This window comes from uncultured Aquimonas sp. (assembly GCF_937888285.1).
Lineage (GTDB): Bacteria > Pseudomonadota > Gammaproteobacteria > Xanthomonadales > Xanthomonadaceae > Aquimonas.
The window spans coordinates 114,924-163,498 of record NZ_CALART010000008.1 but is presented as its reverse complement, the minus strand read 5'-3'; the positions used below and the strand labels follow the sequence as shown (position 1 = coordinate 163,498).

Below are 48,575 nucleotides of genomic sequence, written 5' to 3'. Positions count from 1 at the left end.
CTAGCACCAGTTCTACGCGCTTCTCCGCAGGCAGTTCGCTCTTCCGTCCCATGTCTTGCTCCTCGATGGCTGTCTAACATTCCATCGGGTCCAAGGACCTGGGGGCAAGACACTTCGAGCCATGCAGTTACCACAGGGGGTACGCATGACGCTGGCCTTGCGCATAAGGAAGGCACGCCGCCATGCAGGAGCATCGCAGCAGGCATTGGCGGATCGGATAGGCGTTACCCGTGGAGCGGTGGCCAACTGGGAATGCGCGAACGCCGTACCTGCGACAAGCCGCATGGGAAAGATCGCGCGCGTTACCGGCGTGTCGTACGAATGGCTCGCAGCCGGGCGAGGCACGATGCTGCCCGACTCCCCGCCCGAAGAACCGCCTACGCCTGCCGTCGATGCGGATTTCGTGGAGGATCCGGTCGAACGCCAACTCCTTGAAGCCTTTCGCCTGGCGTCCATGCGTGTCCGCAAGCAGGCAATGAAAACGCTGAAAATCTCGGCAAGACGATATGTGGAATAACGACCGACCGGGAGGGTAAGCGCCTTCGCGGATTCAACCGTCCATCCGCCATTCCATGCAAGCGAGGCTGTACAAATTGCTCAATATCGCTTGCAATTCCCGCCCATCCGCAACCCGTGTCACGTACTTGCAGGCACTCCGTCACAGGTCTAGTCTGGAACGCCTGCACGGAATTGGCAGGGGGGATCATGGAACTTTCAATGCGGATCCGCATTGCGCGACAACGCGCATGCATGTCGCAGGAAATGCTGGCCGGCCGCCTCGGCGTGACCCGCGGCGCGGTGGCGAACTGGGAATGTTCGGTCGGCGCACAGCCGGCGACGTCGCGGCTGGAACGCCTGGCGCATTTCACCCGCGTGCGTTTCGAGTGGCTGGCCACCGGCCGTGGCCCGCTGGCCTGGGAGGCGGATCCGGACGACATTCCGGCACTCGACGCCGAACTGGTCCACGACCCGCTCGAGCGACGCCTGCTGCAGGCGTTCCGCTGCGGCGGCCGCGAAACGCGGCGCCTGCTGCTGGGACTGGCCGACGCGCAGCTGGCCTCGATCCAGCCGCGCCGCGCCTGAGCATCGTGCCGGGCGGCGCCGTCACGCCGCGCACGTGCGCTCAGAACGACCCGAACATCGTCCCCAGCACGATCACCACCACCAGCGCCACGATCGAGCCGAGCACCGCGGTCACCGCGATGTCGCCGTAGCTGTCGCGGTGGGTGCAGCCGCACACCGCCAGCAGAGTCACCACCGCGCCGTTGTGCGGCAGGCTGTCCAGGGTGCCGGCGCCGATCACCGCCACCCGATGCATCAGCTCCGGCGACAGTCCGGTCTCGTAGGCGATGGCCATGAAAGTCGGACCCAGCGCATCCAGGGCGATGGTCAGGCCGCCGGACGCCGAGCCGGTGAGGCCGGCGAGGATGTTGGTCGCCACCGCCAGCGACACCAGCGGACCGCCGCCGATGCCCAGTACCCAGTCGCGCACGATCTCGAAGGCCGGCATCGCCGCGACCACCGCGCCGAAACCGACCAGGCTGCCCACCGCCAGGATCGGCAGCACCGAGGCGTTGGCGCCGGAGTCCATGCTCGAACGCAGCGAGGGGAAGCGGCGCAGGTTCAGCGCGATGGTGGTGGCGATCGCCGCGGCCAGCGCCACCGACACCGACCACACGCCCGCCACCTCGGACAGCGAGGTTTCGCCGAAGCGCGCGTACTGCAGGTAGGACACGTCCATCCGCGGCAGGATCAGCAGCGACATCAGCAGGTTCACCCCGATCACCACCGCCAGCGGCGCGAACGCAACCAGCGCCGACGGCAGGCCGCTGCCCTGGACGCCATGCGCCGCCTCGGCCGGATCGAAGGGCTGCGCCACCGCCGCGCGTTCGCGCACGATCTCGTCCTCGGCCACCATGCCGGCGTCGGGCGTGGCCAACTCGCCGAAGCCTTCGCCCGCCAGCCGCGCGCGACGTTCGGCGCGGGCCAGCCACCACAGGCCGAACGCCAGCATGATCGCCGAGGCGATCAGGCCCAGCCCGGGCGCGGCGAACGGCGTGGTGCCGAAGAACGGCATCGGGATCGCGTTCTGGATCGAGGGCGTGCCGGGCATGGCCGACATGGTGAAGGTCATCGTGCCCAGCGCCAGCGCCGGCGGCATCAGCCGACGCGGGATGCCGGCGCCGCGGAACAGCACCGCGGCCATCGGCACCAGCACGAAGATCGCCACGAACAGGCTCACCCCGCCGTAGGTCACCAGCGCGCCGGACAGCACCACCGCCAGCATCGCCCGCCGGGTGCCGAGCTTGGCGGTCATGAACGCGGCGATGGCCTCGACCGAGCCGCTGTCCTCCATCAGCTTTCCGAACAGCGCGCCGAGCAGGAACAGCGGGAAGAACTGGGAGATGAATCCGGCGGCGGCCGACATGAAGGTCAAGGTCCAGTGCGCCAGCAGCGGCTCGCCGGAGAACGCCGCCACCACCAACGCCGCGGCCGGCGCCAGCAGCAGCACGCTCCAGCCCCGGTAGGACAGGTACATCAACAGGCCGAGGCCGACCAGCATGCCCAGCAGTCCCATGCTCACACTCCTTCCAGCAGCACGTTCAGGTCGATCGATGAGCGCTTGCCCAGGTTGGCGCCGTCCTGCGCCAGGAAGGACTCGGCCACGCGCCGCCCCTCCTTGTGCAACATCTCCAGGAACGCCCACTCGGCGCTCATCTTCGACGAGGAATCCAGCACGGTGGCCAGGTCGTTGCGCACCAGGTGGATGCGCTTGCTCGCCCAGCGCGCGCCCTCGCAGTTGCCCACGTCGGCCACCTGGCGCAGCAGCGCGATCATGCGCAGTTCCTTGAGCAGGCCGGCGTTGAAGGAAATCTCGTTGATCCGGTTGAGGATCTCGCGCGCGCCGGTCGGCCGGTCGGGACGCTCGACCGGGTTGACCGCGACCAGGATCACGTCGTCCGAATTGCAGTCGCGCACCAGCGGGGTCATGGTCGGGTTGCCGGAGTAGCCGCCGTCCCAGTAGTACTCGCCGTCCACCTCCACCGCCTGGAACATGTTCGGCAGGCAGGCCGAGGCCAGCAGCACGTCCGGGCTCAGTTCGGCGTTGCGGAACACCTTGCCGCGGCCGGTACGCACGTTGGTGGCGGTGATGAACAGCTTGATGTCCGACTTCGACAGCGCGTCGAAATCGAGTGAGCGCTCCAGGATGTCGCGCAGCGGATTGACGCCGAACGGATTGAGGTCGTAGGGCGACCACAGCCGCGACACCAGGTCCATGGCCAGGAACGCCGGCGAGCCCTCCAGGCTCCAGCGTCCCATCAGCACGTCCAGCGGCCCGCGCTGCAGCGGACTGAAGCGCGCTGCGTCGGACACCGCGCGCCAGAACCGGGCCAGCGCCTCGCGCGCGCCCTGGCGACTGCCACGTTCGAAGCCATCGACCAGCACGGCCGCGTTCATCGCGCCTGCGGAAGTACCGGACACGCCATCGATCCGCAGCCACTCCTCTTCCAGCAAGCGGTCGAGCACGCCCCAGGTGAAGGCGCCGTGCGAGCCGCCGCCCTGCAAGGCCAGGTCGATGGACAGGAGTTCGGGCGGCGGCGCCGCACGGCTCTTGCGGCGCGGCGCCGGCTTGGACGCAGCGGTCTTCCTGGCCGGGGTGGCCTTGCGGGTGCGGGCCGGAGTGCTCATGGGTGGATCCGTAGGGACGGGGGAAAACTACAGGGACACACGCAGCGCGTAAAGGAAAACGCCGTTCAATCGGGACCGGTACCGTCGGCACGTCGCACTTCCGCCACGAAGCGGCGCATCTTCTCGCCGTCCTTGACTCCCGGCGCGACTTCGATCCCGCTGGCCACGTCCACCGCCCACGGCGAGGTGGCGCGGATCGCGTCGTGCACGTTGTCCGGCGTGATCCCGCCGGCCAGCACGAACGGCCGGTGCAGTCCGCCGGGGATCGCGCTCCAGTCGAACGTGTGGCCGGTACCGCCGGCTGCGCCCTTGCCGTGGCTGTCGAACAGGAAACCGTCGGCGTTCGGCCAGCGCTCTTGCAGCGCGGCCATCCACTTCCACATGCTGTGGCTCGACGGCGTGTACGACGCGAACGTCGAGCCGCCGCAGCGCAAGCCGCGCCTGCGCCGCGCCCGTGCCCCCACCTCTGCGCAACTGACGCAGCTCGCCAACACCATCGCGCATCGCGTGTGCCGGCACCTGTCGCGCCGCGGCTGGCTCGAAGGCGAAGACGAATCCGTGTTCCTGTCCGACAGCGCGGGTAGCGACGACGGCATGGATGGGCTGCGGATGAGTTCGATGACCTACCGCATCGCCACCGGTCGCGACGCTGGCCGCAAGGTCGTCACGCTGCAAACATTGCCCGGTGACGCAGGCTCGCTGGAGGGCGATGCCGGCAAGGTCGGCGGCTTCTCGCTGCATGCCGGCGTGGCCGCGGAAGCACACGAAAGCCACAAGCTCGAAAAGCTGTGCCGCTACATCACGCGCCCGGCCATCAGCGAGCAGCGGCTGTCGATCTCACCGCAGGGAAGGGTGCGGTATCAGCTCAAGACGCCATGGCGCAATGGCACCACCCATGTCGAATGGGATGCGGTCGACTTCATCGCGAAACTGGCCGCACTGGTCCCGCCACCTCGCGCGCATCTCACCCGCTTCCACGGCGTATTCGCCCCGAATGCAAACCTGCGTGCGCAGCTGACGCCCTCGGGGCGCGGCAAGCGGCCTGCGGGCGATGCGGCGCCGGTTGACGCAAGCGCCCACGACGAGCCGCGCAGCCCCGAGCAGAAGCGCCGTGCGATGAGCTGGGCGCAACGGCTCAAGCGGGTCTTTTCCATCGACATCACCACCTGCGCCCACTGCGGCGGCGCGGTACGGATCGTCGCCAGCATCGAGGAACCCACCGCCATCCGCGCCATCCTCGCCCACTTCGAGAAGCACGGCGCGCTGGAGCAAGCGCACTACCGGCCCGCAGCGCGCGCGCCGCCGCCGGCCGCGTGACGAGGTGCCGGCCACACAGCCGGCAGCCAAGCCAGAGTCCGATCCGATGCGGCCACGACCCCGCAGGGCTGCGCTCGGCCCTGTGCCGGGATTCGGTGAGAAATGGCTACGCACTGAGCCGCTGCGTGGCCCCGCGATGTCGAAAACCCACGCATGAACCCCCTATCTGTGCCCGATCTGTGCCCAAAGCGGCGCTTGCGGTGCATGTCAAGCTAGTTGCCGCCTAGTTCATGCCGCTTTTCGCTTACTTTCCGCCTCTGGTTGAGCCTTGCCCGCGAGGCAGTCGCGCTCGGGGTTGAGGGTGACCGGGCCGATCGGTTTCCAGTTGCGGGTGTTGCGACGCCAGCGCTGTGGGTTGCGTTGACGAGCGGTCTGATAGAGGGCGTGGCGCTGCGCCAGGATGTGCGGGTCTTGGCCCGCATGGCGCTCCGCTGGCGTGACGTAGCGCAAGCCGCTGTGGCGATGTTCTTCGTTGTACCAAGCGACGAACTGCGCGGCCCAGCGGCGTGCGGCGTCGAGGTCGGCAAAGCCCTCGACGGGGAACCCCGGTCGATACTTGGCGGTGCGAAACAGCGATTCCACAAAGGCGTTGTCGTCGCTGACCCGCGGCCGTGAGTACGAGGGGGCGATGCCCAGCCAGTGCAGCATGGCCAGCACCGTGGTCGATTTCAGGGCAGCCCCATTGTCGCCGTGCAGGACAGGCTTATGCAGGGCCGCGTGTACACCTTCGGCCAGCGCGGCGCGCTTGAGCAGCGCGGTCGCATGCTCGCCGCTTTCCACTTCGTGCACCTCGTGAGCCACGATCTTGCGGCTGTAGAGGTCGAGGATCAGGTACAGGTAACACCAGCGCCCGGTGACCTGGCTGGGCAGCCAGGTCACGTCCCAACACCAGACCTCGCCGGGTTTCGAGGCGGTGTGCGTGGTCGGCGTGCGACGGGCCTCAGGACGCTTGGCGCGGCCGCGACGCTGCGATTGGCCGTGGGCTTTCAACACGCGATGAAAGCTGGATTCACTGGCCACGTAGCGGCCCTGATCGGCCAGCCGGGGCACGATCTGCGCAGGCGGCAGGGCGGCGAAGTCAGGCGCGTTCGCGATCTGCAGAATCGTGGCCTGTTCCTCTGCACTCAAGGCATGCGCAGGCGTCGGCCGCACCGCCTGCGGACGGCGGTCACCGGCGTCCAGGCCCCCGCGCGACTGCCAGCGCTGCAGGGTCCGCGGATCGAGGCCCAGCAGCGCACACACCGGCGCCAGCCGGGCGCCGGCGGCTTGGGCTTCGGCAATCCATGCGGCCATCTGTCGGCGATCTTCCAGAGCGATCATGCGTCCGCGTCCGTGTGGAAGATCGCCTCGAGCTTTTTTGACAGCACCAGCAGCGCGGCGGTCTCGGCCAGTGCCTTCTCCTTGCGGCGCAGCTCGCGCTCCAGCTCGCGAACGCGTCGCTGATCCGCCTGCGCTGCGCTCTTTGCGGGCGAGGCGCCTGTCCGCTCCAGTGCGTGCGTCGCTGCCTGCTTCCACTCCAGCAGCTCACTCGGGTACAGGCCCTTGGCTCGACACCAGGCAGCGCGCTGCTCCTCGCTCATCGCGGCGGTGGCCAGCACCGCCTCCAGCCGCGCCGCCGCAGTCCAACCGCCTTCGGACTTGCCGGCGGCCAACGCGTCCGCACGCCAACGCTCCAGCGTCGACACCGAAACACCGATCTCACGCGAGACCACATCGATGCTCGCGCTCTCCGGCGGCAACAACCGCGAGACCGCCTTGTCTTTGAAAACCTGTCCGTAACGTGCCACGTCCTCGACTCCTAACGCCCCACCTGGATGATCCTATCCGGGCGGCAACTAGCTTGACGTGGGGGGCTTGCGCGGCCGCTTCCTACCCGCCAGACTCGCAAAAAAGGGCGGTTGAACTTCCTATACCCCCGACGCGCCTCGGCTTCACGATCTGCGAACACCTCCGTGGGCGCCGGGACAATCGTCTTGGCAGTTGGCCATTGGACAGTTACTTTTTAGCGTCGAGTCGCTATGGTTTTTAACCAGTTGTGCTTGACTGAAAAACTCTATCTAGTTAGCCCTGAACTAGTTAGCCCTGAATGATCATGTCCATCGCACGGCGCGACTGGGCCACCGGGGTGTCGATGTGTGAAGATTGGACTTGGATCATGCAAGTGCGTTCGACAGTTGCGCGCCTCGTCACCTTCGCCACGTTCTGGCTGGCGCTGACGGGCGGCGCGATAGATGCGTTGTCCCACGGGGCGCCGGCGGTTCTGCTGGCAACATGGATAAGCCTCGGGCTGTACCCGGCGACGCGACCGGAAATCCGGCTTGGGTGGACAGTCCTGTACGTGCCCTACCTCCTGCTCCGCGGCTTTTGGGGTGGTCTGGATGTTGCGCGTAGAGTTTTCGACCCACGTCTGCCGGTCCGGCCCGGCTGGTTCCGGGTTCCGCTCTCGTCGACGATCCCCGAGGTGAACGCCGTGCTCGGCGGGGTCGTGAGCGTCCTGCCCGGCTCGCTGACCGCAGGGGTCATCGGGGGCGCGCTGGAGGTTCACGCGCTCGACATCGACGCTTTCGACACGCGCAGCCTGGAGACAGAGGAGCGCCGCGTGCTGCGCCTCTTCGGTGTCCCGGTCGTCGCGCAGAACCACGCAGGAGAGAACCATGGATACAGTTGACCATTTCATGATCGCTGCCATCGCCCTGCTGCTCACGCTGGCGCTGGCGCTCTTCCGCGCCTGGCACGGACCACGCGCGATCGACCATGTCATGGCTGCGCAACTCATCGCGACCAGCGGGGTCGGCGTGGCTCTGACGCTGGGCGCGGCCAGGGACGACGCCTCGATGCTGGACGCAGCGTTGGTGGCCACGGTGCTGGCGTCGGTCGCAATTCTCGCCTTCGTGCGGGAGGGCGGGAGCAAGGGGCGCAAGCCGGGAGACACACGGCCATGATCCTCATGGACTACCTCGTGCCCGCGCTTCTTTATGTGGGCGTGTTCTTCTATGCGGCTGGATCTTTGGGGCTGCTCCGGTTCCAGGATGCCGAATCGAGGCTACACGCGCTCACCAAAGCCGACAACGTCGGGCTGGGATTCGTGGCGCTCGCCGCCGCGTTGCACTGGGGCTCAGTGGCCGCCGCGCTCCAGATCGTCGCCGTCTGGCTATTCGCGCTCATGGCCGCCGGAGCAACCGCGCAGCTGATGGCGCGCCGCGCGAAGTCCTCGGCCGAGCGGGGCTCGGACGAATGACGCTGGCCTTCGACCTGATCCTTTGTCTGATGATCATCGGCACTGCCGCCGCGGCGCTGCTGTTGCAGAACGCGCTGGCGGCGGTCGTCTTCTTCATCGTGCTCGGGAACCTGCTCGGTCTGGCATGGCTGGCGATGGACGCTGTCAATGTCGCGATGGCGGAAATCGCCATCGGAGCGGGCGTCACCGGAGTTCTGCTGATCCTGACGCGGCAACGGCTGAACGCGCTTGGTGACGATCTTGTCAGCGCCGAGTTGCCCGGCTGGCTCCGAGCCGGTGCGCTCTTGGCCTGCGCTGGCTTTACGGCGATGGTCGGTTCCGCAGTTATGAGTGTCCCGCCCGCCGACGATCTGGGTGGGTCGATCGCCGCACTGATGCCCGGGCTTGGTATCGAAAACCCGGTGACTGGCGTGCTTCTGGCCTTTCGCGCCTACGATACGTTACTGGAGGCCTTTGTCCTGCTGGGCGCCCTCATCGCGGTCTGGTCGCTCGCGCCGCGCGTCGCGTGGCCGCACGCCCCCGCGGCGCTGGCACTCGCGGAGTACGAAGGACACGACGTGGCGGCAGCCTTCGGTCGGCTGCTCCTGCCCCTGGCGCTGATCCTGGCGGTCTACCTTGTCTGGGCGGGGTCAGACCTGCCAGGCGGGGCGTTCCAGGCCGGAACCGTGCTGGCGGGCGGTCTGATCATCGCCGCGATCGGCGGCGTGATCTCATGGCCGCGGGCGGACGACTTCTACCTCCGCGTGGCTCTCGTGCTTGGACCGGCGGTCTTTCTCATCATTGGCGCCGCGGGCATCGCCCTCGGCCGGTTCTTGTTCTACCCGCCAGGCTTCGAGAAGGCCTTCATCGTCGCCATCGAATACGGCCTTGCGCTGTCGATCGGCGCCACCCTCGCGCTGCAGCTGGCCGGACCGCCGGTGGCGCCCGGTCGCAAAGGTTGACCGCTGCATGACAATGCTCCTGCATATTTACCCCTTGACTGGCGTGGCTCTGGTGGGGCTCGGGCTCTATGGCTTCCTGATCCTGCGCCATCCGCTGCGTCAGATCCTGGCCGTCAACGTGGTCGGCGCAGGGATCTTCCTGATCCTGGGAGGCCTTGGGCGCGGGGCTGCCTCGACCGATCCTTTCCCGCAGGCGCTGGTGATCACCGGGATAGTCGTCGCCGTGGCGCTCACAGCCTTCGGCGCGGCGCTGATTCTGCGCGTGGTCGAGGATGAGCGCGCGCCGAACGACGCAGCGGCGGTCAAGACAACCGAAGACCTCACATGAGCCCGCTCGACCTGCTTGTTGCGGCGCCGCTCGGCTTCATGATCGCGGCGCTGCTGCTTGGTGCATGGGCGCGCTGGTCGCTGCTGGCGGCAATCCCGGTCATGGCAGGTCTGGCGGTCTGGCTGCTGCTCCTGCCAGCGGGCTCGGCACATGTGGTCGGCGACTGGAACCTGCCCCTGGGCGTTCAGTTGCGCGCCGATGGGCTAGCGCAGATGATGGTGGGCGCCACTGCCGCCTGCGCCTCGCTCATCGGACTGTATGCGCTTCACGAATTCGCACCCGGCCCGGACAGATCGGAGACTGCCCACGGCTTCGCCTTCTGGCCGCTCTTCTACCTGTTATGGGGTGGAGCGAATGCCGGATTCCTGAGCACCGATCTCTTTAATCTCTACATAGCGCTGGAGATGGTCAGCCTGGCGGCGGTGGCGATGGCGGCGATGGGCTCGCTGCGCGCCGCCTTGCGCTACTTCGTGATCGCTCTGGTCGGATCACTGGCCTACCTGCTGGGCGTGGCCCTCCTGTTCTCGAACTATGCGACGGTGGATCTGACGCTTCTGGCCGCGACGGCGCGGCCTGACCTCGCGACAAAGACGGCGCTCGCAGTGATGACGGCAGGGCTGCTGATCAAGGCGGCGGTCTTTCCGCTGCACGGCTGGCTGCCGCCGGCCCATGCCGCAGCACCCGCTCCCGCCAGCGCCCTGCTGTCTGCGATCGTCGTGAAAGTGGGATTCGTGATCCTGCTGCGCCTTTGGTTCGAGGCTTTCCCGACCATCGTAGCTCCTGCGGGGCTGGAGGTGCTCGGCTGGCTCGGTGCGCTGGCAGTCCTCTACGGTTCCGTCCAGGCGATCCGGCAGAACGTCCTGAAGGCCCTCGTGGCTTATTCGACCGTGGCGCAGATCGGCTATCTCCTGCTGGCGTTCCCCCTGGTTGCCACGGCGGCGGGGACCGGGGGGGCCTGGGCCGGAATGACGATCCACGCCGTCGCCCACTTGCTGGCCAAGGCGGCGATGTTCCTGGCCGCCGGGCTCATGCTCGAGGCCGTGAACGGCAAGCGCCTCGAGGACTTGCGTGGCCTTGCGCGGGCGATGCCGTTGACCGTCGCAGCCTTCGGGCTGGCCGCGGTGTCGCTGATGGGCCTGCCGCCCTCGGTCGGCTTCATCGCGAAATTCCTCCTGCTTGAGGCGGCGGTGGAGCAGGGCGCCGTTTTCGCGGCCGCAGTGCTGCTCATCGGCGGGTTGCTGGGCGCAGTCTACCTGTTCAGCCCGCTGGCCTGGACCTTCGCCGGCAGCGATACGCCGGTGGTCGTGTCGAGGGCCCCGCTGCGCACCGCCGCGCCGCTGGCGTTGGCGCTTCTCGCCGTGTCTCTGGGGTTCGCCGGACAGGCGATGGTCGAGGTTACCGCCGCGGCACCTTTGGCCGGGCCGCCGGCGGCTGTGGCGGTGGATGTCCGATGATCCATCTCCTGCCCCTGTTGTTGGTCTTCCTGCCACTCGTTCCGGCACTCATCAGCTTCGCCCTGCCCGACCGCATGGCGGTATGGCGCGACGCGATCAACATCAGCTTCGCCCTGATCAAGCTGGCGGTCGTGGGCTTCCTCCTGCTGGCAGCGCGCGAAGGCGTGATCACGGAATGGCGCTACGAGTTCCTGCCGGGCCACGACTTTATCCTCCGACTCGATTCCATCGCACTGCTGTTCATCACCCTCTCGGCCTTCCTGTGGTTGATCGCTACGGTCTACTCGATCGCCTATTTCGGACGCGGCCCTCACCTGGCGCGCTTTTTCGGGTTCTTCAACCTCTGCGTCCTCGCGGCGACCGGCGTGGCCATGTCGGGCACAACGATCACGTTCTTCCTGTTCTACGAGCTCCTGACGCTGGCGACATGGCCGCTGGTCGTCCACAAGGGTGACGAGAAGTCCCTGCGCGCGGGGCGCATCTACCTGATCTATACGCTGGCAGGCAGCGCCGCCTTTCTGGCGGGCATCGTCTGGCTGAAGTCGCTCGTCGGCACGATCGAGTTTACGGCACCGCCTGATCTGTCCGGCATCCCGCGGCTTGAACTTACGCTTATATTCATCCTTTGCATCGGCGGGCTCGGCGTGAAGGCGGCGCTCATCCCGTTCCACGGGTGGTTGCCCGAGGCGATGGCCGCTCCTGCGCCGGTCAGCGCACTGCTGCACGCTGTGGCCGTGGTCAAGGCCGGTGCGTTCGGGATCGTGAGGATGATCTACGACGTCTACGGTATCGACACGGTGTCGGAGCTTGGCCTAGGCACACCGCTTGCCGTGTTGGCTGGAGCGACGATCCTCTACGGTTCGTTCCGCGCCGTGATGCAGACCGACATCAAGAAGCGGCTGGCCTATTCGACGGTCAGCCAGGTCAGCTACATCATTCTCGGGGCCAGCCTGATCGGTCCCTTCGCGATCATCGGCGCGTTGGTGCATCTGGTGCATCAGGGGATCATGAAGATCACTCTCTTCATGTGCGCGGGCGCGCTGGACAACCGGATGGGGATCAAGTCGGTGGCGGATCTCGACGGTGCCGGGCGGGCGATGCCGGTGACAATGGCTGCATTCAGCATCGGCGCGCTCGGCATGATCGGTGTTCCGCCGACGGCAGGCTTCATCTCGAAATGGCACCTCGGGTTGGGCGGGCTGCAATCCGACGCGCCTTGGGTCATCGCCGTTCTGGCGGGATCATCTCTACTGAACGCGCTCTACTTCCTGCCGCTGCTCTACCGCGCTTGGCTGCTTCCGCCATCGGCGAAGCTGGCATCGGTGCGGGAACTGGACGGCGCCTGGAACCGGATGTTGATTCTCCCCGCCGCGATAACCGCCCTAGCCACACTCGCTGCCGGAGCGTTTGCGACCTCCCCGTTCAGCCCTCTGAGCTGGGCCAAGCTGATCGCAGAGAGTGGCTACCTGAAATGACAGTCGCACCCAGCCTTCTTCTGCCGGTCGTGATCCTCTGGCCGATCCTTCTCGCCCTTCTGTGCCTGTTACCGAAGCTGGGGCCGAGGATGCTGTTGGCGCTGCCGCTTGCGCCGCTGCCGGCACTCGCCGCCGTGTTCCTGGCGCCGCGAGACCAAACTTTGAGCGTGACATGGGTCCTTCTCGACGGCGGGCTCCGTCTGACCGAACCGGGAGTGCTTTTTCTGAGCGGCGCCGCGGTGCTGTGGTTCTGGGCCGGAGTCTATGCCCTGCGCTACATGCGCGGCGATCCGCGTGCGCGGACCTTCGCCCTGTTCTGGATGCTTGTTCTTGCGGGAAACCTGGGTGTATTTCTGGCCGCGGATTTGGCGAGCTTCTACGTGTTCTTCGCGCTGGTGTCTCTGGCCGCCTATCCGCTCGTGATCCACGATCGCAAACCCGCGTCGATGCGGGCCGGCGCCGTCTACATCATCCTTGCCGTGATTGGCGAAACCGCGCTGCTGGCCGGTTTTATGATCGGCGCCCATGCGGCAGGCGGCACGATCCTAATCGACGAGATCCGCGACAGCCTCGCCGCCCCACGAGCCGACCCGCTGGTCCTGTGGCTAATGATCGCGGGTTTCGGCATCAAGGCGGGTCTGGTCCCGCTGCATGTCTGGCTGCCGGTGGCACATCCGGCAGCGCCGGTCCCGGCCTCGGCGGTACTTTCTGGCGCCATTGTGAAGGCGGGTATCTTCGGGCTGGTCACGTTTCTGCCCTGGGGCAGTGCTTGGCCGATCAGCGGAACGTTGCTGGCCCTGGCGGGGTTCAGCGGGCTCTTCGCGGCGGCGCTTTACGGGGCGATGCAGGGCAATCCAAAGACCGTGCTGGCCTATTCCACCGTCAGTCAGATGGGGCTTCTGATGGGCGTGATGGGCGCGGCGCTGGCGGCGGGCCTGTCAGCGGCTTCGGTTCTGCCGGCGGTGGCGCTTTATGCGCTGCATCACGGGCTGGCCAAGGGCGCACTGTTCCTGGGTGTCGGCGTTGCCGGCAAGGCCCGGGGTGTGGTGCGAGGCTTGGTGATTGCGGCACTGGCGATGGTCGCCTTGTCTGTGGCGGGGTTGCCGCTGACCGCTGGGGCGCTTACGAAATCGGCAATCAAGGGCTCCGCAGGGGACTTTGGTGCGACGTTAATCGGCCTTTCCGCGCTCACCTCCGGGCTTCTGCTGGCGCGTTTTCTATTTACTCTGCCTAAGGCTGAAAAGGAAGATCGCCTGCCCGGTCTGATGGTTGTGCCGATGGTGGCGCTGGCCGCCACTGCGCTCGCACTGCCGTGGTCACTTTATGCTGCGGTAACGGGCAAAGCACCCTATGGGACGATCGACTTCTTGGCACTCGGCGTTAGCGCCTGGCCCCTTGGGCTCGCGGCGGTTCTCGTTATCGCCGCGTTGGGAATTGGACTGCGCGCCCCGTCGCTGCCCGAAGGCGACCTGCTCGGCTCGGTTGCGAGGTTCAACGCCCGTGCGGTCGCCGCAGCCCAGGCCGCCGCATCGGTGGGCGGATCGGACAAGCCGGTCGAGACCGCGCGCACCTGGCCGGAGATCTGGGATGGGCTGGAACGGCTGGAGCGGCTGATCAACGACCACGCGGCGAGCTCGGTCACCCTGATCCTGATCGCGTTGGGCCTGTTCGCCGCGCTTGCCTGACCGAAGCGCGCCGTCCCGCCACGGTCTAGATGCAACGGAAATGGAGGGTGCAGCCGCCGGCAGGGGGCTAATGTTCTAGAGTGGCCGATCGTCATTTCGTTGCGCTGTTCCATGCCCGCAGGCCGCACGGAACGACAGATTTAACGGCAGGAACAGGCAGACCAGGCGGCCGACAGGGCCGCCCGCATCCATGGGCTGGCGGCGAAGCCGGTCAGGAGCGGGGCCATCACCGCTGCCCACTCCGCCAATCGTCGAGCCGGGCGTAGATCGTGACCGTGATGCCCCCGAGCGCGACGGCGATGAACACCCAGCGCAACGTGTCGAGATAAGGCACCAGCGGCAGGATCGCGGTCTGGGTCTCGGCGATGACGCTTTGCGCCACCTCGATTCCGGCTGCGCCCAGCGTCCCCAAGTTCGACAGTTGGAGCAGGAAATCCGGCCGGTCGTAGTGGTGCCGCTTCCAGAAATCAACGAGTTACTCACCGATTCCGACAGTATCGTGTTGTGTCACGCCGTAGCTCTATAGCCCTTGAAGTGAGTGTCATGTGGCGGTTAGAGTTGTTCCATGTACACGCGCATCACCCGTTCCGGCGGTCGCAGCTACCTCCAACTCGTGGAGGGCTACCGTGTCGACGGCAAGGTCCGGCAGCGCGTGGTGGCTTCCCTGGGCCGGCTGGATGAGCTCACCGAGGCCAAGCTCGCACCGCTGATCAGCGGCTTGGAGCGCGCCTTGGGACGCACGCGACAGGCCGAGGCGATCGAGTACCGCTCGGCGCGTGCGTTCGGGGATCTGCACGCGCTGCAGATGCTCTGGAACGAGCTGGGTCTCGGCGCCGCTCTGAGTCGCGCTTTGCGCTCGTCGCGCCGCAGCTTCGACGCCGAGGCGCTGATTCGGACGATGGTGTTCAACCGTTTGAGCTGCCCCGATTCCAAGCTCGGCGTGCTGCGTTGGCTTGAGACGGTCGAGATGCCGGGTGTGCCGGCAGAGGTGACTCACCAGCAGCTGCTGCGCGCGTTGGACTGCCTGATCGACCGCATCGATGCTGTGGAATCCGCGGTGCTGACGCTCGTGCGGCCCTTGCTCGACAACGAGGTCACCCTGTTGTTCTACGACCTCACCACCATCCGCATTCACGGCGAATCCAACGGCGGCGTTCAGGACCTGCGGGCGTTTGGGCGCTCCAAGGAAACCCACGGCCCCGCCCGCCAGTTCGTGTTGGGTGTGGTGCAGTCGGCCGAGGGTCTACCGCTGCTGCACACGGTGGCGCCCGGCAACGTTGCTGAGGTCGACACGCTGCGACCGATGTTGGAACACGCACTCAAGCGCTTCCCGGTGGGGCGCTTGGTGGTGGTCGCCGATCGCGGCTTGTTGAGTCTGGACAACGTCGAGGAGATTCGACGCCTGTGTGGCGAAGCCGAGCAGCGCTTGGACTTCATCCTCGCGGTGCCCGCGCGTCGCTACGGCGACATGCCCGAGATTGTTCGGTCCTTGACGTTCAAGGACGGCTTGGCGGAAGGACGCTTCGCCGACTATCGCCTGGTCGCCGCTCACGATCCTGTGCGTGCCGCTGAGCAGACCGCACGCCGCCGCGCGCGCATTGAGGCGGTTGAGGCGTTTGGCGAACAACTCGCCGCCAAACTCGATGGCCAGGACACGGGCGCCGCAAGCCGCGGTCGCCGCGCCAGCGATCGCGGCGCCTACAACCGCTTTCTGCGACGCCTGCTCGAAGAGCAACTCACACGCTTCATCAAGACCGACCTCGGCGCCGAGCGCTTCGCCTTCGAGCGGGACGAGAAGGCCTTGGCGGATGCCGAGGTGCTCGACGGCACCTTGGTGCTGTTGACCAGCATCGACGCCGAGGTCATGAGCGCGGCTCGCATCGTCGAGCGCTACAAGGCACTGGCCGACATCGAGCGCGGCTTTCGCGTGCTCAAGAGCGACATCGATATCGCGCCGGTGCACCACCGCCTGCCCGAGCGCATTCGGGCACATGCCCTGATCTGCTTCCTGTCGTTGCTGCTCCACCGCCTGCTGCGCCTGCGCTTGAAGGCCACGGGTTCGGCCTTCTCACCGCAACGAGCACTCGCCACCCTGAGGCAGATCCAACGCCATCGCATCCACATTGGTGAGACCTGGCTTCGGAAGCCACAGGTTGAAGATCATGCAGTCTGGCTTCACCGGATCTAGATATATGTTCCGAGGTACAAAAAGGCCAACAGAACAAGCGGTTAAATTCGGCGTGCTCGTTCAGTATCAGGAGGACGAACGCCGAGCTAAACCGCTTTAGGACGATCAGTTGCTGGGATTTCCGCGTCACAGCCTGCGGCACGGGAGAGAGTAAAGGCGGATTCCCACTGAGACGCGCTTCTGGCCTGCCCGGCCCACTCGCCCTTGCTTCGACGCCCGGCTGGACTAGACGCGTCCAACCTAGACCACGCATCAGCCCGGTTGGATTCGCGGCGATGTTCAGCCGTTATGTGTGGCGCGCCCGCCACCGGACTTTCCCAGTAGCTGGCTGTAGGGCCGGGTGGAGGCGGGTCACACGAAGGCATGCCTTCTGGCGACCGTGGCAGGAGACGGTGCGTCCGTAGTCGAACTTGCCGAGCGCGTGCGCTCGGTAAGGCCTGATGGCGTGGAGACGCGACCGCGGGCCATCGTCGCGTCGGTGCAGCGACTTCACCGCCCGAGTCGACACTGACCCAAGCCGCTGCCCGTGCTGGAGTCAGCGGCCCGCAGCCCCAACCAGAGAGCAAGGTCAGGGTGGGGTGAATCAGATCCGAGCATGTCTCGACCTCCAGAAATCTGCCCGAAATTGGGGGGTATTCGGAAAGTGGAGCGACTGTCGACCTCCTAGAGTGGAGACCGTTGCCCATGGGTGTGTAAGTGCCGGGCGACTGCCCCGCTGCGCCTGACTGCCCGGAAAGCCATGCATCACGAATACCCAACCGACTCCACGCGGTGGATCCACGCAGAGTCCTGCAAGCGAAACCGCTCCGATGCTTTGCCGGAGAACGGGACCCTGTACGCCCCTGTCGTGCTGCTGGGGCGATCGAAGACACGCCCCACCAGCGGCAACCCTGATGCGTCTGTCCGTCCACGTCGAAGTCCAGAGCGGCGAAGGCTTCGCGGACGGCGGGGCGTGTTTTCCGGGAGCCCATGGCAGAGCGGGGTTCAAGAACCCCGCGGCCTACGAGATCCCATCGACAGGTCGCAGAAGTGGAGCGACGAAGAACAAGGGGGCAGGGGCGGGCGATCGCACAAGCCGTGGAGAGGCTTGCCGCAGGTGCAGAGTGCGGTATGACTGCCACAGCTGATCCTGCAGACCGCGGGCGCCGCAGCCAGCACGAGGTGCGGCTGCCTCGAAAGCTGGCCGGCTTGCTGGTGCCGACCCTCTCTTGGACGCCGAATCTCGCAGCTGCCCTCCGAACCATCCTCGCCCATCCTCCTGCCGACGCACACTGTTTCACCGCCGTCAGTCGATACAGGGCTGAGCATCTCGCAGCACTCGTTAGACAAAACTCCTCCGGGGACAAACTCACGCTCGAGCACACATTTGACCGCTACAAGCTTGCGGAAACCCTGATCGGCGCGGCCAGCGGCCCCGGGCGGCGATCCAAGGGGGTGCAGACGCTCTTGTGGCTGCTTCTTGAGCTCATCTTGCGTGGCGATATTGCGGAGCACATCGCCCGGCTTGCGAGCAACCTGCGCGGCTCCTTTCGCGCGTCCAAAGGTGGTCCACTTGCCGCGGCCATCGGCGAGTGTGCCGGGCTTGAAGAACTGATCGTTCGCATGCAATTTCGACTCGCAGCGGTCGAGCATGCAGGCGCTGACGCTGACGCGCATCCCCGAATGATGGGGGTCAAGAGTTTTGATGATCTCTGGGTGGAGGCGCTCGGCAGGAGGTGTGAACTCATCCTTGCTGCTCGAGACGACACCGCAGAAGAAGGGGATGAGGAGGACGCGGAAGAGACTTGCGCGCTGTCTGCGGGTCTGCTGCATCTGGCACCGGAGGAGGACGAGGACGAATCAGAGGATCGGGCCATCTTCGAGGTGGATGCCGAGGTCTACCTGCACTCGCCTGACAAGCAGACTGAGCTCCAGCTAGCAGCGTGGGGTAGGGAACTGTACCGGCGCAGCAGTTCCTCTCTACTGCGGCCTACGGACAATATCTGCCCCGCCCACCTCGTGCAGGGGGAATGGCGAAGGCTTGTGGAGGCTGCGAGGCACGCGTTGGCTGCAGGTGACACGGAGCTCGTCGAGTCCCATCTGCTGGTACTGCTCGCCATTGAAGCGGGGTTGTCGGACGCCGAGGCGCGCAGCCTGATCTGGGCACGTGCGGACCTGGGAGGGTGTGCGACGCCGCGCATCGATGCTCACCTGCGGGCCTTGATCCGGCCAGACCTGCGGCCGTCAGAGGCTTTCGAGCCGACGGCTGGTGACTCACGCTGGCAGACGGCATGTGGCTTTGTTGCCTTTCCGTTGAGCCGCGCTGTCTTGGAGATAGGGGTCGGCCTGCGATGGCATCGATCGAGGCAAGTACGCACGGATCGCAACAACCGACCGCGCCCAGAGGGTTGGCTTCGAACACAGGACCAGCCTCGGCCAGTCAGTGCGGCACTCAGCAAAGTTGGCAACCCTCTAAACATCACCGCTGCAACATTGAGGCGGCGGCTCGCGGCGCATATCGCCAGCGACCAAGGGACGGATGTTGCGCAGATCGCGCTGGGCGACTCGTTCGGCGTGGGCCATGCTCCCACCTACTACATGGCGTTCGATGTACGCAGCTTTGCGGAGCGGCTGTGTCTCCACACCGAGAGCGTGACTGGTGCGCGGCCCGGCCTACGCTGGAGGGGGCTGGCTCAGGATCTTTTCGCGGGCTCCCGTGTGCGTCCTACGGGGCGCCCTTTGGAGTGCGCTTGGAGGCTGGTTGGTGCGAAGGGAGATCGTGGCCGTGGCCGGCCAGGCACGCGCACATTCGTCACTCAAATGAGGGCGCGTCGGGACGCCCTTGCGATGCATTTGATGCTGGCGACGGGTCATCGGCCGGTCGCCGCCCTGGCAAAACTGAGACTGTCGCAATTCGCGCCGAGTCATGCGCTGGTCGTGCTCTCGGACAAGCAGTCCGACCCCGCTCATCACACCCGAATCGCCAGTACAGGTTGGCGCTTCCAAGGAGCTCTCGAAATCTACGTTCGAGAGATTCAGCGGGTCGCGTCCTCACCTGATCTCCGTCGATTCAGGCGGGGCGCACTGGAGGTTCTGGCGGGGGAAAGACCGCTCTTTGATGCCCCCACTGACGACGGCGGTTGGCACAGCCTGGAGGTGTCCAACCTCTTGAGGCAGCTTCCAGATTCTTGGCAAAGCTGCAGAAATGTCCACCGGCACATGCTGTGCCAGTGGCTGGGTACCCGCGGTGTGCATCCTGAGCTTCGCCACTTCCAGTTCGGCTGGCTGGCGCACCCGATGCACGCGACCTCGACGGCCTCTCCCCGGCCAGCTACAGCGCTGACGAGGGAGCTGGCCGACTTGATCGACGAATGGCTCGTGGCTGCAGGCTGGGACGGTGGCGGCGCACCTGGTCGAAACTTCAGGCACTGGGATGGGCCTCTGCTGCTCGATTTCAGCGCCCATGTGCAGCAGCACCTCAAGGACTGCCGCGACGCACAGGCAAAGCTCGAGGCGAGGCTCTCGGACCGCGAAGATGCCCGACTTCCCAACATTCTCGCGCAGCTACAACGAGCGGTTAGGGCGGCCAAACTGGGCTTGGACCTCTCGATCCAGGATGGCGATGCCACGCTGATCTCAAGAGTCGATACTCCTGCAGCACGTCCCGTCCGACTGGGTGCCAGGTTCGTCGAGGCCGCTGTTGAAGCGATAAGCAGCCGCGATGAGCGAGCGCTCGCAAGGCGTGTTCTCGTCAAGATCCTTGCACGGGCGCGCAAGCAGGGTCTGATTCACGCCACGCTGCTAAAGCTGCCTGCCCCAGTTCCTCAATTCTCGCCCAGCCCCTTCGTGCTAATCCTGGGCGTTGCACTGCTGGCCGCTGAGCGCCTGCGTGAGGGCTTGCCGAAGACCCTTGCGACGAGCGCAGCGCTCGAAGGGCTTGAGGGAACACGTCGGCTACTGTCGACAACTGTTCTGGCGATTGCCTCCTGCACCCCATATCGTCGGTTGGAAGATGCGCATGCAATCGCGACGCAGGCCGCGGGCGCCCAGAGATCACTGAACCTCGGCGAGATTCTGCGCGTGCCATGGGGCGAGGGGCATGTTGTGCTCTCGGGCCTGCCGGCGCTGCTGGTCGCCCGGCTTCGGGCACGGCCGGATCTTGCCGAAGCTCTAAAGCAGTCACCCGAGCAGCGCCAGGTGTCGCTGGGCCGGCTGTTGGGCGAAATCTTTCCCCGCGAATCGGCGATGGATCGCAAGGCCTTGCTCGACAGAGTCCAGACCGGGTTGCTGCTTGCGGGCGAGGTTGAACTGGAAGGCCCAGCAAGAGCGGTCATGCGGCGGGAAGTCATGGCCGCCACGGTCACGGCGGTGCGAGCGGCCAGTGCTTCGGACGGAATCACGGTTGAACAGAGCGCCGCTGTTCGAGAGGAGGTGCCCGAGTCCTCTGAAGACCCGTCGGAGGAGGCGCTCGACGCAACGCCCCGGAAGTCGTGGCACCCCAACACCCACGCAACCCTTCAGCTGCTCAACCCAAGATACGTGGGAGACATCGGTGGTCTGCCCGCGCCACCTCTCCGAGGTCGACGGCCGGCGCTCTTGCGTGCGCTGCAGAGTGTCGTATCCACGCTGGACTCCTCGCCGACCCTGAGGCGATGGCTGCTTGCCTATGCGCAGGCGCTTCTCGAACCGGAACGGCGCAATGAGGGGCGAGGACTTGCGATCAGCACCGTCTACAAGATCGTCAATCGCGTCAGTCGTGCACTCAAGCAGTTGGGTGAGGAGCAGCGTCTTGATCGATTGGAGGCGAATGACTGGATGGCGGCTTTGCTGCCCTATCTGCGCGATCCGGGTGCGGGCGACCGCGTCGACGTCCTCAAGGAGGTTCGGCGCTTTCTTGCGTACCTGCAGGAGCACATCCATGTCTGCCCACCCGATTGGGGGATGCTCTTTGCGGCAGCGGGAGAAACGCTGCCACCTTGGGATCCTGCGCTGATCACGGAAGCCGAAGCAGAGCGCGTCTTTACAGCGCTGGAAAAGGATGTGGGGTCCGACGATCCCGAGCCGTCCTTTATGGAGCATGCGCTCAGGCGCACCAGGCTTGCCTTTGCGCTCGTGCTAGAGGCCTCCGGTGTGCGGCCAGGTTCCGCCGAGGGGCTGACCTTGGCGGACGTGTATCTGCACCCCTCGGGGGACTATGTCCGCCTGAGGACGCGTGGTCGATATGCGAGAGTGAAGACTCGAACCTCGGAGGGGTTCGTGCCGCTCGAGGGTGAGATCTGGCACCGCCATCGCGACACGTTCCAGCGCTGGCTCCTGGACCTGCGGAGCATGGTCGGCGTTTCCGAGCCTGCAAGCGTTCCTCTCCTCCAGATTCCGCGTGAACCCCTAGGGACGCGGTTTCAGCTGGATGCGCTGACCCAGCGTATCGGTGATCTCATTCGTTGGGCCACCCAAGACGGGAGGGCGCGGGTCTACCACCTGCGCAAGCGCCGCCTGCAGCTCAGACATCTGCACCTACGAGCGCTGGGCACACCTCGCACGCTCGATCTAGCCCGCGTACTTCGCATCAGTGGACACGCGTCGATCAGTACGTCGATCGCTTCATACCTCGGCGACCCGCTTGTCTACCTGGCTGAGCCACGTGAACTGGGGACTGAGCTCAGCCTCCGGGAGGCTGCCGCCGTCGCCGGTCGCTCAGTCGCCGGCGTGCATGCCCGATGGGTGCGGAAGCTCGAGGGTGCTGACAGTTGGGCGGGGGCGGAAGGGAGGCGCGGGTTGATGTCGCTCAGCCAAATCGAACCCACATCATGGCCCGCGGTGGATCTTCCACCTCCGCCCCGCCTCACCAGCCTAGACGGAGAGCTGGACTGGCGCAGTGTTGGTTGGGCCCTTGAGTCGTTCGCGGCTGGTGAGGTGGATGACTTCGCCTCGCCAACGCGCTGGATGAGCCCGGGGCAGTGGCGCCAGATTCTGTCAGCCGCGAAGGAACTTGAGCTTCGGGTCGGGCGTCGCTTCCGGGTCGGGCAGGACACGCTGTGTCCGCCCCGCGCTTCTTCAGTTTGGCGGCGTCTGGAGCAACGGATCGAAGCACGCGACGATGGTCTGCTGCGTATCGCCAGGGAATGGGCCCGTCGAGCGCTCTACCGTCGCAGCGGTACGGCGATCCTGCTGGTCGACGAGGAGGCTATTGAGGCATTGACGCGTCTGGCCCAAGAGCTGGACCTGCGTGTCGAGGTGGAAGAGGAAGGCCCTCCCTGCCACCTCTCCCTGCGCGGTCGCGATGGTCAGACAGCCTACGGTCTAGCCAATGCGGTGCGCTGGGCGCTTGCGGTCGCGTGGGTTTCGCACGCGGTGTCGTGCGATGTGTGCGTGGGCGAGCTTCCTTGATTCGCTGAAAGGCCGTGGATGTCCGCTACAGGGGGCGGGTCGATCGATAGCTCGCGCCACGATGCCGTCGGGCGCGCCTTGGACGCTTCTCGTCCTGGCGCCGAGGGCTTTCTTCCAGATATCTCCCCGATTTCGGGGGGGTATCCGTAAGTGGGGCGCAAATCCGTGCTGTTGAATAGGTGTCGCCTCCCGCGCTTGTGCGAGGAGCGTTCGTCAAGGAGCCAACCCAATGAGCAGCAAGAAGCGCAACCTCCGCAGTACTCAAGTTCCCGCAGAAAAGACCGCCCCCCTTGTGCCCCACTCGGAAGAACCAGGCGCCGGGTGGATCGAAGTCGTCATTCGATCCGAGAGCATTCGGATGGTGGGCAACGTGGCCCTCGAGGAATCTCCTGCCTTGCTAGGCAATACGCAGGACTTCGCAGCCAAGTTTCCCCGGATCTTCGCCGGGCGCTGGGTGTGCGGCAAGATCCTGGGTCTGCAGCACTGCTATGCCTTCGAGATGACGCCCCATTGCTCGGATGGAATCGAAGTCGATCTGAATCAGATCGTCTCTGATGCCCGTAGGCTGCTGGACAGGTCCATCCAGAAGCTGGAAGAGCTCGCCAGGCGGGGCACGGTGGCGTCGCTGCGCAAGCTCGATATCTCCAACGCAGAGTTCGAAGTGCTGAAGTGTCTCCGCGATATCGAGGCGAACGGAGGCAAAGTCGAGCTTTCCGTCGTGATCAAGCCCCCGCAGGAGCTTGCGGCAACCGACGCAACGGCACCCCTTCCGTCGCAACTCGTCGAAGGCTCAACGTCCCCGCTTGAGGTCTCGTCTGTTCAGATGCCTATCAAGGGGCCAACCGGCGAAGCGTTCTTGGCCATTGCAAGGGAGGAGCGACCCGCAGCGCGTGTGGTCGGACATGTGATCGGTATTGAGGACCTGCCGGATGCAAGGGTTGCCATCACCGTCAATGGGGGCAAACCTATGCCCGCTCCCGATCTCAATCGCGACACTGCCATCGAGCTCTACCGCGCCAACGCGGAAGTGCAGGGATTGCTCACGCCGATGGGTGCAGAGATGGTTCTGACCAAGCTCACGTGGCAGGCGCGGTTGCCCTTGGAGTCGGCGCCTATGTGATGCCGGCTGGGAGGCCGCGCGCAACGTGTGCAGTTGAGCTCTGGGCGGACGCATCGTCCGGCCTTCCTCTCCCATGCGTATCGGACGTCAGACCCGCTCCCAGTGCGAGCCGGTTGATCAGGGATCGTGGCGCAGACTCCTGGAGAATTGGGCGGGGCTGGCTTGAGGCTCAGGCAGGATCATCAAGGATGGGAGCTTCGTCCTCGGGCTCTGTTGGCCATGCAAGGCGCGTAGCCTCCGTAAGGGGGCCATGTTCGAGATCCTGCAGCCATGCCGGATCGAAGCGGGCATCGACTGAGCTGTCCGTCTGCTGCGGTGACGACAGACGGCGGCTGGTGCCTGCAACGAGCTCGACCGTAGGAAAGTGCCGAGCGATGGAGACCGCGCGCTGCCTCACTTCAAGAGGAAGACGTTGATCACGGGCAATCTCGATCAGGAATCCGCCTGCCCAAACAAGTGCGCGACTACGCTCGTTCGGCGTGCTCATGGTCTATGTCCTTCTGGCGCTGGTTGAGGAGGGCGAAGCCTGATCCGCGTCGTGCTCACCGGATGAGACGCATCAGAAGACATCCATAGTCCGGCGCTCCGCCTCGCAGCTGAGCTGGTCGAGTGCCCTGACCACCTTGCCGATTGCCAGTGGGTAGGGCGTGTCGCGTGGCGCACGCGGCCCGCCCAGGAGCTCCTGCATTTTCAGTCCGAGGTCTGGCGAGAAGGCAATCAGCTCAGCCAGCAGCGGCGCCAGCAGTCTCAATCCGGCCTGTTCGTGGTGTACATGCATGCGCTGCGAGCCGTTGGCCCCCTGGATCTTTCCGTAGTCGTGAAGCAAGGCAAACGCGATGCCCAGCTCACGATCATCAGGAGGCAGTCCGTGGGAGCTCGCCAGCATCGTCGCAACCTCCAGAGAGTGCTTGGCCAGGCCCCCGGGATAGCTGTGGTGATGGCCCCGGGAGGCTGGCACGCGCCAGAAGAATTCGCGCGCCAGAGGTTGCAGCAGGGCGTCACTCACGAACCTGCGCAACTCCATGATCTGCAGGCCGTCCACCAGTGCGGTGGTCTGCTCCACCACGCCGCGCAGGGGGCACATCTGTTCCCCCACGACCTTGCTCAGGGGCATCAGGTTATCCCGCTGGAAAGCCACGAGCAGGTGCTCCACTTCGTCGCGCTGGATGGGCAAGGTGACTGCGGTCCCCTTGATCACCTCAGGCCCCTTGGGGGCATTCAGGGGCAGCCAGGTCCACGCGGTGAGGGTGCCGTTCGCGCCATGGATGCGCCAGCGGCGGCCCGAGGCATGGAGCTCGCGGGATTCAGGCTCGATGCTGCAGTCGAAACGATGGGTGGTCGGCGGATCAAGCGTGGTGTCGAACATGGGTTCCTCCATGAATCCATCAGTCCTGATGAGGGATCAGCGCCATTACGGCGGCAAGTTGCTCGGGCGTGAGCGACTGCAGGGCGCGCAGGGCGGATGTGAGATCAGCCGTCGCCGCGCTCGCGATCGCTACAACCGTCGGCTCCGCCGTGGCGCTTTTTAGGGGCGGCTTCGGGTCGAGCCGTGCGTGCATCAGTCCCGCGAAGGCCATCCCGTCGTTCCGCGTGAGGTTCGGCACAAAGCGCGAGTACACCCGGAACAGCATCTCCGTCGTCGAGTGGCCTAGGATGCTCGCGACCCACTCCGGGTTTTCGCCGGCGGCCAGCATCAAGGTCGCTGCGGTGTGGCGCATGTGGTACGGCGGTCTGACCTTCAGGCCGAGGTTGCGGAGCAGCGGGTACCAGATGCGGTTGGTGAAGTTCACCGCGTCGATCGGGTTGCCCTGCCGGCTGTGGAAGACCCATTCGCAGCCCGGCACCGCATGGGCCTTCTGCTTGAGAAAGGCCTCGCGCACCTGGGCCACCATCGGCACCGTCCGGATCGACGACTGCGTTTTAGGCTCGCCGTCGCCCTCGCGGGAATGCGTGCGCACCACCTGGAAGCAGTCTTGCTCGAAGTCCACGTCCTGCCACTGCAGGCCATCGGCCTCGCCAGTGCGCAGCCCGGTGAGGAGCCGCACCGTCAGGTAGGGTCGATAGTCTTCCCGTACCCGGGCCATCAGCAGCTGCACCTCCTCCAGCGTGAAGGGCATCACCTCGGTCCGCTTCTGCTTCAGCGGCTTGAGCGTGCGAGCGGCGGAGGTGAGGCCGTGGCGATCGCAGCCCTCGTTGAGGATCGACTTGGCGAGCATCATCAGCTTGTTGATGCGCTTGGCTGAGATCGTCAGGCCGCCACGCCCACTGCGCTTCGAGATCTGGGCCTGGAACCCCAGCAGTTCGCCGCGACCGATCTTGTCCAGCGGCAGATCCCCAAGCGCCGGCAACAGGATGCGGTCCAGCGTGGTGCGCACGTAGGCCGCATACCGACTGCGCCACCGCGGCGAGCTTTCCGTCACCCACACTTCCGAGAACTCGCTGAAGGTGGGGGCAGCTGGCTTGGCTCCGACCGCGTCGTCGAAGTCGTCCCCCGCGGACAGGCGCTTCGCGCGCGGGCTGTTCGGAAAGAAGCGCGCGTAGTCGAAGCTGCCCTTGGTGATCTCCCGCTCCACACGCTTGGCCAGCGCCTCGACCACACGCCGGTTGCTGGGCGTATCCGAAAGCGCGGTCTGCTCGCGGCAGCGTACCCCCTGGAACTGGAAGTCCAGGTACAGGGTGCCAGTCTCCGGCCGTACCCGGACCTTAGCCATGGGCGACGCCGCCGTTGGCCATCGGGATGATCGGGCCGCGCCCCATCGAGAAGTGGGCGATGTCGCGCTCGATGGTCTCGCGGATAAAAAGCAGCTTGCGGCCGCCGAAGGGGCGGATGTAGTGCACGCCCTCAAGCAGCACGCTGTCCTTGAGCCGATCGCGGATCGTGCGGACGTCGTAGTGGATCAGGCTAGCCAGCTGCTCTGTGGTCAGGTAGGTTTGCACGCGGCGACTCCTTTCGTTGGTAGACGACAGGTGTCGCGGATACTCGACACCTGTTGCGCATTATGCGCGCCAGCCGTCGCTCGTCAATGTCAAATGTCGCGCATCGTCGACGTAATTTAGGGTTCGTTCAGGATGATCCGCTTCCGGCTCGCCGAGCTGATTGCCGACAAGTCGTTCAAGGAGAGGCGCTCGATCAGCATGATCGAGGTGTCCCAAGGCAGCGGCGTGCATCGAGCCACGCTGTCCAAGATGGTCAACCAGCCTGGTACCAACGTCGGCTCGGACGTCATCGACAAGCTCTGCGCGTACTTCGGGTGTCAGCCGGGTGATCTTATGCAGTATGTGGGGAAGTCGGACTGAAACTGCGACGTCTCCTCGCGTCCACATAGGAGAGACGAGCTCGATCGGGTTTGCGGCAGCGTAGGTCTTCGCCACCCAAAGGATTGGCAGAGGCGCCGTGGCATGCCGATCCGGCATAGGCTTGTCAGTCGGAGAGTTGGGCCCTTTGCTGACATTGGGCGTTTCGTACTGTGCTGAGCCACACACAGAAGGAGTAGTCGCCTGTGTGAACGACTCACCGTGCACCGCCGAGCGTAGCGCAAGGGTCTCCCACAACGTCCACGTCCAGAAGCGGCGATCGTTCACGCCGCCGCTCGCAGGGCATCGGTGGACTTCGCTCAGTGTGAGCCCAAACTGCCGCTGCAGCTCGTGCTCAACCGCTTATGCGGTGACTCGATGCCCCGCCTTCAGTGGATCCTTCTGAAGAGGGTCGCCGGCCATGGACTCGAGTCGAGGAAGGTTCGGCATGACTATGAGAATCGTGCGATCAAACCCCCGCGAACCGCCCCTGAGCAGCCAGCCCATCTTCTTCGTGTTCTTGCGGTTTACACGGTGGTCCCGGCCGGGTTGATCCTCCAGTCACCGAATGGTGAGCAGCAGCCGCTCGAGATCGTGCGCGGGTGCCGCCGGTCAACCTGTGCTCAGCGACGTCTTCGGTCCAAATCCGGCAAGCCGCACTTCGCCGGCGCGAGGCCAAGCCGCGCAGGCTGCAGGATATGAAGATCGCGGCCATTCACGTGGATGACCCCTTCCTCCTGAAGCACGGTGAAGCAGCGGCTGACGGTTTCGATGACCAGGCCCAGATAGCTGGCGATGTCCTGGCGGCTCATCGACAGTCGGAAGTGCTCGTGCGGCAGGCCGAGCCGCTGCCGCCGTTCGGCGAGCAGGTGCAGGAACACGCTCAGGCGCTCGAGGGCCTGTCTGCGGCCCAGCAGCTCCAGGTGATCTTGGTCGCGTCCCATGCTTCTGCCCAGCACACGAAAGAACCCTTGGCTTGCCGGAAGCGTGCTGCGGGCTCCGGTTCGCAAACGCTGCGAGTTGATCTCGCAGATCTCGGTGTCCTCCAGAGCGATGGCGGTCACGCGGTGGATGTCGTGACCGAGCGCGTCCATGCCCAGGATCTCGCCGGGGAAGTGGAAGACCATGACCTGGTCGTTACCGTCCTCGTCCGAGGCCACTGACTTCAGCGAGCCGCTGGCCACGAGGAACAGATTCACCAGCGGTGTGGCGACGTGGAACAAAGCCTGTCCTGCCTCAAGAAAGCGATGTCGGCCGTGGGCTTCCCTCAGGGCTTCGCTGGCGGGCGTGTTCCAGAGTTGAGCGCCGCCTGCGAGGGGAGAAAGCTGGCGCAGCAGCAGCGAGTTGCAGTCTGTGTGGACGTTCTGAGCCATGGTTTGCAAGGCCTTGGGGGCAGAAGCCAGAAGACTACACAGGCGGCTCGGTTTCGCCCAGCTTGATCCAGATCAGCGACGCCTGATGAAGCGTGCCGGCCCAATGCCAGCATGCATACCCTCCACCTCGACCTGCGAGATCTGCCGCCGCCACTGCCCATGCAGCGGGTTCTGGAGGCGCTGGCAGGGCCGCTTCCGCGAGGGCGGTTGACAGCGCACACCCCGTGCTGGCCGGCTCCCCTGATCGACCGCTTGCGGTCGGAGGGCTACGCGGTCGAGGGGCGCGTCGAGCCGGACGGTTCGGCCTGGATCGCGATCCATGTGCCTGCGGCCGCGTGAGTCGACTCGCGCCGGCGCAGGCGCCGCCGCCAGCCCTGCCTGCAGCCTTCCTTTTCGCGGCCCTGGGCTGGGGCGCAGGGGCCGGCTTCGCCCTGGCAGTGACCGACCCCGGCGCACTCTCCACGCGCTGGTCGCCGGCCCTGCTGGCGCTGACCCACGCCTTCACGCTGGGCCTGCTCGGCAATGCCCTGGTCGGTGGTCTGCTGCAGTTCCTGCCTGCGGCAGCGGGAGGCGGACGCGTGGGCAGGACCTGGGGCCTAGCCGTCGGAGCCGCGCTCAACCTCGGGACCGGCCTGTTGCTGCTGCATTTTCACGGCGTGTCGCCGGTCTGGCCCGCCGCGGCCTTGTTGGGTCCCGGCCTGTCGACAGCCGTCCTGGGCCTGTGGGGCGCGGTCGCCACCGTGCAGCCGCCCGCCCTGCGCTCCGGGCTGCGAGTGAGCCTGCTTGGGCTTGTGCTGACCCTCGGCCTGGGCCTCTGGCTGCTCGCTGCACGCGCCGGCTTCATCGGGGGGGCGCGCCTGCTGCTGGTCGATCTACACGCAATGCTCGGTCTGTGGGTTTGGGTGTTTGGCGTGCTGCTATGCGTCTGCAGCCTTGCCGTGCCGATGCTGCAGGGCTTGGCGCGCTGGTCACCGCACGCCCTGCCGCGCCTGCTGGCGGTGAACCTCTGCTGCTTGCTGCTGGCAATTGCGCTGCGCACTTCGAACCTGCCGCTGGCTTCGGCTGCGCTGGCACTGCCGGTGGTGCTGACGGCTGCGCTGTATCTCTGGCATCTCCTTCATTCGCCTTGGCGTCGCAATCTGCCGCTGCGGGCCTTCTTCTGTCTGGCAACCATCGTGCTGATTCCGGCAGCGGTCAGCCTGATCCAAACGGAGCCGCCGCTGGGACTTCTCATCTGGGGGCTTGCCGGGCTAGCGCTACTGGTCTTCGCGATGGCCATCGAGATTCTCGCTTTCCTGGCCTGGTCTGCTCTGCAGCGACACATCGGCCGCGGACGCCGTCTGCCGGGCGTGCACCAGCTGCAGAGCGATCGCTGCAAATGGCTGGCATTCGGGCTCGCGAGCTTGGCCCTTCTGCTGCTCGGGCTGGGCTTTGGGCCCGTGGAGTCGCTGCGCACGTTTGGAGCCGCCCTGTTCGGAGCGGTGCACCTGCTTGGCATCGCCATGGCGATGGCAGGCTTCCTGCGAGCCAGGGCCTTTGCGCGCTCCGGCTGAACTGGCGGTGCGCTGATGCGCCTGAAAGAGTCGACCACCGGAGCTGACCCATGCACACGCCCAAACCTCCACTCGTATACAGCTGCTCCGGCTGTTCCAGCGCGGCGCAGATGGCAAATCATCTGGCGCTGCGTCTCGATCGCTGCGGTGCGGCGGAGATGTCCTGCATCGCCGGGGTGGGTGGTGGGGTAGAGGGGCTGGTCAAGACCGCGCGCAGCGGTCGCCGGATCCTCGCTCTCGACGGCTGCCTGCTGCACTGCGTGTCGGCGTGCCTGGCGCAGGCCGGGGTCCGGCCCGACTTGCACCTCACGCTGTCCGACTATGGCGTGAAGAAGCGCAAGCATGCCGACTTTGATCCAGCGGAAGCCGAGCGCGTTTTCGACGAAGCGGTTCAGCCTGCCGTGGCCCGACTGCAGCAGTGCGTCGTAAGCCCCCTAGACGAGGCACGAGCATCAGAAGATGACTGAGCCGAGGGTGCTGTCGTTGTCCGCGCTGCGTCTTGGCCTGGATGCAGTCGACGATGCTTTGGTGGTGCTCACCGCGGTTCGCGGCAGCCTCGCGACGCAGGTCGGGCGGGTCAAGCAACTGCGCGAGCTGCCTTTGCGAGATCCCGCGCGTGAGCGCGCGGTACAGCAGCGCGCGCATCGGCTCGGGCGTCATCTCGGCCTGGCACCGACGACGGTCGAGCGGATGATCCAGCTGCTGATCGAAGACGCCTGTCGTCGCCAAAATATCCCCGCGGCTGATCTGGATCAGGGCATCGGACTTGACCCCGGGCGCACTCTGGCGACCCTGCGCCAGCCGTCGAGCACGCCACGCATGTCCGCGCCCGCCCCGCAGTCCCTGCTGCGCCTTCTTCCTCCCCCACGGACCTGGGCGCCCCTGCTGCGCTGGCTGCCCCCCTCGACGCTGGCGCAGGCCTTTCAGCGCGCTGCAACGCAGGTCCTGGCTCCTGTTCTGGCGCGCGGTGATCTCGCCGCATTGGACGGACGGGTATTGGCGATCGAACTCAGCGATCTCGAACTGGGTTTCGTGGTGCGCGTCCGGGCCGCCAGTCTCCGCATAGACCCCCTTTGCGCGAACGACGCGATCGAAGCGCGGGTGCGCGGCAGCCTGACCGACCTGCTGCTGCTGGCGAGTCGACTGGAGGACGCCGACACCCTGTTCTTCCAGCGCCGACTGAGCGTGAGCGGCGACACCGAGTTGGGCCTGCTGGCGCGCAATCTGCTCGATCAGCTCGACTGGAGCCAGATCCCCCTGCCGCTGCGGATTGCGATGAACCGCGCGGCGAAGCTCGCGGAAAGTGCGAGGCGCGCGTGGCGGCAGGCACAGGTGTCACCCGTGCCTGCAGTTCGTACCTGAACAATGCGTCGAGGCTGGCGCCTGACGCGCGATCTTCAGGGGGCGATCCGTACGCCGCCGGGTATCACACGTCGAACAGCGGCGCACCTCGCACGACGCAGGCGGACATGACGGGCGGAGCGGCCGCCACGGCGCGCTGCAGGCGATCACGCTCGTCGGACAGGACACACAGTGCGCTCGCGCAGGCTGACGAGGGCTCAAGCATCTGCAGCCGCAAGAGTGCGCTGTGTGCGGTGTCAATAAGCTCCAGCGCGTCGTTCATGTGTTCGTGGCTCCGCTTGTTGATGTCCACGGCTGCTCTCCCTCGGCTCCAGCTCGGCAAAAAAATCGGCCCGGCCCCACAAGGAACCGGGCCAAGGGACGGCTGAGGATGCCGTCCATGAAACCCCCTCGATCGCAGGGACCTCAAGCAATCCAGTCGACAGCTCGCGCAGGGCCGGGCACGAGGGCAGGACCCTCGACTGGCCGTCATGCGCGTGGACGCCAGTCGCGGTCCAACACTGGCTGGCCCCATGGCGTTCAGCCCAGTGCCCGCATGCCGGGCTCGCCGTGCCAGTAGCCGGCGGTGCAGCCGGCCGATCGGCTCGCAACGCTGCCGCGGTCGGAAAGATGCAGCCGGAAGCGGTGCACGACCGCGCCCATGTCCTGGGCCTGCGGCGACAAGCGCAACAGCCCGATCCCGCTGGCTTCGAGTTCGGCCCGCTCCGGCAGCAGATCGCAGATCTCCGCGCCCTGCACCTGCACGCCATTGAGGGTCAGGAAGGGCTGGCCTTCGCGGGTGTCCAGCGGCAGCCCATCGGGATAGTCGATGCAGCGGAAGCCGCACTGGTCCTTGGCAAGATCGAGCGCGCGCGCAGTGAAGCAGCGCGCCGACCACGACAGCGGCAGCCGGCCCCAGGCGTGCATCTCCAGCTCGGGCAGGGCATGCGCCTGCTCTGCGGCGGCAGCGCGCAGCTCGGCCAGCAGCGCGCGATTGAACTCGACATTGAGCACGAGTCTGAACAATCCGTCGTTCTGCAGCAGCCGCAGGCTGTCGAGGTTGTAGACATTGAGGCTGGGCCCACCGACGAAGGGCAGATCGCGCTTGCGGCAGATCTGCACCGCCGACATGTCGTTGGCCTCGATCCGGAAGTGCCCCTGCGCGGCCAGGTATTCCAGCGCGCCCAGTTCGGACTCGGCCTCGATCAGCGCGAGGGATGAAAGGACGACCTCGCGGCCGGCCGCCTGCTGCACTTCCGCGAGCGCGAGCCAGTCGCGTGGACGCAGTTCGCGGCGCTTGCTGCACACGGTTTCACCCAGATAGACCACGTCCAGTGGCCAGTCCAGGCTGGCTTCGTAGAAGGCCAGCACCTTGCTGCGCGGCCAGAAGTACTGCGGAGGGCCAAGGCTCAGTCGCATGTCGGTCAGTGCCAGCTGCGGTGGTAGGGGCCGAGCGTGGTCTGCTGGCCTTCGGCATGGGCCGCCAGGGCGGTGTCCCATTCGGACTTCTGCTGCCAGCCTGCAGGATCGACGCGCAGCCGATCGATGGCCTCGCGCCAGACCCGGGTCACTGCCGAGACATAGGCGCGACCGCGCTGGCGGCCCTCGATCTTCAGCGCCACCACGCCGGCCTGCGCCAGCCGCGGCAACAGCGACAGTGTATTGAGGCTGGTCGGCTCCTCCAGCGCATGGAAGACCTCGCCGCCGACTTCGAAGCGGCCCTTGCAGACCGTCGGATAGCCCGCGGCCTCGCCCTCTGCGTACTCGTCGAGCAGCACCTGGTTGAGGCGCACGCTGCGGCGGCCGTCGGCGTGGTCCTGCCAGCGCACGAAGCTGGCCGGCGAGCACACGCCGTGGCGATTGGGCGACTGTCCCGTGACATAGCTGGAGAGCTGGCAGCGGCCCTCGACCATGATGCAGAGGCTGCCGAAGGCGAACACCTCCAGCGGCACCGGCGAGCGCTCGCAGACGCGCTCGACCTGCTGCACCGACAGCACCCGCGGCAGTACCGCGCGGCGGATGCCGAAGTGTTCGTGGTACCAGCGCAGTGCCGCCTGGGTGGTCGCCGAGCCCTGCACCGACAGGTGTCGATCCAGCTTCGGATGGGCGCGCGTGGCGTAGTCGAGCAGGCCGGCATCGGCGGCGATGATGGCGTCAGCGCCCAGCTCGGCCGCGCGATCGACTGCCGCCTGCCAGTGGCCCATGCCTGCGGCGCTGGGGTAGGTGTTGAGCGCGATGTAGACCTTGCGGCCACGCCCGTGCGCATAGGCGACGCCAGCGCGCAGGTCTTCCTCGCTGAAGTTCAGGCCCGGGAACGCGCGCGCATTGGTCTGGTCGCGAAAGCCCAGATAGACGGCATCGGCGCCGGCGTCGACCGCGGCGGTGAGACCGGACAGGTTGCCGGCAGGGCAGACGAGCAGCATGGGCGGGCTTCCGGCGAGGGAGGCCGCATGCTGCTGCGCTGGCCTGAAGTCGCGCCCTGATCTGGATCAGCTGCGGGGCACTCGATGCCGGAGCGCTGCCTTGACCAATGTCAGCGCCTCGCTCGCCAGCGAGTGCCAGGCTGTCGCCGGTTCCCTTGAGCCGAGGCAGAAGAAAACATGAGCGAGTCCTTCCCTGAACTGTTGGCCGATCTCAACCGCCAGATCAGCGCGCTGCGCGCAGAGGCGCCCAAGGCCATGCAGGCCTTCTCCGGTCTTGCCCGTGCCGCACTCGAGCCCGGCGCGCTCGACACCCGCACCAAAGAGCTGCTGGCGATCGCCATTGCCATCGCAGTGCGCTGCGATGGCTGTATCGGCTTCCACGTCAAGGCCGCGCTGGCCGCCGGCGCCAGCAAGGAGGAGATCGTCGAAACGATCGGTCTTGCGATCTACATGGGTGCCGGCCCTTCGATGATCTATGGCGCCGAGACCTTGCGCGCACTCAAGGAGTTGGGCGGCGAGGACTGATGGCTGCAGGTCCCTCGCGACTGGCTGTCATCGCGAGCACCAGCAGTCTGCTTGATCTGTGTCATTTGCGAATGCGTCGCATTAGAGGAAGGTGGGACATCGCCCCTTGAGGCCTGCTCCGAGCCTGCCATGTCAACGCATCCTTGTGCCCCGAAACACCTCCTGCACCCGCTGGCGCGTGCCCTTTCTGTGCTGCTGCCGCTCGGTCTCAGTGTTTCGCCCATGACCTGGGCGGGGGCCGACATCGGCCGCTGCGATGCCAGCGAGGCTCGCTGCCTCGACACCATCGTGGTCAGCGCCAAGGGTTATGCCGATGCTGACCTCGGCACGCCGGTGGCGGTGGTGGTGGCGGGGCGGGAGGCGATCGCTGGCAACGGCCACCGGAATCTGGGCGAACTTCTGCGCGGGCGCGCTGGGCTCGCCGTCAACGCCGACAGTGCGCAGGGGCAGAACCCGGTGCTGCGTGGCCTCAAGAAGGAGAGCATCGTGCTGCTCTCCGACGGCATGCGTTTGAACTCCGCGCAGCCGGCTGGAGCGATCGCCTCGTTCCTCGGTCTGGGCCTGGCCGAGCGGGTGGAGGTCATCAAGGGCCCGGCTTCGGTGCTGTACGGCAGCGGTGCGCTGGGCGGCGTGGTCAATGTGCTGAGTCCGCAGGCAGGCTTTGTTGAAGCGCCCGAACTTGAGTTCGGCGTCCAGGCCGACAGCGCGGCACGCGGTTGGGGCGGCTCCGGCCTTGTCCGCTGGAACGACGACGACACGGCATTGCTGTTTGGTGGCGCCGCGCTCGATCAGGACGACTACCGCGCGCCGCGCGGCCGCGTCGCCGATACCGGCTACCGCAGCCAGGCCTTGATCGGCCAGTTCCGCCAGCGCTTTGCCGAAGCGCTGGAGACGCGCTTCTCGCTGCAGGCGCAGCGCGATGTCAACGTGGCCTATCCCGGCTCGACCAAACCGCATCCGCACCCGCAGGTCGCCAGCACCACGGTCTACTCGCCCGAGCAGGAGCGCCGACTGGCCGAGTTCGGTTTGAGCGCCAGCGCGGCTGCAGACGATGGCTGGAACTGGGACCTGCGCCTGTACCAGCAGGACATGCAGCGGCAGATCTTCGGCCGTATCAATGGCCCCTTGGCCGCCGCGGCGCCGCGCGACCTCAGCCAGACTCGGGTCAGCTTCGATACCTGGGGCGGCGACCTGCGCTTCGACCGTTGGCTCAACCCTGAACATCGCCTGCTGCTCGGCCTGCAGCACTGGCAGATGGAAGCAAGCCCGCAGCGGCTGATCGCCGCGCCGCCCAGCTTCGCCCTGCAGCCGAATCCGCCCTTCGTTGACGGCCGCATCGAGTCGAGCGGCCTGTTCGTACAGGACGACTGGCAGGGCGAGCGCCTGCATTTGTTGACGGGTCTGCGCTGGGACCGGGTCGAAGGCCGCGCCGCGGCCGTCGCCGGCGCCGCTCCGGGGCAGTCGCTGGCGCGCGCCGACAGCGCATTCTCGGGCAGCGTGGGCGCGGTGCTGCCGCTGCATCCGGCACTGCACCCCTATGCGAGCCTGTCGCGCGGCTTCCGCGCCGGCGAGATGCGCGAGCGCTTCGAGGCCTCGCCGCGCACCGACGGCTACTACTATCTTGGCAACCCGCAGATCCGGCCCGAGTTCTCGACCCAGATCGAGCTCGGTGCCAAGGGCGAACACGTCGGCACCGAGTACCGGCTGGCGCTGTACCGCAATCGCATCAGCGACTACATCACCGGGGTCGATGTCTCGGGCGCACCCGGCAGCAACGGCTGTCCGCCGGCCCAGGCCAATGCCTGCAAGCAGACGGTGAACCTGGGGCAGGTGCGCATCGAAGGCGTCGAGCTCAGCCTGCGCCGTCAGCTCCAGCCCGGTCATTGGTTGAGTCTGGAAGCCAGCATGCTGCGGGGCGAGAACCGCGACCTCGACGAGCCGCTGTTCCAGATGCCGGCCGACGAGCTGAGTGTCGGCTGGGACGGGCGTCTGGGGACGCTGTTCGGCGGTCGTCTCGACGGCGAGCTGCTGCTGCGTGCGGTGCGTGCGCAGGAGCGCGTAGCGCGGCAGTTCTCGCGAGGCACCGAGAACCCGACGGCCGGTTTTGCCACGGCCGATGCCGGCCTGTCCTGGCAGCGCGGACCGCATCGACTGCGCCTGCTGCTGCGCAACCTCGCCGATCGCGAGTACCACGAACACCTCACCGAAGGCCTGAGCGGCGCCGAACCGCCCGCGCCGGGGCGCAGCCTGCAGCTCAGCTGGCTGGCCCGCTTCTGATCCCCTCACCGGAGTGCATGCCATGGATCGCCGCCGCTTCCTGATGGCCAGCTCGACCGCGCTGGGCGGGCTGATGTTGACGCCGCACCTGCGCGCCGCCGGCCGACGCCCCCTGCTGCGTCTGGCCGGGCCCTGGGCATCGGTGTCCTATCCCTTGGCCTGGATGTCGGCGCGGCCCGGCTTCGCGGCCTTGGCCGAGCGCATCGAGTTCGTCGCCTGGCGCAGCCCAGACGAGCTGCGGCTGATTGCGCTCGAAGGCCGTGCGGACTTCGTCGCCCTGCCGAGCAACGTCGCCGCCAACCTGTACAACCGCGGGGTGACCCTGCGCCTGCAGTGCATCAGTGCCTGGGGCCTGCTGTACCTGGTCTCGCGACAGCCGCGGATCACGCGCCTCTCTGAGCTCGGTGAGGCGGAGCTTGGCCTGCCCTTCCGCGGCGACATGCCCGAGATCGTGCTGAGCCAGCTGGCGCAGGCGCAAGGGCTGGATCCGCGTCGCGACCTGCGCCTGAGCTATCTGGCCTCACCACTCGACGCGGTGCAGATGCTGCTGACACGGCGCCTGGATCACGCGCTGCTGTCCGAGCCGGTGGCCTCGATGGCGCTGGCGCGCAGCCGAAGCGGCGCGCTCTCGCTGATCGCTCCCGAGCTGCACCGTGCATTGGACCTGCAGCAGGCCTGGGCGGATGCTGGGCTCGGTCCCGCGCGCCTGCCCCAGGCCGGCATCGCCGCGCTTGGCGCTGCCGCCGGGGACAGCGCGCTGTGCGCCGCCTTTGCGGAGGCGCACGCGCGCGCGCTAGACGAGTGCCTGGCGGCCCCCGAGGACTGTGGTGCCCTGATCGCCGAACTCAGCAAGCGCCTGGACGCCGCAGCGGTCGCCGAGTCGTTGCCCCACAGCCGGCTGCAGGCGATGCCCGCTGCCGAGGCGCGCCCCGAGCTGGAGGCCTTCTTCCGCCGTTTGCTGGCGCAGCAGCCCGGCCTGCTGGGTGGGCGCCTGCCCGACGCCCGCTTCTACGCGGCCTGAGCATGACCCTGCGACTGCTGAGAGCCTGGATCGACTGGCTGTGGAGCGGCTGGAGCGCCGCCGCGGGTCTGGTGCTGCTGCTGGCCGCCTGGCAGTTGGCAGCCGAAGCACTTGGCCCCTTGCTGCTGCCCGCGCCACTGCAGGCCTTCGCGCGCCTGTTCGAGCTGGCGGCCAGCGGAGCGCTGAGGCCGGAATTCTTTGCCACCGCACGACGGGCGCTGCTGGGTTTCGCCTGTGCCCTGGGTGTTGGCAGTGCGCTGGGCGTGATCGCGGGCCTCAGCCCAGCGGGCGCCCTGCTCGCGCGGCCGCTGGTGACCGTGCTGCTGGGCATGCCACCGATCGCCTGGCTGGTGCTGGCCCTGCTGTGGCTGGGCAGCGGCGATGGCACACCGGTCTTCACCGTGGCTGCAGCGGCCCTGCCGGTGGTGTTCGGCGCCGCCCTGCAGGGTGTGCGCACGCTCGACGCGCCCCTGTCCGACATGGCCCGTGCTTTCGGACTGCCCTGGCACCTGCGGGTGCGCGAAGTCGGTCTGCCGCATCTGCTGTCCTGGCTGTTTCCGGCGGCGATCACCGCGCTGGGTACCAGCTGGAAGGTGGCGGTGATGGCCGAGCTCCTGGCCAGCAGCGACGGCATCGGCGCAGCACTGGCGAACGCTCGCTCCCAACTCGACACCGAAGCAGCGCTGGCCTGGGTGCTGTGCGTGCTGCTTGCCCTGCTGCTGCTGGAGTACGCCGTGCTGGAGCCAATCAAGCGTGAGTTCGAACGCTGGCGCGAGGCGGCGCGATGAGTCTTCTCGATGTCCGCGGATTCGGTCATCGCTACGGCGCGCGCCGGGCGCTGTGGCCGCTTGATTTCACGCTGTCGGCGGGCGAGTCGATCGCCGTGCTGGGGCCGTCGGGCTGCGGCAAATCGACGCTGCTGCAGGCAGTGGCGGGCCTGCTCGAAACCAACGAGGGCCGCATCGAGCGGTGCTGGCAGCGCCTTGGCGCCATGTTCCAGCAGCCGCGTCTGCTGCCCTGGCGCAGTGCTCTGGACAACATCGCGCTCGGACTGCAGGCCCAGGGTCTGAGCCGCGCCGCGCGGGCGGCAGCGGCACTCGAGATGGGCCTCCGGCTGGGCTTGTCGCAGGCCGACCTGAAGCTGTACCCCGCCGCCCACTCGGGCGGCATGCAGAGTCGCGTGGCCCTGGCGCGTGCGCTGGTGGTGCAGCCCGAGCTGCTGCTGTTGGACGAACCCTTTGCCGCCCTCGATATCGGCCTGCGCCACGAACTGGAGCACCTGCTGCTGGCGGAGTGCGCGAACCTGCGTTGTGGCTTGCTGATGATCACTCACAGCCCGCGCGAGGCTTTGCGTCTTGCGGATCGTCTGCTGGTGCTCGGCGGGCAGCCCGGCTACCTGCAGCTGCAATTCCAGCCGCAGGCTCCGGCCGCCGCGCGCAGCGAGGCCGAGGTACTGGCGCTGGAGGCGGCCCTGCTGGCCGAGCCTGCGTTTCGTGCCGCCTTCGGACTGCCCGCGCACGCGGCCGCCGCGTCTTCCTGTGCACACGCACAGATCGGTGGCGACGCCCGCAAGGGTGGCGAATGGGCCGGGTCCTTCCGCCTGCAGCGCTTCGCTGCTCCCGGTCCGGAGCGCAGCGAATGTTGAGCTCCCGCGCTTTGCCTTGCCCCGTTCGCGCCGCCCTCCTGCAGCTGCTCCGCTGGCCGCTCTGGCAGTGCGGCTTCCGTCCATTCTTCCTCGCCACCGCGATTTCGGCGTTGCTTCTGCTGCCGGCGTGGCTGGCGATGCTGGCGGGTGCGCTGCCGATGCCTGTCTTTCCCGGTGGCGCGGTGGCTTGGCATGCCCATGAGCTGCTGCTCGGCTTCGGGCTCGCCTCGGTGCTGGGCTTCGTCCTGACCGCGGTGCCGGAATTCACTGCGAGTGCCGACTTCGGTCGTCGGCAGACCGTATTCCTGTTCGCGCTGTGGCTGCTGGCGCGACTGGCGGTGCTGCTGCTGCCGGGGCTGGGCGCATGGCCGCTGGCATTGCTGCAGGGCACGCTGTGCCTGTGGCTGCTGGCGCTCATCACGCCCCCCATCTGGCGCGATCCCACGCGACGCCAGCGCGATCTGTGGGCCGCTCTTGCGGCGCTGTTGATCGCTGGCGCTGCGTTCAGCCTCGACCTGGCCCTGGGCGGTCTGCTGTTCGCCGATCCGCTGCAGGGCCTGCGGCTGCTGCTGCATCTCATGCTGCTGTTGATCGTGCTGACGCTGGCGCGGATCTCCATGCGCGTGGTCAACCGCCATCTGGAGGAGGCCGGCGCCGAGCCCGACTACCTCGCCCGCCCCCCGCGGCGACAGATAGCGGCGCTATTGATCGCGTTGCACGCAGCGGCGGTACTGGCAGAGCTGCCGATGGCTGCAGGCTGGCTGGCGCTCGGCGCGGGCGCGGCCTGCCTGGGCCTGCTCAGCGACTGGCCGCATACACGGGTGCTGCTGCGGCGCTGGGTGGCGATGCTGTACGGCCTGCCCTGGCTGCTGGGCCTTGGCTACCTTATGGAGGGCGCTGCGCGTCTTGGAGCGCCGATCGCGCCTAGCGCCGGCCTGCATCTGCATGCGCTGGGCGCGCTGGGGCTCGCCGTGTTCGCCGTGCTGTGCATTGCCGGTCGCACCCACGCGGGGTTCGTCCTTGATGAACGCCGCTGGCTGCCGTGGGCGGCCTTGCTGTTGCTGCTGGCGGCCGGGTTGCGGGCTTTGGCCGGCAGTTTCGGGTGGCCCCTGTTGCCGCTGTGGTGGAGCGCTGGCCTGCTGTGGTCCTTTGCTTATTTCTTGTGGCTGGTCCGGATTGGCTTCGATCTCGCACGACGTCGCAGTGATCGCGGTTGGGGGTGCGCCGGGCCGCAGTGAGCTGCACGGCGTGACCTGCGCACGGACTGCGCCGCGGCTCTGGTGACCGGAGGAGATCGCTGTGCCTGGCTGCCCGCGAATCGCGTGCGCCGCGCCTATGCCGTCCTGTGTCCGCTGCCGAGCCTCAGCAGGCGCTGCCCCAGCCCCAGCAGCGCGAGCAACCAGGCCGCGAGCGCTACCCAGATCATCAATCTCGATATCCATTCCAGCGGCGGGAACTCCGCGGCCAGACCGAGACGCGCGCTGGCTACCGCATACATGCCCAAGGGAAACACGAAGCTCCACAGCACCGGCTCGTAGCGCAGCGGTCGACGGTTGACGCCGTGCTTCCACAGCCCGAACAGGAACAGCAGCGGAATCCACCAGGTGGCCCAGGCCCACAGCATCAGGGTGACGCCGTCGATGAAGGGCCGCTGCGCCTTGAGGAAAGGCAGGACGGGATCAATGGCGATCAGCTGGGTGCCGGCATTGGCGCTGATGGCGGCAGCGCCCATCACCACCCACAGCAGCGGGCCGACATCGTCCGGCTTGAGCGCAAGGAAGAAGATGCGGTAGCAGAACAGGGTGACGAAGATGCCGTAGAACATCAGGCCCAGGCCCCACAGCATGTGCACCTCGACCTGCATGTAAGTGGCGTAGGCACCCAGGTGCGGCACCAGCGCGGTGCCCAGCAGTACCAGCGACTGGGTACCGACGATGGCGATCAGCCAACCGCCGTGCATGATGTTGACGTTGTTCTCGTGGCTCAGGAAGGTGAGCACGCTGAAGGCCAGATACAGCAGCAGGCACCAGGCGCCAAAGGCGAGGCCCCAGCAGGCCATCGCCAGTTCAACCTCGCCACGCGCCAGCAGCATCTGCCCGACGAGACTGGTGGCCGCCACGAGGGTGAAGAAGCCGAAGACCATTTTCGGGTTCAGCAGATCGTCGCGAACGGCTCCGAAGTGGCGGATCGCGCGTGCCGCGCTCAGGCAGACCAGGATCATCCAGGCGGCCAGTCCGATCGCGAACAGTGCGTTTGCGAGGGACGCATGCCCCAACAGCCCAAAGCCCAGGCTGAGGATACCTGTAGCCATCACCAGGGCGAAGTTGCCGGGGTGCAGTCCGGCCAGACCCGGCCGCGGCAGAGGTGCGACGAACGCAGTGTCCATGCGTGCCGAATCAGGAAGCGGATGCGAAGACTAGCAGCGGCCCCGTTTGCTCGGCAGGTCTCGACGGCTGTGGGGAATGCCCCTACGTGGCCGATGTCGCCGACTTGATCCGCATCAGCGTGGGCCTTCCGGGCCGCGCGGAGTCTCTGCAGCGACTTTCCAGCGGATCGCCAGCCATGCGTCGCAACCTGCCCATTACGGATCGCGTGGTCGAGATCGCGCGGGATGCCATTCTCTCTTCCACCACGGATCCCAAGGGTCGGATCCTCGAAGTCAACGACGACTTCGTCCACTACTCGGGCTTCGAAAGGGCCGAGTTGATCGGTCAGGCCCACAACATCGTCCGCCATCCCGACATGCCGGAAGCGGTGTTCGACGACATGTGGAAGCAGCTCAAGGCCGGCCGCTGCTGGCGTGGCCTGGTCAAGAACCGCTGCAAGAATGGGGATGCCTACTGGGTCGAAGCCAATGTGTCGCCCAAGTTTGAAGGCGATCGACTCGTGGGCTACGTGTCGGTGCGACGGGCCGTCCCTGCCGGCATCAACCTGCGACAGATCGAGGCGCAGTTCGGCCAGGTAGCTCGCGGCGATGCGAGGGTGGAAGGCGGCCATATCCTGCCCCGTCGTTCTGTTCTTGGTTCACTCTGGCGGCGGCAAACGCGGTGGAGGCCCAAGCTTTTGACCCAGTTGCTCGTGGCCGGTATGCCAATCATGCTGCTGCTGGTGGTGCTGAGCGGCGACAGCGCGCGTCGCTTGTGGTCGTCTTACGTCGACGCTGGACGGGCCGCTGAGACCGTCAATCAGTGGGCATCGAGCCTCGATACTCTTCAGGCCCTGCAGAGAGAGCGCGGACGGAGTGCAGGGTACGCGACCGCCAAAGACGAGCCGGGCCTGGATGCAATGCGTGCCGCCCGGGAGGCTTTGGACGAGTCATGCCGGCGATCGTCGTGTCGCACGACCCAGGATGTGATGGGCCTGAGAGCTCAAGTCGATGCCGGCGTGCTTCAGGGGAGCGAGCTCCTTGCCGCCTACACTCGACTGGTGGACGCCGTACTTGAGCAAATCACCACTGAAGCGCTTGCTTTTCAGGAGGCGTCGGATCAGCGCTCGGCCCTGCGTCTGCTCGACAAGGCGCGTCTTCTGGAGGCCATCGCCCTCGAGCGCGGCACGCTCCAGCAAGTTCTCGCGGAAGGGCCGAGTGCGGCTGCGCAGCTAGACGCCAGGTCGGCTGTGCGCGATGCGGCCCGAATTACCGCGCGCGCTGCTCTCGATCGGCTGGCGCGCAGCGGCTTCGATGCGTTGATGGACACTGGTCTGCAGTCGACGCAGGAGTTTCGACAGGCGGCGGGACATGCTGCGGCGCCCGAACTGCGTGCACCAGCGTTCAGCGGCTACACCGCATGGATGGACCGCTTGGGCTCGTTGCTGAGCGAGGACGCGGACGCGTGGCAGAAGGAAGCTCGCCAGCGGGAGCGCCAGAGCTTTCTGCTTGCTTTGTTTTCGGGGTCTGCCATCGCAGCGGCTCTTGCACTCGCCACCGCGCTTGTCTGGCGCTTGCAGGCTCGTCTCTTGAAGGGGATCTCCGCTGTCGGGCAGGTGCTGCAAGGCGTTGCTGTCCGTGGGGACTTCCATACGCGTGTCGATCTTCCCGATCGCGGCGACGAGCTCTCCGACCTGTGCCGGCTGGCGGACCTCAGTTTGAATCAGGTCGAGCGGTCGCTGGCGGCAGTCAACGATGTAATGAATGGCGTCGCCGAGGGGGACATGGGGCGACGGATCACCGACAGCCTGAGTGGTGATCTCGATCTCCTGAAGCGCCGAACCAATGAAGCCGTTCAAGCGCTCGACTTCAACATGCGAGAACTCGCCGGGGTCATGCAGGGCTTGGCCGCAGGCGACCTCAAGGTGCGGCTCTCGGAGCGTGTGAGTGGAGAGCTGCGATCCCAAGTCAACGCGACGCTTTCTACGCTTGATGACAGCCTACACACAGTGGGAGCGCTGCTTTCAGATCTGGCTCAAGGGCGCTTTGGTGGCCGCGTTGAGCGACGCAGTGAGGGCGCTTTCGGCGCTATCGAGTCCGATGTCGACCGTGCCAGTCTTGCGCTGGCAGAGGCCGTACGCCGAATTTCGGCCGCGGCGGAAGCTCTGGCGGATGGTCGACTGGATTCGCCGATACGCGAGCCCCTGCAGGGGCAGTTCGAAGCGCTCAGGGTTGACTTCAATCAGGCTGTTGAGAGCCTGTCCAACCTGGTTCGTCGAGCCCAGGAAACTGCTTTGACTGTAGCGCAAGGCAGCGGACGGATGAGCGAGGGCAGCGATCAGCTCAATGGACGCTCGCAGCAGCAAGCGGCGTCGCTGGAGGAAACCGCGGCCGCGATGGAGGAGTTGGCCTCCAGCGTTCGCCAGGCCGATGAACAGGCGGAGCAAGTACGGCATCAGGCAGACGCGGTGCAGGCGCTGACGGCCGACTGTGCCCAGTCCATGGGCCAGGTTCGCGACGCCATGCAGCGCAGCCTGAGTTCCTCGGACGCGATCGCGGCTGCCGTCGAGTTGATCGAAGGTATCGCCTTCCAGACCAACCTGCTGGCGCTGAATGCTGCTGTCGAGGCCGCGCGTGCCGGTGAACAGGGGCGGGGCTTCGCGGTGGTGGCCACGGAGGTTCGGGGTCTGGCGGGCAGAGCGCGCGAGGGCGCGGCCCAGATTCGCGGGTTGGTGGATGCCGCGCGGGCGGACACCCGCAGCGGCGCGCGGCGGGTCGATGCAACAGCCGCCGATCTGGGGCGTGTGCAGGCGGCACTTTCAGCATTGCAGCAGGCCGTGGTTGAAATCGCCGGCGCGGCGCGCGAACAGGCCAGCGGTATCGAGCAGGTCAATCATGCGATTTTGGATCTTGATGGGCTGACGCAGCAGAACGCCGGCCTCGCGGAAGAGTCCGCTGCAGCCGCAGGAGAAATGCAGCAGGAGGCCGAGCAGTTGATGCAGATGCTCGCGGCCTTGAGCGTGGAGAGCGAGGCGTCTGGGCAGTCCAGGGCAATGCGCTTCGCTCCCGCATGAACTGATCTGAGTCAGGGCGGTTTGCCGCGCATGGGCCGACGATCCGGGCTCTATCGCAGCCCGGCATCACCCCGACATGTCTCTTTCCCTCGAACTGCTGCACGCCCTGAAGCGCCATGGCGCCCGCGAGATCTTCGGGATCCCCGGTGACTTCATCCTGCCGCTGTTCCGGCACATCGAGGCCAGCGGCATCCTGCCCCTGTACGCGCTGAGCCACGAGCCCTCGCTGGGCTTCGCCGCCGATGCCGCGGCGCGCATGAACCTCGGCCTCGGCGTCATCGCGGTGACCTACGGTGCCGGTGCCTTGAACGTGGTCAATGCGGTTGCCGGCGCCTACGCCGAGCGCTCGCCGCTGGTGGTGCTGGCCGGCTGTCCGGGCGAGCTGGAAGGCCGTGCGGGGCTGGTGCTGCACCACCAGGTGCGGCATCTGGATTCGCAGTGGCGGATCTATGAGGAAATCACCTGTGATCGCGTTCGCCTCAGCGATGCGGCCAGCGCGCCGGAGCAGATCGCGCGCGTGCTGCGCAGCTGCCGCGAGTTCTCGCAGCCGGTCCTGATCGAGGTTCCGCGCGACATGGCGGACCGCCCGATGGCGGCGGTGCCGATGCTGCCGCCCAGCGCGTTCGAGCAGGCCGCGGTCGACGAATGCGCGCAGGAATGGCTGGCGAAGATCGAATCCGCGCGTGCGCCGGTGCTGGTGGTCGATGTCGAGGTGCGGCGCTTCCATCTGGAGGCCAAGGTCGCCGAGCTGGCAAGGCGTCTGCAGCTGCCGGTGCTGACCACCTTCATGGGCCGCGGCCTGCTGAGCCGGGCGGGGCTGGACGTCGACGGCACCTATCTCGGCATCGCCGGCGATCCCGCTGTGAGCCGCCTGCTGGACGACTCCGGCCTGCCGGTGATGCTCGGCGCGATCCTTTCCGACAGCAATTTCGGCGTCAGCGCCGAGCGCATCGACTTCCGGCGCGCCCTGATCGCCGCCCACCGCGAGGCGCGCGTCGGCTACCACGTCCATCACGATATTCCGCTGGCGGCACTGGTCGATGCGCTGCTCGCGCGTGTCCCGCAGCAGCGCCTCTGGCACCGCGTCGTGCCGCAGGTGCGGGCTGAAGCTCCGTTCGCGGTCGACGACAGAGCCCTGCGCGCCGCCGATCTGGCGCCGGCGCTGAACGCCTGTTTCGAGCGCCACGGCACCCCGCCGATCGCCTCGGACATCGGCGACTGCCTGTTCGCGGCGATGGAGCTGAAACCGGCGCCGCTGGTCGCGCCCGGCTACTACGCCTCGATGGGCTTCGGCGTGCCGGCCGGCATCGGCATGCAGGCCACCAGCGGCGAGCGGCCGTTGATCCTGGTCGGTGACGGCGCCTTCCAGATGAGCGGCTGGGAGCTCGGCAACTGCCGCCGCTACGGCCTCGACCCGATTGTCATCGTGCTGAACAACCAGAGCTGGGAGATGATCCGCGCCTTCCAGCCGGAGTCGCGCTGCGCCGATCTCGGCGACTGGCGCTATGCCGAGTTGGCCGAAACCCTGGGCGGCCATGGCCATCGAGTGCGCACGCGCGCCGAGCTGGCGGCGGCGTTGGACACCGCCTTCAGCCGCCGCGGCCGCTTCGAGCTGATCGAGCTGCTGCTGCCGCCCGGCGACTGCACGCCCACGCTCAAGCGCTTCTCCGAGGGCATTCGCGCGCTCCGTGCGCGAGCGAATATCTGAAAGCGGTGAAAGAACCATCCGCCTACTGCAGCCGCATGGCCGGCCCCATTGTGCCCTCGGCTGATTTGGATCAACGCGTTAGCCTTCCATTTGAGCCGAGACTGCCCCCATGCCCACGACCCGCGCCCTTGCCATGGATCCTTTGCTCAGGTTCTCCGGCCTCGATATCAGCTTCCAGGGTTTTCCGGACCCGGCGAGCTTTTCGCCGGAGGTCGGCGAGCGCCAGCTCCGGGCCGCGGCTCGCGAAACCAATGATGACCCGGTGCCGCGCAGGCTTTCGCTGTACCTGCACGTGCCCTTCGCTGAGCAGCCCTGCTTCCATTGCCCGGGTACCTTCACGGTGGGGGCCGACTCCGGCAAGGTCAGGGCGTATTTCGATAGGCTGGCCCGCGAGTGCGAACTGGCGGCGCCACTGTTCGATCGCGATCGCGATGTGATCCAGCTGAAGGTCGGAGGGGGTGGCCCCAGCAAAATCGATCCAGCGGCGCTGGGGGAGCTTCTCTACGCGGCCTCACGGCATTTCTTCCTGAGCCGCGGACGGGAGCGCGAGTTCATGATCGAGCTGCCGGTGGGCGAGCACTGTGCCGAGGAAATCTCCGGTTTCGCCGATCTCGGCTTCAACCGCGCGCGGTTCACGGTGTTCGATTTCGAAGGCTCGACAGAGGCGCTTCTGCAGCGTCGGCTGGTTCAGGCCGAGCTCGCCGCCGCGGTCGAGGATGCGCGCACGGCAGGTTTCCGCTCGATCTGCTTCGATGCGCTGTACGGCCTGCCGGGACGCAGCGATACCGATTTGCTGAAGTGGCTGGAACTCCTGTTGGAGCAACGCCCCGATCGCATCAGCCTCCATCCATTCGGAGGGCGCATGCGCCTCGCCTCGGCGGCCTCAGGGCCGCCCGTGCGGGCGCTCGGCGAGCGCATCGGGCAGCGTGCGGTGGCCGTGCGGGCGCTGTTGGCCGCAGGCTACGACCCGATCGGGCTGGATGTCTTCGCCCTGCCCCAGGACGACCTTTCCCGGGTCCGTCGCAGCGGCCAGCTGCATCGCAATGCGCTGGGCTACACGCCGCATGCCGAAACCGACCTCATCGGGCTGGGAGTCAGTGCGCAAAGTCGCATCGGCGATGCCTGCTTCCAGAACCAGGTGGACCTGCCGGCATGGGAAAGTGCCGTGGATATGGGCGAGCTGCCGATCTGGCGTGGGCTGTGGATGGACGCGGATGCCCGCCTGCGCAGCGATCTGCTTCATGACCTGCTGTGCAAGGGCGAGGTCGATTCCGCCGTGCTGGAAGCGCGGCACGAGGTTGACTTCGCTGTCTACTTCCAGACGGAACTGGAAGCCTTGGCGCCTCTCTGTGACGGCGATCTGGTGAGTTTCGATGGCCGCAGGCTGCGGGTGTCCGAGGCCGGACGCCTGTCGCTTCGCGCGATTGCCGAGCCGTTTGCGCGCATGGGGAAACGCCAGCGATGGCCGGAGCGCTCAGCGTCCCTGTAGAGTGCGGTGTCATCCTGGGCGCCGCATTCGGCTCGGCGCCGAACCGGCTTCTCAAGTCCTCGCGACACCCGCCATGCCTCATCGCAGCCTGAGCCCCTTCCGCCCGCGCGCAAACCCGATCGCCGATGATGGCGACGCGATCAGCTTCTGCAGCACCTGTGCTTTCGCAGGCGCCTGCCGTGCCGAAGGCTATGACAAGTCGGCGCTGCTGGAGCTGCACTGTCTGGTGGAGCACATCGGCCCCTACCAAGCGGGCAGCTATCTGTTTCGCGAAGGTGATCCGTTCAATGCCATCGCCGCCGTCAGGGCTGGCACGGTCAAGACCTTTACGGTCGATGCCTCGGGGCGCGAGCAGGTGCTCGGCTTCTTCCTGCCCGGGGAAGTGATCGGCTTGAATGCCATCCACAGCGCACGCTTTCCCTGCAACGCGCTGGCGCTCGATACCGTCACCCTCTGCCGCTTTTCCTTTCCGCTGATGGCAACGTTGGCCACGCGGATGCCGGGGCTGCAGGCCCAGCTGTTCAGGCTCCTGAGCCAGGACATCAACAAGGCTGCCCTGCTCGCCGGTGATTTCAGCGCCGACGAGCGTATGGCGGCCTTCCTCGTTTCGCTGTCGCGGCGCTATCGGGATCGCGGATTCTCAGCCACTCGCTTCAACCTTGCGATGTCGCGCACCGACATGGCC

General features: G+C 66.7%; 40 protein-coding genes and 2 pseudogenes (1 of these 42 only partly in view). 28 read left to right on the top strand and 14 right to left on the bottom strand.

Features of this window, described 5'->3' with window-relative positions; genetic code table 11:
• Positions 1-145 precede the first annotated feature (145 nt).
• Both Q0654_RS02095 and Q0654_RS02090 read left to right on the top strand, forming a co-directional pair.
• Positions 146-517 (top strand): helix-turn-helix transcriptional regulator, encoded by a 372-nt coding sequence (locus Q0654_RS02095; protein WP_298849990.1) that lies wholly within the window; start codon positions 146-148, stop codon positions 515-517.
• Positions 518-705: 188 nt separating this feature from the next.
• Positions 706-1,083, top strand: coding sequence for a helix-turn-helix transcriptional regulator (locus tag Q0654_RS02090; RefSeq protein WP_298849989.1), 378 nt, complete (start codon positions 706-708; stop codon positions 1,081-1,083).
• A 40-nt stretch (positions 1,084-1,123) separates the two neighbouring features.
• Here the strand turns inward: Q0654_RS02090 and Q0654_RS02085 are convergent, their stop codons facing one another.
• The 3 genes and pseudogenes from Q0654_RS02085 to Q0654_RS02075 all read right to left on the bottom strand — a co-directional run.
• Positions 1,124-2,578, bottom strand: coding sequence for a GntP family permease (locus tag Q0654_RS02085; protein WP_019186275.1), 1,455 nt, complete (start codon positions 2,576-2,578; stop codon positions 1,124-1,126).
• 2 nt (positions 2,579-2,580) lie between these two features.
• Positions 2,581-3,690 (bottom strand): patatin-like phospholipase family protein, encoded by a 1,110-nt coding sequence (locus Q0654_RS02080; protein WP_019186276.1) that lies wholly within the window; start codon positions 3,688-3,690, stop codon positions 2,581-2,583.
• A gap of 65 nt (positions 3,691-3,755) precedes the next feature.
• A pseudogene (locus Q0654_RS02075) lies at positions 3,756-4,052 on the bottom strand (N-(5'-phosphoribosyl)anthranilate isomerase); the annotation flags it as partial.
• 19 nt (positions 4,053-4,071) lie between these two features.
• Between Q0654_RS02075 and Q0654_RS02070 the strand changes: the two are divergent.
• Positions 4,072-5,007 (top strand): transposase, encoded by a 936-nt coding sequence (locus tag Q0654_RS02070; RefSeq protein ID WP_298849987.1) that lies wholly within the window; start codon positions 4,072-4,074, stop codon positions 5,005-5,007.
• Positions 5,008-5,235: 228 nt separating this feature from the next.
• Here Q0654_RS02070 and Q0654_RS02065 read toward each other — a convergent pair.
• A pseudogene (locus tag Q0654_RS02065) lies at positions 5,236-6,794 on the bottom strand (IS3 family transposase).
• Positions 6,795-7,093: 299 nt separating this feature from the next.
• On the opposite strand from Q0654_RS02065, the gene Q0654_RS02060 reads away from it, so the two are divergent.
• The 8 genes from Q0654_RS02060 to Q0654_RS02025 are packed head-to-tail and all read left to right on the top strand — an operon-like array spanning position 7,094 to position 14,128.
• On the top strand, positions 7,094-7,675 hold the full coding sequence (locus Q0654_RS02060) for a Na+/H+ antiporter subunit E (RefSeq protein ID WP_298849985.1): 582 nt from the start codon (positions 7,094-7,096) through the stop codon (positions 7,673-7,675).
• On the top strand, positions 7,662-7,949 hold the full coding sequence (locus Q0654_RS02055) for an MrpF/PhaF family protein (protein WP_298849983.1): 288 nt from the start codon (positions 7,662-7,664) through the stop codon (positions 7,947-7,949). Before Q0654_RS02060 ends, Q0654_RS02055 begins: the two co-directional genes overlap by 14 nt.
• On the top strand, positions 7,946-8,245 hold the full coding sequence (locus tag Q0654_RS02050) for a monovalent cation/H(+) antiporter subunit G (RefSeq protein ID WP_298849981.1): 300 nt from the start codon (positions 7,946-7,948) through the stop codon (positions 8,243-8,245). The genes Q0654_RS02055 and Q0654_RS02050 overlap by 4 nt, the downstream gene beginning before the upstream one ends.
• Positions 8,242-9,186, top strand: a complete 945-nt coding sequence (locus Q0654_RS02045; RefSeq protein ID WP_264227065.1) for an MnhB domain-containing protein — start codon at positions 8,242-8,244, stop codon at positions 9,184-9,186. Before Q0654_RS02050 ends, Q0654_RS02045 begins: the two co-directional genes overlap by 4 nt.
• A 7-nt stretch (positions 9,187-9,193) precedes the next feature.
• Positions 9,194-9,514: an NADH-quinone oxidoreductase subunit K gene (locus tag Q0654_RS02040; RefSeq protein ID WP_264227064.1), complete on the top strand. Its 321-nt coding sequence runs from the start codon at positions 9,194-9,196 to the stop codon at positions 9,512-9,514.
• Positions 9,511-10,968 carry a proton-conducting transporter membrane subunit gene (locus tag Q0654_RS02035; protein ID WP_298849971.1) on the top strand — a complete coding sequence of 486 codons (1,458 nt, stop codon included), beginning with the start codon at positions 9,511-9,513 and terminating at the stop codon, positions 10,966-10,968. Before Q0654_RS02040 ends, Q0654_RS02035 begins: the two co-directional genes overlap by 4 nt.
• The gene (locus tag Q0654_RS02030) at positions 10,965-12,443 is read left to right on the top strand and encodes a proton-conducting transporter membrane subunit (RefSeq protein WP_298849969.1); all 1,479 of its coding nucleotides are present in this window, start codon (positions 10,965-10,967) and stop codon (positions 12,441-12,443) included. Before Q0654_RS02035 ends, Q0654_RS02030 begins: the two co-directional genes overlap by 4 nt.
• Positions 12,440-14,128 carry a complex I subunit 5 family protein gene (locus tag Q0654_RS02025; protein ID WP_298849967.1) on the top strand — a complete coding sequence of 563 codons (1,689 nt, stop codon included), beginning with the start codon at positions 12,440-12,442 and terminating at the stop codon, positions 14,126-14,128. Before Q0654_RS02030 ends, Q0654_RS02025 begins: the two co-directional genes overlap by 4 nt.
• Before the next feature lie 226 nt (positions 14,129-14,354).
• Here the strand turns inward: Q0654_RS02025 and Q0654_RS02020 are convergent, their stop codons facing one another.
• Positions 14,355-14,510: a hypothetical protein gene (locus tag Q0654_RS02020; protein ID WP_298849964.1), complete on the bottom strand. Its 156-nt coding sequence runs from the start codon at positions 14,508-14,510 to the stop codon at positions 14,355-14,357.
• 183 nt (positions 14,511-14,693) lie between these two features.
• On the opposite strand from Q0654_RS02020, the gene Q0654_RS02015 reads away from it, so the two are divergent.
• The 3 genes from Q0654_RS02015 to Q0654_RS02005 all read left to right on the top strand — a co-directional run bounded on the left by Q0654_RS02015 (position 14,694) and on the right by Q0654_RS02005 (position 23,802).
• Complete coding sequence (locus tag Q0654_RS02015; RefSeq protein ID WP_298849962.1) at positions 14,694-16,316, top strand: IS1634 family transposase; 1,623 nt, start codon at positions 14,694-14,696, stop codon at positions 16,314-16,316.
• A gap of 1,110 nt (positions 16,317-17,426) precedes the next feature.
• Complete coding sequence (locus tag Q0654_RS02010) at positions 17,427-22,682, top strand: hypothetical protein (RefSeq protein ID WP_298849960.1); 5,256 nt, start codon at positions 17,427-17,429, stop codon at positions 22,680-22,682.
• Positions 22,683-22,911: 229 nt separating this feature from the next.
• On the top strand, positions 22,912-23,802 hold the full coding sequence (locus tag Q0654_RS02005; protein ID WP_298849958.1) for a hypothetical protein: 891 nt from the start codon (positions 22,912-22,914) through the stop codon (positions 23,800-23,802).
• 169 nt (positions 23,803-23,971) lie between these two features.
• Here the strand turns inward: Q0654_RS02005 and Q0654_RS02000 are convergent, their stop codons facing one another.
• The 4 genes from Q0654_RS02000 to Q0654_RS01985 form a co-directional block, all read right to left on the bottom strand.
• A complete protein-coding gene (locus tag Q0654_RS02000; RefSeq protein WP_298849956.1) occupies positions 23,972-24,289 on the bottom strand; it encodes a BPSL0761 family protein in 318 nt (105 codons plus the stop codon).
• A 72-nt stretch (positions 24,290-24,361) separates the two neighbouring features.
• Positions 24,362-25,168 carry a TraI domain-containing protein gene (locus Q0654_RS01995; RefSeq protein ID WP_298849954.1) on the bottom strand — a complete coding sequence of 269 codons (807 nt, stop codon included), beginning with the start codon at positions 25,166-25,168 and terminating at the stop codon, positions 24,362-24,364.
• Between the two features lie 19 nt (positions 25,169-25,187).
• Complete coding sequence (locus Q0654_RS01990) at positions 25,188-26,513, bottom strand: DUF3596 domain-containing protein (RefSeq protein WP_298849952.1); 1,326 nt, start codon at positions 26,511-26,513, stop codon at positions 25,188-25,190.
• Positions 26,506-26,739, bottom strand: a complete 234-nt coding sequence (locus Q0654_RS01985) for a hypothetical protein (protein WP_298849948.1) — start codon at positions 26,737-26,739, stop codon at positions 26,506-26,508. The genes Q0654_RS01990 and Q0654_RS01985 overlap by 8 nt, the downstream gene beginning before the upstream one ends.
• 132 nt (positions 26,740-26,871) lie before the next feature.
• Between Q0654_RS01985 and Q0654_RS01980 the strand changes: the two genes are divergently transcribed.
• Complete coding sequence (locus Q0654_RS01980) at positions 26,872-27,099, top strand: helix-turn-helix transcriptional regulator (protein WP_298849946.1); 228 nt, start codon at positions 26,872-26,874, stop codon at positions 27,097-27,099.
• 620 nt (positions 27,100-27,719) lie between these two features.
• Here Q0654_RS01980 and Q0654_RS01975 read toward each other — a convergent pair.
• A complete protein-coding gene (locus Q0654_RS01975; protein WP_298849944.1) occupies positions 27,720-28,469 on the bottom strand; it encodes a helix-turn-helix domain-containing protein in 750 nt (249 codons plus the stop codon).
• Positions 28,470-28,804: 335 nt separating this feature from the next.
• Between Q0654_RS01975 and Q0654_RS01970 the strand changes: the two genes are divergently transcribed.
• From Q0654_RS01970 to Q0654_RS01960, 3 genes are read left to right on the top strand one after another with little or no spacing between them, the layout of a single operon-like run.
• Positions 28,805-30,022, top strand: a complete 1,218-nt coding sequence (locus Q0654_RS01970) for a hypothetical protein (protein ID WP_298849942.1) — start codon at positions 28,805-28,807, stop codon at positions 30,020-30,022.
• 50 nt (positions 30,023-30,072) lie between these two features.
• Positions 30,073-30,489: a putative zinc-binding protein gene (locus Q0654_RS01965; RefSeq protein ID WP_298849940.1), complete on the top strand. Its 417-nt coding sequence runs from the start codon at positions 30,073-30,075 to the stop codon at positions 30,487-30,489.
• Complete coding sequence (locus tag Q0654_RS01960; RefSeq protein WP_298849938.1) at positions 30,482-31,384, top strand: chorismate mutase; 903 nt, start codon at positions 30,482-30,484, stop codon at positions 31,382-31,384. The genes Q0654_RS01965 and Q0654_RS01960 overlap by 8 nt, the downstream gene beginning before the upstream one ends.
• A 64-nt stretch (positions 31,385-31,448) precedes the next feature.
• Here Q0654_RS01960 and Q0654_RS01955 read toward each other — a convergent pair whose 3' ends face one another.
• The 3 genes from Q0654_RS01955 to Q0654_RS01945 form a co-directional block, all read right to left on the bottom strand.
• A complete protein-coding gene (locus Q0654_RS01955) occupies positions 31,449-31,676 on the bottom strand; it encodes a hypothetical protein (RefSeq protein ID WP_298849935.1) in 228 nt (75 codons plus the stop codon).
• Positions 31,677-31,903: 227 nt separating this feature from the next.
• Positions 31,904-32,782 carry a U32 family peptidase gene (locus Q0654_RS01950; RefSeq protein WP_298849934.1) on the bottom strand — a complete coding sequence of 293 codons (879 nt, stop codon included), beginning with the start codon at positions 32,780-32,782 and terminating at the stop codon, positions 31,904-31,906.
• 5 nt (positions 32,783-32,787) lie between these two features.
• Positions 32,788-33,786: a peptidase U32 family protein gene (locus Q0654_RS01945; RefSeq protein ID WP_298849933.1), complete on the bottom strand. Its 999-nt coding sequence runs from the start codon at positions 33,784-33,786 to the stop codon at positions 32,788-32,790.
• A gap of 177 nt (positions 33,787-33,963) precedes the next feature.
• Here Q0654_RS01945 and Q0654_RS01940 point away from each other — a divergent pair, with 177 nt between their 5' ends.
• The 6 genes from Q0654_RS01940 (at position 33,964) to Q0654_RS01915 (ending at position 40,492) form a co-directional block, all read left to right on the top strand.
• The gene (locus Q0654_RS01940; RefSeq protein WP_298849931.1) at positions 33,964-34,311 is read left to right on the top strand and encodes a carboxymuconolactone decarboxylase family protein; all 348 of its coding nucleotides are present in this window, start codon (positions 33,964-33,966) and stop codon (positions 34,309-34,311) included.
• A gap of 129 nt (positions 34,312-34,440) precedes the next feature.
• Complete coding sequence (locus tag Q0654_RS01935) at positions 34,441-36,588, top strand: TonB-dependent receptor (RefSeq protein ID WP_298849929.1); 2,148 nt, start codon at positions 34,441-34,443, stop codon at positions 36,586-36,588.
• Positions 36,589-36,610: 22 nt separating this feature from the next.
• Positions 36,611-37,609 carry a hypothetical protein gene (locus tag Q0654_RS01930; protein WP_298849928.1) on the top strand — a complete coding sequence of 333 codons (999 nt, stop codon included), beginning with the start codon at positions 36,611-36,613 and terminating at the stop codon, positions 37,607-37,609.
• A gap of 2 nt (positions 37,610-37,611) precedes the next feature.
• The gene (locus Q0654_RS01925; protein ID WP_298849926.1) at positions 37,612-38,397 is read left to right on the top strand and encodes an ABC transporter permease subunit; all 786 of its coding nucleotides are present in this window, start codon (positions 37,612-37,614) and stop codon (positions 38,395-38,397) included.
• Positions 38,394-39,254: an ATP-binding cassette domain-containing protein gene (locus tag Q0654_RS01920; RefSeq protein ID WP_298849924.1), complete on the top strand. Its 861-nt coding sequence runs from the start codon at positions 38,394-38,396 to the stop codon at positions 39,252-39,254. The genes Q0654_RS01925 and Q0654_RS01920 overlap by 4 nt, the downstream gene beginning before the upstream one ends.
• Positions 39,248-40,492, top strand: coding sequence for an NnrS family protein (locus Q0654_RS01915; RefSeq protein ID WP_298849922.1), 1,245 nt, complete (start codon positions 39,248-39,250; stop codon positions 40,490-40,492). The genes Q0654_RS01920 and Q0654_RS01915 overlap by 7 nt, the downstream gene beginning before the upstream one ends.
• 95 nt (positions 40,493-40,587) lie before the next feature.
• On the opposite strand, the gene Q0654_RS01910 is transcribed toward Q0654_RS01915, so the two are convergent.
• Positions 40,588-41,640 (bottom strand): tellurite resistance/C4-dicarboxylate transporter family protein, encoded by a 1,053-nt coding sequence (locus tag Q0654_RS01910; RefSeq protein ID WP_298849920.1) that lies wholly within the window; start codon positions 41,638-41,640, stop codon positions 40,588-40,590.
• Between the two features lie 176 nt (positions 41,641-41,816).
• Between Q0654_RS01910 and Q0654_RS01905 the strand changes: the two genes are divergently transcribed.
• From Q0654_RS01905 to Q0654_RS01890, 4 genes are all read left to right on the top strand, one after another.
• Complete coding sequence (locus tag Q0654_RS01905) at positions 41,817-44,693, top strand: methyl-accepting chemotaxis protein (protein WP_298849918.1); 2,877 nt, start codon at positions 41,817-41,819, stop codon at positions 44,691-44,693.
• Positions 44,694-44,769: 76 nt separating this feature from the next.
• Positions 44,770-46,401, top strand: a complete 1,632-nt coding sequence (ipdC, locus tag Q0654_RS01900) for an indolepyruvate/phenylpyruvate decarboxylase (RefSeq protein ID WP_298849916.1) — start codon at positions 44,770-44,772, stop codon at positions 46,399-46,401.
• A 109-nt stretch (positions 46,402-46,510) separates the two neighbouring features.
• Positions 46,511-47,890: a coproporphyrinogen III oxidase gene (locus Q0654_RS01895; protein ID WP_298849914.1), complete on the top strand. Its 1,380-nt coding sequence runs from the start codon at positions 46,511-46,513 to the stop codon at positions 47,888-47,890.
• A 73-nt stretch (positions 47,891-47,963) separates the two neighbouring features.
• Positions 47,964-48,575: the 5' portion of a helix-turn-helix domain-containing protein gene (locus Q0654_RS01890; protein WP_298849913.1), read on the top strand. The gene runs 147 nt beyond the window's last position; only the first 612 of its 759 coding nucleotides appear in the window; the start codon lies at positions 47,964-47,966; its stop codon lies off the right edge, out of view.

Bases quoted from the DNA above. Each gene is read 5' to 3' on its own strand.
- ipdC (WP_298849916.1), top strand. From the start codon at position 44,770: ATGTCTCTTTCCCTCGAACTGCTGCACGCCCTGAAGCGCCATGGCGCC.
- Q0654_RS02025 (WP_298849967.1), top strand. From the start codon at position 12,440: ATGACAGTCGCACCCAGCCTTCTTCTGCCGGTCGTGATCCTCTGGCCG.
- Q0654_RS02040 (WP_264227064.1), top strand. From the start codon at position 9,194: ATGACAATGCTCCTGCATATTTACCCCTTGACTGGCGTGGCTCTGGTG.
- Q0654_RS01950 (WP_298849934.1), bottom strand. From the start codon at position 32,782: ATGCGACTGAGCCTTGGCCCTCCGCAGTACTTCTGGCCGCGCAGCAAG.
- Q0654_RS02000 (WP_298849956.1), bottom strand. From the start codon at position 24,289: ATGAGCACGCCGAACGAGCGTAGTCGCGCACTTGTTTGGGCAGGCGGA.
- Q0654_RS02035 (WP_298849971.1), top strand. From the start codon at position 9,511: ATGAGCCCGCTCGACCTGCTTGTTGCGGCGCCGCTCGGCTTCATGATC.
- Q0654_RS01935 (WP_298849929.1), top strand. From the start codon at position 34,441: ATGTCAACGCATCCTTGTGCCCCGAAACACCTCCTGCACCCGCTGGCG.
- Q0654_RS02055 (WP_298849983.1), top strand. From the start codon at position 7,662: ATGGATACAGTTGACCATTTCATGATCGCTGCCATCGCCCTGCTGCTC.
- Q0654_RS02010 (WP_298849960.1), top strand. From the start codon at position 17,427: ATGACTGCCACAGCTGATCCTGCAGACCGCGGGCGCCGCAGCCAGCAC.
- Q0654_RS01995 (WP_298849954.1), bottom strand. From the start codon at position 25,168: ATGTTCGACACCACGCTTGATCCGCCGACCACCCATCGTTTCGACTGC.
- Q0654_RS01915 (WP_298849922.1), top strand. From the start codon at position 39,248: ATGTTGAGCTCCCGCGCTTTGCCTTGCCCCGTTCGCGCCGCCCTCCTG.
- Q0654_RS01980 (WP_298849946.1), top strand. From the start codon at position 26,872: ATGATCCGCTTCCGGCTCGCCGAGCTGATTGCCGACAAGTCGTTCAAG.
- Q0654_RS01960 (WP_298849938.1), top strand. From the start codon at position 30,482: ATGACTGAGCCGAGGGTGCTGTCGTTGTCCGCGCTGCGTCTTGGCCTG.
- Q0654_RS02005 (WP_298849958.1), top strand. From the start codon at position 22,912: ATGAGCAGCAAGAAGCGCAACCTCCGCAGTACTCAAGTTCCCGCAGAA.
- Q0654_RS02090 (WP_298849989.1), top strand. From the start codon at position 706: ATGGAACTTTCAATGCGGATCCGCATTGCGCGACAACGCGCATGCATG.
- Q0654_RS01910 (WP_298849920.1), bottom strand. From the start codon at position 41,640: ATGGACACTGCGTTCGTCGCACCTCTGCCGCGGCCGGGTCTGGCCGGA.
- Q0654_RS02060 (WP_298849985.1), top strand. From the start codon at position 7,094: ATGATCATGTCCATCGCACGGCGCGACTGGGCCACCGGGGTGTCGATG.
- Q0654_RS02080 (WP_019186276.1), bottom strand. From the start codon at position 3,690: ATGAGCACTCCGGCCCGCACCCGCAAGGCCACCCCGGCCAGGAAGACC.
- Q0654_RS02095 (WP_298849990.1), top strand. From the start codon at position 146: ATGACGCTGGCCTTGCGCATAAGGAAGGCACGCCGCCATGCAGGAGCA.
- Q0654_RS02015 (WP_298849962.1), top strand. From the start codon at position 14,694: ATGTACACGCGCATCACCCGTTCCGGCGGTCGCAGCTACCTCCAACTC.
- Q0654_RS02085 (WP_019186275.1), bottom strand. From the start codon at position 2,578: ATGGGACTGCTGGGCATGCTGGTCGGCCTCGGCCTGTTGATGTACCTG.
- Q0654_RS01925 (WP_298849926.1), top strand. From the start codon at position 37,612: ATGACCCTGCGACTGCTGAGAGCCTGGATCGACTGGCTGTGGAGCGGC.
- Q0654_RS02070 (WP_298849987.1), top strand. From the start codon at position 4,072: ATGCTGTGGCTCGACGGCGTGTACGACGCGAACGTCGAGCCGCCGCAG.
- Q0654_RS01920 (WP_298849924.1), top strand. From the start codon at position 38,394: ATGAGTCTTCTCGATGTCCGCGGATTCGGTCATCGCTACGGCGCGCGC.
- Q0654_RS01945 (WP_298849933.1), bottom strand. From the start codon at position 33,786: ATGCTGCTCGTCTGCCCTGCCGGCAACCTGTCCGGTCTCACCGCCGCG.
- Q0654_RS01975 (WP_298849944.1), bottom strand. From the start codon at position 28,469: ATGGCTCAGAACGTCCACACAGACTGCAACTCGCTGCTGCTGCGCCAG.
- Q0654_RS01895 (WP_298849914.1), top strand. From the start codon at position 46,511: ATGCCCACGACCCGCGCCCTTGCCATGGATCCTTTGCTCAGGTTCTCC.
- Q0654_RS02045 (WP_264227065.1), top strand. From the start codon at position 8,242: ATGACGCTGGCCTTCGACCTGATCCTTTGTCTGATGATCATCGGCACT.
- Q0654_RS01940 (WP_298849931.1), top strand. From the start codon at position 33,964: ATGAGCGAGTCCTTCCCTGAACTGTTGGCCGATCTCAACCGCCAGATC.
- Q0654_RS01965 (WP_298849940.1), top strand. From the start codon at position 30,073: ATGCACACGCCCAAACCTCCACTCGTATACAGCTGCTCCGGCTGTTCC.
- Q0654_RS02050 (WP_298849981.1), top strand. From the start codon at position 7,946: ATGATCCTCATGGACTACCTCGTGCCCGCGCTTCTTTATGTGGGCGTG.
- Q0654_RS02030 (WP_298849969.1), top strand. From the start codon at position 10,965: ATGATCCATCTCCTGCCCCTGTTGTTGGTCTTCCTGCCACTCGTTCCG.
- Q0654_RS01905 (WP_298849918.1), top strand. From the start codon at position 41,817: ATGCGTCGCAACCTGCCCATTACGGATCGCGTGGTCGAGATCGCGCGG.
- Q0654_RS01930 (WP_298849928.1), top strand. From the start codon at position 36,611: ATGGATCGCCGCCGCTTCCTGATGGCCAGCTCGACCGCGCTGGGCGGG.
- Q0654_RS01990 (WP_298849952.1), bottom strand. From the start codon at position 26,513: ATGGCTAAGGTCCGGGTACGGCCGGAGACTGGCACCCTGTACCTGGAC.